Source organism: Comamonas sp. A23 (genome assembly GCF_004522605.1).
In the GTDB taxonomy this organism is placed as follows: Bacteria; Pseudomonadota; Gammaproteobacteria; order Burkholderiales; family Burkholderiaceae_C; genus Comamonas; species Comamonas thiooxydans.
In genome coordinates this window covers 1-55,931 of record NZ_RSDT01000016.1, presented here as the reverse complement: position 1 = coordinate 55,931, position 55,931 = coordinate 1, and the positions used below count along the sequence as shown (strand labels likewise).

General features: G+C 62.3%; 53 protein-coding genes and 1 pseudogene (1 of these 54 running past the window's edge). 24 read left to right on the top strand and 30 right to left on the bottom strand.

From position 1 onward, the window contains the following. The 3 genes from EIC84_RS23895 to cydX all read left to right on the top strand — a co-directional run. Positions 1–1,109 carry the 3' portion of a cytochrome ubiquinol oxidase subunit I gene (locus tag EIC84_RS23895; RefSeq protein WP_003065743.1) on the top strand. The gene continues 481 nt to the left of window position 1, outside the view, so the window shows 1,109 of its 1,590 coding nt (coding positions 482–1,590); its start codon lies off the left edge, out of view; the stop codon is at positions 1,107–1,109. Positions 1,110–1,122: 13 nt separating this feature from the next. Continuing rightward, entirely contained in the window at positions 1,123–2,277 is a 1,155-nt protein-coding gene (cydB, locus tag EIC84_RS23890; protein WP_003065741.1) for a cytochrome d ubiquinol oxidase subunit II, read from the top strand. A 104-nt stretch (positions 2,278–2,381) separates the two neighbouring features. Then, complete coding sequence (gene cydX, locus EIC84_RS23885; RefSeq protein WP_003053063.1) at positions 2,382–2,522, top strand: cytochrome bd-I oxidase subunit CydX; 141 nt, start codon at positions 2,382–2,384, stop codon at positions 2,520–2,522. 74 nt (positions 2,523–2,596) lie between these two features. On the opposite strand, the gene eda is transcribed toward cydX, so the two are convergent. The 6 genes from eda to EIC84_RS23855 form a co-directional block, all read right to left on the bottom strand. Beyond that, complete coding sequence (eda, locus tag EIC84_RS23880; protein WP_003065739.1) at positions 2,597–3,244, bottom strand: bifunctional 4-hydroxy-2-oxoglutarate aldolase/2-dehydro-3-deoxy-phosphogluconate aldolase; 648 nt, start codon at positions 3,242–3,244, stop codon at positions 2,597–2,599. Further along, positions 3,229–5,076 (bottom strand): phosphogluconate dehydratase, encoded by a 1,848-nt coding sequence (gene edd, locus EIC84_RS23875; RefSeq protein ID WP_003065737.1) that lies wholly within the window; start codon positions 5,074–5,076, stop codon positions 3,229–3,231. The genes eda and edd overlap by 16 nt, the downstream gene beginning before the upstream one ends. Positions 5,077–5,175: 99 nt before the next feature. After that, entirely contained in the window at positions 5,176–6,183 is a 1,008-nt protein-coding gene (locus EIC84_RS23870; protein ID WP_003065736.1) for a TRAP transporter substrate-binding protein, read from the bottom strand. A 121-nt stretch (positions 6,184–6,304) separates the two neighbouring features. Next, entirely contained in the window at positions 6,305–7,585 is a 1,281-nt protein-coding gene (locus EIC84_RS23865) for a TRAP transporter large permease (protein WP_003065734.1), read from the bottom strand. A 10-nt stretch (positions 7,586–7,595) separates the two neighbouring features. Beyond that, positions 7,596–8,102: a TRAP transporter small permease gene (locus tag EIC84_RS23860; RefSeq protein WP_003065731.1), complete on the bottom strand. Its 507-nt coding sequence runs from the start codon at positions 8,100–8,102 to the stop codon at positions 7,596–7,598. A gap of 19 nt (positions 8,103–8,121) precedes the next feature. Then, entirely contained in the window at positions 8,122–8,658 is a 537-nt protein-coding gene (locus tag EIC84_RS23855) for a gluconokinase (protein ID WP_003065728.1), read from the bottom strand. 182 nt (positions 8,659–8,840) lie between these two features. Here EIC84_RS23855 and EIC84_RS23850 point away from each other — a divergent pair, with 182 nt between their 5' ends. Beyond that, a complete protein-coding gene (locus EIC84_RS23850) occupies positions 8,841–9,914 on the top strand; it encodes a LacI family DNA-binding transcriptional regulator (RefSeq protein ID WP_046462689.1) in 1,074 nt (357 codons plus the stop codon). A gap of 10 nt (positions 9,915–9,924) precedes the next feature. Here EIC84_RS23850 and EIC84_RS23845 read toward each other — a convergent pair whose 3' ends face one another. Beyond that, the gene (locus EIC84_RS23845) at positions 9,925–10,509 is read right to left on the bottom strand and encodes a GbsR/MarR family transcriptional regulator (protein ID WP_003053080.1); all 585 of its coding nucleotides are present in this window, start codon (positions 10,507–10,509) and stop codon (positions 9,925–9,927) included. 251 nt (positions 10,510–10,760) lie between these two features. Here EIC84_RS23845 and EIC84_RS23840 point away from each other — a divergent pair, with 251 nt between their 5' ends. After that, positions 10,761–11,933 (top strand): acyltransferase, encoded by a 1,173-nt coding sequence (locus EIC84_RS23840; RefSeq protein WP_003065725.1) that lies wholly within the window; start codon positions 10,761–10,763, stop codon positions 11,931–11,933. A gap of 61 nt (positions 11,934–11,994) precedes the next feature. Here EIC84_RS23840 and rnk read toward each other — a convergent pair whose 3' ends face one another. Then, positions 11,995–12,402, bottom strand: a complete 408-nt coding sequence (gene rnk / locus EIC84_RS23835) for a nucleoside diphosphate kinase regulator (RefSeq protein WP_003063629.1) — start codon at positions 12,400–12,402, stop codon at positions 11,995–11,997. A gap of 354 nt (positions 12,403–12,756) precedes the next feature. Between rnk and EIC84_RS23830 the strand changes: the two genes are divergently transcribed. Next, entirely contained in the window at positions 12,757–13,914 is a 1,158-nt protein-coding gene (locus tag EIC84_RS23830; protein ID WP_050788941.1) for a PA0069 family radical SAM protein, read from the top strand. Between the two features lie 119 nt (positions 13,915–14,033). Here EIC84_RS23830 and EIC84_RS23825 read toward each other — a convergent pair whose 3' ends face one another. After that, entirely contained in the window at positions 14,034–15,014 is a 981-nt protein-coding gene (locus EIC84_RS23825) for a tripartite tricarboxylate transporter substrate binding protein (RefSeq protein WP_003063625.1), read from the bottom strand. 152 nt (positions 15,015–15,166) lie between these two features. Further along, complete coding sequence (locus EIC84_RS23820) at positions 15,167–16,099, bottom strand: LysR substrate-binding domain-containing protein (RefSeq protein ID WP_003063623.1); 933 nt, start codon at positions 16,097–16,099, stop codon at positions 15,167–15,169. A gap of 169 nt (positions 16,100–16,268) precedes the next feature. Here EIC84_RS23820 and phnD point away from each other — a divergent pair, with 169 nt between their 5' ends. The 5 genes from phnD to phnX all read left to right on the top strand — a co-directional run bounded on the left by phnD (position 16,269) and on the right by phnX (position 20,951). Next, a complete protein-coding gene (gene phnD / locus EIC84_RS23815) occupies positions 16,269–17,144 on the top strand; it encodes a phosphonate ABC transporter substrate-binding protein (RefSeq protein WP_034361707.1) in 876 nt (291 codons plus the stop codon). After that, entirely contained in the window at positions 17,141–17,986 is an 846-nt protein-coding gene (gene phnC, locus EIC84_RS23810; protein WP_003063619.1) for a phosphonate ABC transporter ATP-binding protein, read from the top strand. The genes phnD and phnC overlap by 4 nt, the downstream gene beginning before the upstream one ends. After that, positions 17,983–18,819, top strand: coding sequence for a phosphonate ABC transporter, permease protein PhnE (gene phnE, locus EIC84_RS23805; RefSeq protein WP_003063616.1), 837 nt, complete (start codon positions 17,983–17,985; stop codon positions 18,817–18,819). The genes phnC and phnE overlap by 4 nt, the downstream gene beginning before the upstream one ends. Before the next feature lie 119 nt (positions 18,820–18,938). Next, a complete protein-coding gene (gene psrA / locus EIC84_RS23800) occupies positions 18,939–20,027 on the top strand; it encodes an iron-containing alcohol dehydrogenase PsrA (RefSeq protein ID WP_003063614.1) in 1,089 nt (362 codons plus the stop codon). 60 nt (positions 20,028–20,087) lie between these two features. Next, positions 20,088–20,951, top strand: coding sequence for a phosphonoacetaldehyde hydrolase (gene phnX / locus EIC84_RS23795; RefSeq protein WP_003063612.1), 864 nt, complete (start codon positions 20,088–20,090; stop codon positions 20,949–20,951). Positions 20,952–21,048: 97 nt separating this feature from the next. On the opposite strand, the gene EIC84_RS23790 is transcribed toward phnX, so the two are convergent. Then, a complete protein-coding gene (locus EIC84_RS23790; protein WP_003063610.1) occupies positions 21,049–21,567 on the bottom strand; it encodes a MarR family winged helix-turn-helix transcriptional regulator in 519 nt (172 codons plus the stop codon). A 136-nt stretch (positions 21,568–21,703) separates the two neighbouring features. Here EIC84_RS23790 and EIC84_RS23785 point away from each other — a divergent pair, with 136 nt between their 5' ends. Together EIC84_RS23785 and EIC84_RS23780 are read left to right on the top strand one after the other, a co-directional pair. Beyond that, positions 21,704–23,623 (top strand): FAD-binding monooxygenase, encoded by a 1,920-nt coding sequence (locus EIC84_RS23785; protein ID WP_003063608.1) that lies wholly within the window; start codon positions 21,704–21,706, stop codon positions 23,621–23,623. Between the two features lie 144 nt (positions 23,624–23,767). Beyond that, positions 23,768–24,067, top strand: a complete 300-nt coding sequence (locus EIC84_RS23780) for a putative quinol monooxygenase (protein WP_003063606.1) — start codon at positions 23,768–23,770, stop codon at positions 24,065–24,067. Between the two features lie 54 nt (positions 24,068–24,121). On the opposite strand, the gene EIC84_RS23775 is transcribed toward EIC84_RS23780, so the two are convergent. Further along, on the bottom strand, positions 24,122–24,478 hold the full coding sequence (locus EIC84_RS23775; RefSeq protein ID WP_003063604.1) for a cupin domain-containing protein: 357 nt from the start codon (positions 24,476–24,478) through the stop codon (positions 24,122–24,124). A gap of 229 nt (positions 24,479–24,707) precedes the next feature. On the opposite strand from EIC84_RS23775, the gene EIC84_RS23770 reads away from it, so the two are divergent. Continuing rightward, the gene (locus tag EIC84_RS23770) at positions 24,708–24,983 is read left to right on the top strand and encodes a VF530 family DNA-binding protein (RefSeq protein WP_003063602.1); all 276 of its coding nucleotides are present in this window, start codon (positions 24,708–24,710) and stop codon (positions 24,981–24,983) included. Between the two features lie 108 nt (positions 24,984–25,091). On the opposite strand, the gene fghA is transcribed toward EIC84_RS23770, so the two are convergent. The 3 genes from fghA to EIC84_RS23755 form a co-directional block, all read right to left on the bottom strand. After that, positions 25,092–25,943, bottom strand: a complete 852-nt coding sequence (gene fghA / locus EIC84_RS23765) for an S-formylglutathione hydrolase (RefSeq protein WP_003063600.1) — start codon at positions 25,941–25,943, stop codon at positions 25,092–25,094. Between the two features lie 252 nt (positions 25,944–26,195). After that, entirely contained in the window at positions 26,196–27,317 is a 1,122-nt protein-coding gene (locus EIC84_RS23760; RefSeq protein ID WP_003063597.1) for an S-(hydroxymethyl)glutathione dehydrogenase/class III alcohol dehydrogenase, read from the bottom strand. Between the two features lie 429 nt (positions 27,318–27,746). Then, positions 27,747–28,565, bottom strand: coding sequence for a hypothetical protein (locus EIC84_RS23755; RefSeq protein ID WP_229227459.1), 819 nt, complete (start codon positions 28,563–28,565; stop codon positions 27,747–27,749). A 149-nt stretch (positions 28,566–28,714) separates the two neighbouring features. Here EIC84_RS23755 and EIC84_RS23750 point away from each other — a divergent pair, with 149 nt between their 5' ends. Further along, positions 28,715–29,737, top strand: coding sequence for a GlxA family transcriptional regulator (locus EIC84_RS23750; RefSeq protein WP_003063594.1), 1,023 nt, complete (start codon positions 28,715–28,717; stop codon positions 29,735–29,737). A gap of 47 nt (positions 29,738–29,784) precedes the next feature. Here the strand turns inward: EIC84_RS23750 and EIC84_RS23745 are convergent, their stop codons facing one another. Next, a complete protein-coding gene (locus tag EIC84_RS23745; RefSeq protein WP_003063592.1) occupies positions 29,785–30,240 on the bottom strand; it encodes a helix-turn-helix domain-containing protein in 456 nt (151 codons plus the stop codon). Between the two features lie 153 nt (positions 30,241–30,393). On the opposite strand from EIC84_RS23745, the gene EIC84_RS23740 reads away from it, so the two are divergent. Further along, positions 30,394–30,903, top strand: a complete 510-nt coding sequence (locus tag EIC84_RS23740) for a hypothetical protein (RefSeq protein ID WP_003063591.1) — start codon at positions 30,394–30,396, stop codon at positions 30,901–30,903. Positions 30,904–30,911: 8 nt separating this feature from the next. On the opposite strand, the gene EIC84_RS23735 is transcribed toward EIC84_RS23740, so the two are convergent. The 3 genes from EIC84_RS23735 to EIC84_RS23725 all read right to left on the bottom strand — a co-directional run bounded on the left by EIC84_RS23735 (position 30,912) and on the right by EIC84_RS23725 (position 37,995). Then, on the bottom strand, positions 30,912–35,708 hold the full coding sequence (locus EIC84_RS23735) for a DUF3320 domain-containing protein (RefSeq protein ID WP_003063587.1): 4,797 nt from the start codon (positions 35,706–35,708) through the stop codon (positions 30,912–30,914). A gap of 107 nt (positions 35,709–35,815) precedes the next feature. Then, positions 35,816–36,337, bottom strand: coding sequence for a hypothetical protein (locus EIC84_RS23730; RefSeq protein ID WP_003063585.1), 522 nt, complete (start codon positions 36,335–36,337; stop codon positions 35,816–35,818). Positions 36,338–36,702: 365 nt separating this feature from the next. Continuing rightward, a complete protein-coding gene (locus EIC84_RS23725; RefSeq protein WP_003063583.1) occupies positions 36,703–37,995 on the bottom strand; it encodes a DEAD/DEAH box helicase in 1,293 nt (430 codons plus the stop codon). Between the two features lie 124 nt (positions 37,996–38,119). Here EIC84_RS23725 and EIC84_RS23720 point away from each other — a divergent pair, with 124 nt between their 5' ends. After that, complete coding sequence (locus tag EIC84_RS23720) at positions 38,120–39,115, top strand: quinone oxidoreductase (protein WP_003063582.1); 996 nt, start codon at positions 38,120–38,122, stop codon at positions 39,113–39,115. 23 nt (positions 39,116–39,138) lie between these two features. Here the strand turns inward: EIC84_RS23720 and EIC84_RS23715 are convergent, their stop codons facing one another. The 8 genes from EIC84_RS23715 to EIC84_RS23680 all read right to left on the bottom strand — a co-directional run bounded on the left by EIC84_RS23715 (position 39,139) and on the right by EIC84_RS23680 (position 45,779). Continuing rightward, positions 39,139–39,543 carry a nuclear transport factor 2 family protein gene (locus tag EIC84_RS23715; protein WP_171832534.1) on the bottom strand — a complete coding sequence of 135 codons (405 nt, stop codon included), beginning with the start codon at positions 39,541–39,543 and terminating at the stop codon, positions 39,139–39,141. Between the two features lie 260 nt (positions 39,544–39,803). Further along, positions 39,804–41,114 carry a citrate synthase gene (locus EIC84_RS23710; protein WP_003063579.1) on the bottom strand — a complete coding sequence of 437 codons (1,311 nt, stop codon included), beginning with the start codon at positions 41,112–41,114 and terminating at the stop codon, positions 39,804–39,806. Between the two features lie 30 nt (positions 41,115–41,144). Next, a complete protein-coding gene (locus EIC84_RS23705) occupies positions 41,145–41,438 on the bottom strand; it encodes a succinate dehydrogenase assembly factor 2 (RefSeq protein WP_003053208.1) in 294 nt (97 codons plus the stop codon). Next, complete coding sequence (locus tag EIC84_RS23700; RefSeq protein ID WP_003053210.1) at positions 41,438–42,142, bottom strand: succinate dehydrogenase iron-sulfur subunit; 705 nt, start codon at positions 42,140–42,142, stop codon at positions 41,438–41,440. Before EIC84_RS23700 ends, EIC84_RS23705 begins: the two co-directional genes overlap by 1 nt. 27 nt (positions 42,143–42,169) lie before the next feature. Further along, complete coding sequence (gene sdhA / locus EIC84_RS23695) at positions 42,170–43,975, bottom strand: succinate dehydrogenase flavoprotein subunit (protein WP_003063577.1); 1,806 nt, start codon at positions 43,973–43,975, stop codon at positions 42,170–42,172. A gap of 33 nt (positions 43,976–44,008) precedes the next feature. Then, a complete protein-coding gene (sdhD, locus tag EIC84_RS23690; RefSeq protein WP_003063575.1) occupies positions 44,009–44,374 on the bottom strand; it encodes a succinate dehydrogenase, hydrophobic membrane anchor protein in 366 nt (121 codons plus the stop codon). 41 nt (positions 44,375–44,415) lie between these two features. Next, positions 44,416–44,841 carry a succinate dehydrogenase, cytochrome b556 subunit gene (gene sdhC / locus EIC84_RS23685; protein ID WP_003063573.1) on the bottom strand — a complete coding sequence of 142 codons (426 nt, stop codon included), beginning with the start codon at positions 44,839–44,841 and terminating at the stop codon, positions 44,416–44,418. 146 nt (positions 44,842–44,987) lie between these two features. Beyond that, on the bottom strand, positions 44,988–45,779 hold the full coding sequence (locus tag EIC84_RS23680; protein ID WP_003063570.1) for a GntR family transcriptional regulator: 792 nt from the start codon (positions 45,777–45,779) through the stop codon (positions 44,988–44,990). A 230-nt stretch (positions 45,780–46,009) separates the two neighbouring features. On the opposite strand from EIC84_RS23680, the gene EIC84_RS23675 reads away from it, so the two are divergent. The 5 genes from EIC84_RS23675 to acnB all read left to right on the top strand — a co-directional run bounded on the left by EIC84_RS23675 (position 46,010) and on the right by acnB (position 52,126). Beyond that, a complete protein-coding gene (locus EIC84_RS23675; RefSeq protein WP_003063568.1) occupies positions 46,010–46,999 on the top strand; it encodes a malate dehydrogenase in 990 nt (329 codons plus the stop codon). Positions 47,000–47,013: 14 nt separating this feature from the next. After that, a complete protein-coding gene (gene tam / locus EIC84_RS23670; protein WP_003063566.1) occupies positions 47,014–47,838 on the top strand; it encodes a trans-aconitate 2-methyltransferase in 825 nt (274 codons plus the stop codon). Next, positions 47,835–48,839, top strand: coding sequence for a CoA ester lyase (locus EIC84_RS23665; RefSeq protein WP_003063564.1), 1,005 nt, complete (start codon positions 47,835–47,837; stop codon positions 48,837–48,839). The genes tam and EIC84_RS23665 overlap by 4 nt, the downstream gene beginning before the upstream one ends. A 31-nt stretch (positions 48,840–48,870) precedes the next feature. Beyond that, on the top strand, positions 48,871–49,443 hold the full coding sequence (locus tag EIC84_RS23660) for a hypothetical protein (protein ID WP_003063562.1): 573 nt from the start codon (positions 48,871–48,873) through the stop codon (positions 49,441–49,443). 97 nt (positions 49,444–49,540) lie between these two features. Further along, a complete protein-coding gene (gene acnB, locus EIC84_RS23655; RefSeq protein ID WP_003063559.1) occupies positions 49,541–52,126 on the top strand; it encodes a bifunctional aconitate hydratase 2/2-methylisocitrate dehydratase in 2,586 nt (861 codons plus the stop codon). 82 nt (positions 52,127–52,208) lie between these two features. Here the strand turns inward: acnB and EIC84_RS23650 are convergent, their stop codons facing one another. Continuing rightward, on the bottom strand, positions 52,209–53,048 hold the full coding sequence (locus tag EIC84_RS23650; protein WP_050788942.1) for a helix-turn-helix domain-containing protein: 840 nt from the start codon (positions 53,046–53,048) through the stop codon (positions 52,209–52,211). Positions 53,049–53,188: 140 nt separating this feature from the next. Between EIC84_RS23650 and EIC84_RS23645 the strand changes: the two genes are divergently transcribed. Both EIC84_RS23645 and EIC84_RS23640 read left to right on the top strand, forming a co-directional pair. Continuing rightward, positions 53,189–53,611 (top strand): hypothetical protein, encoded by a 423-nt coding sequence (locus EIC84_RS23645; protein WP_034361706.1) that lies wholly within the window; start codon positions 53,189–53,191, stop codon positions 53,609–53,611. 246 nt (positions 53,612–53,857) lie between these two features. Then, positions 53,858–54,538, top strand: coding sequence for a 7-cyano-7-deazaguanine/7-aminomethyl-7-deazaguanine transporter (locus EIC84_RS23640; RefSeq protein WP_003063549.1), 681 nt, complete (start codon positions 53,858–53,860; stop codon positions 54,536–54,538). Positions 54,539–54,922: 384 nt separating this feature from the next. Here the strand turns inward: EIC84_RS23640 and bfr are convergent, their stop codons facing one another. Then, entirely contained in the window at positions 54,923–55,387 is a 465-nt protein-coding gene (bfr, locus tag EIC84_RS23635; RefSeq protein WP_003063542.1) for a bacterioferritin, read from the bottom strand. A gap of 392 nt (positions 55,388–55,779) precedes the next feature. Further along, a pseudogene (locus EIC84_RS26430) lies at positions 55,780–55,931 on the bottom strand (allantoinase); the annotation flags it as partial.

Genomic DNA, 55,931 nt, shown 5'->3' with positions numbered 1-55,931 from the left:
ACCCCCAGACCATGCGCATGGAAGTGAATGACTTCTTTGCCGTGCTCACCAATCCCGTGGCGCAGGCCAAGTTTGTGCACACGGTGTCGGCGGGTTATGTCATGGCCTCGCTGTTCGTGCTGGGTATTTCGGCCTGGTATCTGCTCAAGGGTCGTCATATCCATCTGGCCAAGCGCTCGATGACGGTGGCCGCATCCTTTGGTCTGGCTGCTTCGCTGTCGGTGGTGGTGCTGGGCGATGAGTCCGGCTATCTGTCATCCGAACACCAGAAGATGAAGCTGGCGTCGATCGAAGCCATGTGGGAGACCGAGCCCGCACCGGCTTCCTTCACGGCCTTTGGTTTCCCCGACCGCGAGGCGCGCGAGACCCACTTTGCCGTGCACATCCCATGGGTCATGGGCCTGATCGGTACGCGTTCGCTGGACACCCAAATTCCCGGCATCAACGAATTGGTCAAGAGTGCGGAGGGCAATATCCGCAACGGTATCGACGCCTATGACGCGTTGCAGACCATTCGCAAGGCCAGGACCGATGCCGAGATTCCCGCCGAGGCACGTCTGCGCTTTGAGAACAATGGCGCCAATCTGGGTTACGCCCTGCTGCTGATGCGCTATGTGGATGACCCACGCAAGGCGACCGAAGCACAGATCCACCAGGCGGCAATGGATACAGTGCCGCCGGTCGGTCCGCTGTTCTGGACCTTCCGCATCATGGTGGCCTTGGGCATGTTCTTCATCGTGCTGACCGGCACTTTCTTCTGGCTGGCTGCCCGCCACAGGCTTGAGGCCTACCCCTGGCTGCTCAAGGTTGCCGTGTTCTCGATTCCGCTGCCCTGGATCGCCGCCGAATGTGGCTGGGTGGTGGCCGAGCTAGGTCGTCAGCCCTGGATCATCGAAGGCGTGCTGCCCACGGCCATGGCGGTTTCCAATCTGGGCGCGAAGACGCTGTTGCTGACCATAGCCGGCTTCGTGCTGATCTACACCGTGCTGCTGGTTATCGAGCTCAAGCTGATGGTCAAGGCCATCAAGAAGGGCCCCGAGCATGAGAGCGAACCTCACCTCAGCCTCTACGAACCCATGATCAAGAAGCTGGCACGCGGCCAAAGCTGAGAGGAGCAACCAAATGATCTTGCATGAACTGATTTCATATGACGTGCTGCGCCTCATCTGGTGGCTGCTGCTCGGCGTGCTGCTGGTGGGCTTTGCCGTCACCGACGGCTTTGACCTCGGCGCCATGGGCCTGCTGCGCGCCACGGCCAAGACCGATGTCGAGCGCCGCACGGCCATCAACTCCGTCGGCCCAGTGTGGGAAGGCAATCAGGTGTGGCTGATTCTGGGTGGCGGCGCCATCTTTGCGGCCTGGCCCCAGCTTTACGCCGTGTCCTTTTCGGGCTTTTACCTGGCCATGTTTGCCGTGCTGGTGCCGCTGATCCTGCGCCCCGTGGCGTTCAAGTTCCGCAGCAAGCATGAGGATGCGGCTTGGCGCAATCGCTGGGACTGGGTGCTGTGCATCACGGGTCTGGTGCCAGCGCTGCTGTTCGGCGTGGCAGTGGGCAATGTGATTCTCGGCGTGCCATTTCGTCTGGGTGACGATATGCGCATTTACTATGACGGCAGCTTCTTCGGTCTGCTCACGCCTTTCGCATTGCTGTGCGGTCTGGTCTCGCTGTCCATGCTGCTCATGCACGGTGCGGCCTGGCTGATGTTCAAGACCGATGGAGAAGTCGCCAGCCGCGCCGCCAGGTACGGCACATGGTTTGCCGTGCTGACCACCGTGCTGTTTGCGGCTGCCGGCCTGTGGCTGGCTACAGGCATCAACGGCTATGTGATTACCAGCGAGATCAACCCCGTCGGTCCCTCCAACCCCTTGAACAAGACCGCAGCCGTGGCTGCCGGGGCATGGATGGCCAACTTCAAGTCCTATCCCTTGCTCTGGCTGGTGCCCGGTATCGGCCTGCTCATGCCGCTGATCGTGGCCATCGGCTTGCGCAGCCGTCGCGAGTGGCTGGCGCTGCTGGCAAGCGGCCTGGCGATTGCCGGAATCATCCTGACCGTGGGCGCTGCCATGTTCCCCATGATCCTGCCTTCCAGCATTGATCCGCGCTTCAGTCTGACGGTCTGGGACTCGTCTTCCAGCCATGTTGTGCTGTTCATCATGCTGGTCTGCGTGCTGATCTTCCTGCCCTTGATCCTGGCCTATACCAGCTGGGTGTACTCGGTGCTGCGAGGCAAGGTGGACGTGAAGGCCATCGTGACCGGTCAGGGCCACTCGTATTGAGATGGGACGCCCCTCGGACGCCATGCTGCGTTCTTCCTTCTGTGTGAGGGGCGGTTCGAATATTGTTGGCCCATGCATTGGATGGGCCGAATGAAAGGAAACTTATGTGGTATTTCGCCTGGTTGCTGGGTCTGCCGCTGGCAGCAGCCTTTGCCGTGCTCAATGCGATCTGGTTCGAATTGATGGATGACGAGGCAACGCGTCGCAAGCTTCTGGAGCGAACCAAGTCGCTGCCGGATGCCTGAGTCGCCAAGACATGGAAAAGCCCGGTCGGCTTGGAGCTGACCGGGCTTTTCTTATGGATGAGGCCTTGTCTTGCTCAGGCCGTGCGAGAGCTTCTCAACGCCTGCGTGGCCTGAGCCAGCTCGGTGATGAGTGACCAGTTGCCACTCTCCACTGCACTGGCGGGGACCAGCCAGGAGCCGCCCACGCAGACCACATTGGACAGCGCCAGAAACTCCGCTGCGTTGCCGGGCGAGATGCCGCCCGTGGGGCAGAAACGCAGCTCTCCGAACGGACCTTGCCAGGCCTTCAGCATCTGGATGCCGCCCGACTGCACGGCGGGGAAGAACTTGAGCTCGGTAAAACCGTCTTCCTGAGCCATCATGATTTCGCTGCTGGTTGCGACACCGGGCAGCAGCGGCAGGTTCAGATCGCGGCAGGCCTGGCCCAGCTTGCTGGTATAGCCAGGACTGACGGCAAACCTTGCGCCGGCCCGAGCAGCCGCCGCGGCATCGGCTGCATTGCGCACGGTGCCCGCACCGACGATGGCTTCGGGCAGTTGCTTGGCGATGGCCTCTATGCAGGCTAGGCCCTGAGGCGTGCGCAGCGTGACCTCCAGAACCCTGATGCCGCCGGCCAGCAGTGCTTTGGCCATGGGCACTGCATGCTCTGCGTTGTGCAGCACGATGACCGGAATCACCGGTGCATCCTGCATGATGGACAAGGCGGTCATTTGAGCAGCCATGTGCAAGCTCCTTCTTCTGCGCTCAGCGCATTGCGCCGGAATCCGGCAAACAGTTCACGGCCCAGGCCGCGGTGATTGGCTTGCTGCAACGCAGTCGGCATGATGGCCAGCGGCCTGGCTTCCCATTCGGCATCCGTCAGCTCGGCTTGCAGCAGGCCGGTAGGGGCATCGAGCACGATGATGTCGCCGCTTTGCACCTTGGCCAGCGGGCCGCCTGCCAGTGCTTCGGGACTGACATGGATGGCCGCCGGAACCTTGCCCGATGCACCGCTCATGCGGCCGTCGGTGACCAGGGCCACGACATAGCCCTTGCCTTGCAGCACGGCCAGCGGAGGGGTGAGCTTGTGCAGCTCGGGCATGCCATTGGCCTGCGGACCCTGCCAGCGCACTACGCAGACGACGCCATTGAAGCCATTGGTCTGGCAGGCCTGCTCCAGCGCACCGGATTTGAAGGCCGCCTGCAATTCATCCTGCGAATCAAAGACCCATGCCGGTGCCCGCAGTGCGTGGCGATCTTCAGGTACGGCGCTGATCTTGATGACACTGCGGCCAAGATTGCCTTTGAGCAGTTTCAAGCCGCCCGTAGGGCTGAAGGGGCGGCTGGCAGGGCGCAGAACAGTGTCATCGCCGGAGATGCCCGCATCCCGCCATTGCAGTTGATGGTTTTCGACATGGGGGATGCGCCCGAAGGCAGCCAGCCCCTCGGGCCTCACCGTGAGCACATCGCCATGCATGAGTCCGGCCTGCAGCAGCTGGGCGATCACGTAACCAGGGCCGCCTGCGGCCTGGAACTGATTCACATCGGCGCTGCCATTGGGGTAGACGCGGGCCAGCAGGGGAACCACTGCAGACAGCTGCTCGAAGTCATCCCAGTCGATGACGATTCCGGCAGCTCGGGCCACGGCCACCCAGTGGATCAGGTGATTGGTGGAGCCGCCGGTCGCCAGCAGGGCCACCATGGCGTTGACGATGCAGCGCTCGTCCACGACATGCCCTATGGGGGCAAAGCGGCGGCCCCGGGTGATGGACAGCACGGTACGCATGGCTTCGCGCGTGAGCAGTTCACGCTCTGCGTCGGCGGGGTTGATGAAGGCTGTGCCGGGAACATGCAGGCCCATGGCTTCGAGCAGCATCTGATTGCTGTTGGCCGTTCCGTAGAAGGTGCAGGTGCCCTGATCATGGTAGGCCGCGTTTTCTGCCGCGAGCAGCTCCTGCCGGCCGACCAGGCCCTGCGCCGCCTGCTCGCGTACCTTGGCCTTGTCGCTGTTGGACAGGCCCGAAGTCATTGGGCCGGCAGGCACGAACACCATGGGCAGGTGGCCGAAGTGCAGGGCGCCGATCAGCAGGCCGGGAACGATCTTGTCGCAGACGCCCAGCATCAGGGCCGCATCGAAAGTGTCATGCGTGAGAGCCACGGCGGTGGACATGGCAATCGTGTCGCGGCTGAACAGGCTCAGCTCCATGCCCGGCATGCCCTGGGTCACGCCGTCGCACATGGCAGGTACACCGCCGGCCACCTGGGCCGTTGCGCCGTTGCGCCGGGCTTCGTCTTTCAGAATATCGGGGTAATGCGCAAACGGCGCATGGGCGGAGAGCACATCGTTATAGGCCGTGACGATGCCGACATTGGGGCCTTTTTCCTCAACGATGCGAATCTTGTCCGTGCCGGGCAGAGCCGCAAAGGCGTGGGCCACATTGGCGCAGCCCATGGTGCGTACTTGCGGAGGGCGCGCGGCCATGGCATCGACCTGTGCCAGATAGTCGGAGCGGCTGGCGCGGCTGCGCTCCTGGATGCGCCGCGTCACCTGGTCCAGAACGGGGTGAAGTGCCATGATGAAAGTCCTTGGGCAGCAATGCCTGTGCTTGGGGCGCAGGCATTGTCTTGGAATGAGTCAGAGCCATGCCCGGGGCATGGCTCCATGGTTGGGCGCTTATTTGGCGCGAGCTTGCTTGACGGCTGCCTGCACAGAGTCCCAGGTACCTTGACCCACGGACTTGGCAATGCCGGCATTGACGGTGCCGAGCTTGTCGCGCATGCGGCCTGCTTCGGCGGCTGGCAGTTCGTTGACCTGCATGCCCTTGGTCTTGATCTCGGCCAGGGCCTTGGCGGCTTCTTCGCGCGTATCCTTGCGCTCGAATTCACGGCTCTTGATCGCAGCATCCTGCAGCACCTTCTTTTCGGCAGGGCTCAGCGTGTCCCACCACTTCTTGCTGACCGTCACGATCCAGGGGCTGTAGACATGGTTGGAGACGGTCAGGTACTTCTGCACTTCATAGAACTTGCTCGACAGCACCGTGTTGAAGGGGTTTTCCTGACCGTCCACGGCCTTGGTTTCCAGCGCCGTGAACAGCTCGGAGAAGGGCAGGGGAACGGCATTGGCGCCCAGGGTCTTGAAGCTGTCCAGGAAGACATTGTTCTGCATCACGCGCAGCTTCACGTCCTGAAGATCTTCCAGCTTGGTGATGGGGCGCTTGTTGTTGGTCAGATTGCGAAATCCATTTTCCCAATAGACCAGACCCACCATGCCCTTGGGCTCCAGAGTGGCCTTGACCTTCTCTCCCACGGGGCCGTCCAGCACGGCATCGGCCTCCTTGGTGTTGGCAAACAGAAAAGGGGTGTCCCAGATCGCCATTTCGGGCGACAGGCCCACCAGCGTGGCGGTGGAGCCGACCATCATTTCCTGGGCGCCGCCGATCAGGGCCTGCTGCATCTGCGTGTCCGAGCCAAGGGAGGCGTTGCCGATGGCGCGGACCTTCATCTTGCCACCGCTGGCCTTTTCCACTTCCTTGGCGAACATGCGCACGGCACGACCCTGGTTGGAGTCTTCCACCAGGCCGTAGCCGAACCGCACCAGGCGGGGCTTGAAGTCCTGCGCCTGAACGGCACCGGCGGCCAGCAACATTGCCGTGAGGCCCGCGACTGCAAATTTGATACGCATACCCGTCTCCTTGCTTGATTGGGCCTGGGCCCTTTGATGAAATTGGAACTGCCGTGATGCGCTTGACTGAAGTGCGCACCATGCTATGAACTTAAGATCTTTCATGAATGGAATGCCGTTCTCAGTGCATCCATTTGAGCGGACCCGTGACCAGCTGAGGGAAGATCACGAAGAGCACGGCCAGCAGCACATAAACCATCAGGAAGGGATTCGTGCCCTTGATCACGGTCTCCATGCGCAGCCTGCCGACCCCGGCCACCACGTTCTGCACCGTGCCCACCGGAGGGGTGATCAGGCCGATACAGCCCACATAGATGAACATGAAGCCGAAGTACACGGGATCGATGCCGGCCTTGACGGCCAGCGGCGCGCAGACCGGACCGAAGATCAGAATGGTCGGGGTCAGATCCATGGCGGTGCCGACCACGAGCAGGAAGAGCATCATCACGGCCATGAAGAGCATGGGCTGATCCAGCAGACCCGAGAAGCTGTCGGCCAGCATATTGGGCAGGTCGGCGAGCGTGATCATGTAGGCGGTCACAGTGGCCGCTCCGCAGAGGAGCATCACCACGGCGGTGGTCTTGGATGCGCCCAGAAAGACTTCGTAGAGCCTGCTCCAGCTCATCTCCCGATAGACCACCATGGACACGAACAGCGCGTAGACCGCGGCCACCACTGCGGCTTCTGTCGGCGTGAAGACGCCGCCCTTGAGGCCACCCAGAATGATGACAGGCATCATCATGGCCCAGAAGCTCTTGGCCAGTGCCTTGAGGCGCAGGCCCCAGCTCACGCGTTCACCCGAGGTCAGCTGGTATTTGCGCGCGATGAACCACCAGGCGGCAATCAGAAAGCCGCCCATGAACAGGCCGGGAACGACGCCCGAGAGAAACAGCTTGCTGATGGAGGTGTTGGTGGTGACGCCGTAGATCACGAACGGCATCGAAGGCGGAATGATGGGGGCGATGATGCCGCCCGACGCCAGCAGGCCGGCGCTGTAGCTGTCGGGATACTTCTGGTCGCGCATCATCGGCAGCAAGATGGTGGCCAGCGCGGCGGTGTCGGCAATGGCCGATCCGCTCATCGAGGCCAGCAGCACGGCTGCGCCGATGGCCACGTAACCGAGGCCCCCCGGGATATGACCGACAAAGGCACGGGCCAGATCGATGATGCGGCGCGACAGGCCGCCGGCATTCATCAGCTCACCTGCCAGGATGAAGAATGGCACGGCCAGCAGCGGGAAATTGTCGAACCCGGCTTGCAGGTTCTGCGCGAGCAGCTGGGTGTCGAAAAAGTCCAGGTGCCACATCAGTGCAACACCGGTGAGTATCAATGCATGCGCAATCGGCATGCCGATTACCATGCCACCTATCAGCACGGCGAGAAAAATCAGGGTAACGACCATTGCGCTCTCCTTACTCCACGCTGGTTTCAGAAGATTCGGACGGGGTGCCGCGCAGCATGTCGCGCACCACGACCAGCAGCATGCCTATGGCCAGCACCAGCGTCGCCGCTGCGCCCAGAGCCAGGGGATAGCCCAGCACGGTGCTGTAGCTGCTCCAGCCGGCAATGACCTGCTCCCAGGAGCCCCACAGCAGCAGGGCCATGCAGGCGCCGATCAGCAGTTGCGAGACCCAGAACAGGACTTTGCGGGTGATCGGGCCGACCCGCGATGTCACCATGTCGAAGCCCAGATGGGCTCCTTCGAAAGCCGCCACGATGGCGCCGATGGCCACCAGCCACACAAACAGCAGGCGCGAGATCTCCTCATAGGAGACGATGCTGGTGTGGAAAACGTAGCGCAGCACCACGTTGACGAAAACGGCAACCACCATGCCGGCCAGGGCCAGCACCATCAGGCCTTCGGCCAGGCGCTTGAGCCATGGCTTGCGGCCCTGTGCCTCTTTGCGATCTTCAGACATTGGCTGTCTCCTGCTGTCTTTATGCTTGGGATTCGCGCCTTGCCCATTGCCGGGCCGCGAGCGCGATGTCGTTGAGATTCATGGTGGCGCTGACGGTCAGAACATCGGGCTCCTGACGCGGGTCTTCCAGCGTCGTGAACTGATTGGCCACCAGGTCGGGTGAGAAGAAATGCCCGGGTCGGGTCTGGACGCGTTCCAGGGCCGTGGCATAGTCGAGATCGAGAAACACAAAACCCAGCTGCTGGGCGCTGCGCAACTGGTCGCGGTACTTGCGCTTGAGCGCCGAGCAGGTCAGTACCAGGCCGTGTTCCGCATCTGCCTGAGCCAGTCGCTGCGCCAGGCGTTCCAGCCAGCCTTCGCGGTCGGCATCCGTCAGGGCAATGCCGGCCTGCATCTTGGCCACACTCTGGGGGGAGTGGTAGCTGTCGCCTTCCACCAAGGTCCACCCCAGTTGACGGGCGATGGCTTCTCCTGCGCTCGATTTGCCGCAGCCGGAAACACCCATGACGACGAGTGCCGACATGGTGCCCTGAGGCTGGATCTTGCTTTGAATCATTTTTGGATAGCGCTATCCGATGTGGTTAAAAAATGAGCAGCCTGCTGCTTTCTGAGATTGGCTTCAGACCTTGGTCGAAGGCAAGTCAGTGCTTTCATCAAGCTGCTTTTACAGACTTCATTTCAAGTCCGGATAGCGCTATCATACTCAAAAAACTTCAGGCATCTGATTAGGAGATTCCCTTGCCTCCCGAGACCCGTACCAAGAGTGAAACCCCGGCCGACAGCGCTTCTTCAAGGCGATCTCGTGCCAGCGGGCGTGTCACCCTCAGCGATGTGGCACAGGCTGCGGGCGTGAGTCCGATGACGGTCTCCAGAGCCTTGCGCGGAGAGCGTAGAGTAGCTGCTGCCCTGGTCGACAAAGTGCGCGAGGTTGCGGATTCTCTGGGTTATGTGCCCGATCTGGCAGCGCGTGCACTGGCCTCGCAAAAAAGCACCCAGGTGCTGGTACTGGTACCCATGCTCTCCAACACCTTGTTTGTGGAGGTCCTGGAGGCTGTGCACAAGGTGCTGTTTGCCCAGGGCTATCACATGCTGATCGGCGTGACCCACTACGACCCTGCGGAGGAAGAGCAGTTGCTGCGGGCCTATCTGCCCATGCGACCTGCCGGGCTGTTGCTGACCGGGTTTGATCACAGCGAAGAGTCGCGGAAATTATTGGCTGCCAATCCCGTGCCGCGCGTGCATCTCATGGAGTTGCGCGAGCCCGGCACGGGCCCCGATTGCTACAGCGTAGGTTTTTCTCAGATTGCAGCTGGCGCTGAGATGACCCGTCATCTGCTGGACAAGGGATACAGACGCATCGCATTTTGCGGAGCCCAGCTCGACGCGCGTGTCATGCAGCGCCTGGAAGGTTATCGGCAGGTGCTCAAACAGGCCGGCCTGTATGACCAGAGCCTGGAGATTCTCAATCCCGAGCGTTCATCGCTGGCGCTGGGTGCAAGGCAGTTTGAGACACTTCTCAAGGCGCGGACTACGGTGGATGCCATCTTTTTCTGCAATGACGACATTGCACAAGGCGCATTGCTGGAGGCCAATCGCATGGGGGTCAAGGTGCCGGAGCAGGTGGCGATCGCCGGGTTCAACGATCTGCCTGGCAGTGATCAGATGGTGCCGCCTCTGACCACCATCCATACACCCAGGGATGAAGTGGGCAGAAAAGCTGCCAGCATGCTGCTGCAGTTGCTGGCAGGGGACACCGTCAGAGAGGCCAGCGTGGATCTGGGCTTCAGGCTGGTGCCCAGGGCCAGCACCTGAGTTGTCGGCGTCAGGCTTCCGAGCCTGACTTGCCTCGCCCGGTAATCTTGTCTTTCAGGTCCAGCAGTCGGGTCACGGCGGAGCCCATGCCCATGAGCTGCATGGCGGTCTCTGGCGACAGACGCTGAACATCGTCAAACCAGCTCATCAGCTTGTCGATGAGCTCGTGCATATCGCGCATGCGTTGCTGGGCGTAGCGTTCTTCGTCGGTGCTGGCTTCTTCCATCATGGCGGCACGCAGCATGGACTGCGTGGGCTCGATCTCGCGGCGGCGGCGCTCTTCGGCCAGTCGCTTGAAGATTTCCCAGACATCCTCGGGTGCCTGGAAGTATTCGCGCCGGTCGCCGGGTTGGTGACGCAGCTGAACCAGCCGCCAGGCCTGCAGCTCCTTGAGCCCCATGCTCACATTGGAGCGCGAGAATTCCAGCGTGTCGGCAATCTGGTCTGCGTTCAGCGGCTCGGGCGAAATGAACAGCAGGGCATAGATCTGCCCCACGGTGCGATTGATGCCCCAGCGGCTGCCCATCTCGCCGAAATGCGAAACAAATTGTCGGCTCAGCTCCGACAGTGGTTTGGCTTGCGTCATGGCCTCCATTGTGCCTTTGCCCGGGGTTCTCAGTGGGGCAGGGAAATCAAGCCGGTGTGCAATCGCTCTGGTTTTGTTCATGCTTGGCGCATGAAGCCCGCGCAGATATGTTTCGTAAAACTTGCAACGCTGTCAGCAAATTGTTGGGAATCGGCGCAAAATCGCCATCCTGTTTTAAGTCGGCTTCTTTACGTTGCCTGTTACCGGGCAAACTCACCCTGCTGCCGGGCAGCCCATGGGCTGCGGGCGGCCGTGATCTGATGGTTCAAAGTTCTATTTCCTCTCATTCCCGCAGTGCCCTGATCGACTGTACCAAGGGGCTGGCTTGTGCTGCCATCGTCTGGCATCACCTGGCTTTCTACGGCCCCATGTCCGATGTGGCTCACCCTGTCATGCCCGACCTGCTGGACTGGCTCTATGAGTACGCCCGTATGGCCGTGCAGATCTTTCTGGTGATCGGCGGTTTTCTGGCTGCAGCCAGCCTGGCTCCCACGGGTCTGGCGCGGTTTGATTCACCCTGGTCCAAGATTGGCAAGCGCTTTGTGCGTCTGGTCGTGCCTTATGCCGTGGCACTGGTGGTGACGATTGTGGTGTCTGCGGCGATTCGTCCCTGGTTCGATCACGAGTCCGTGTCCGCCGACCCCGATCTATGGCAACTCATGGCCCATGCCTTGCTGCTGCAGGGCATTGTGGGCGAGGAGTCACTGTCGGCTGGCGTCTGGTATGTGTCCATAGACTTTCAGCTGTTCGCCGCGACCGTGCTGCTGCTGGCCGGAGTGCGCTGGCTGCAGCAATGGGCGCTGAAACGCTGGGGCGATACGGCCATGAAGCGCTGGTGGCCCTGGGCTGTGACTGGCATGCAGGGGCTGGTGGTCGTGGGGACGGCAGCTTCGCTGCTGAGCTTCAATCTCGATGCAGACCTGGATGTCTGGGCGATTTATTTCATGGGTGCCTATGGCGTCGGCATGATGGCCTTCTGGGCGGTGGCGGCAGACAAGCGCCTGACGGCCTGGAGCTGGGGCCTGCTGATTGCTGCTCTGATCATCGGCGCGCTGGTCTATGAGTGGCGCGACCGCATTTTTCTCGCCGGCGTGACCGCGATGCTGCTGATCGTTTGCATGCGTACCGAGGTTATTGCCCGCTGGCAGGGTTTTGCGCCGCTGCGTCGCCTGGGAGAGATTTCCTACTCGGTATTTCTGATTCACTTTTCCATCTGCCTGCTGGTCAACGCAGTGGTCAACCATTTCTGGCACGGTTCGGTCACCGCCGCCGTGGTGGGCATCCCGTTTGCCTTTGTGCTTTCACTGACTGCCGGCTACGCGCTGTATCAATTGGTGGAGCGCCATGTTTCGTCATGGAGTCAGGCCCTGCGCTGGCAGGCAGGCCTGATCGGCGCGGGTCTGCTGACCACCATGCTGGCCGGCTTGCGCTGAGTCTGATCCAGGCAACAAAAAAGCAGCTCCGGTGAGCTGCTTTTTTGTTGGGTGAGCCGGTTCAGCGATGGAGCTCGCCCGCGCTTTCGGGCTGGAACTCGATGGCATCCACACGCACGGTTACCTGGCCGGTAGGGCTGGGCATCTTGAACTCATCGCCCACTGACAGGCCCAGCAGGGCGATGCCTACCGGCGCAAAGATGGAGACCTTGTCGGCGCTGCCATCCATATCCTTGGGGTAGACCAGTGTCAGCGTATTGGTCTTGGCGATCTCGAGAATGGTGAAGCGCACGGTGGAGTTCATCGTCACCACGTTGGCGGGTATTTCTGCGGGGTCGAGTACATCCGCGCGGTCCAGCTCCGCCTCCAGTGCATCACGGCCGGGGAACTGGCTGTTGTTCTTTTCCAGCAGCGATTCAATGCGATCCAGGTCCAAGGAGGACAGAGTGATATTGGGCTTGCGCTCCATGTAGTAACTCCCTTGCGAGATGGTGTGGTTGGCGCTTTGGCGTTGCGCAAACGGACAAAAGCCCGGGCAACGGTGTTGTCCGGGCCAAGGCATTCAGTGAAAGGCACCAACTTGGTGCATTGAAGGGATTGTCGGCGCTGAATCGCAAACTGCCAAGCCATCTCGCACTCACTGAGTGCGGATTGACTTTGAACTTGCTCTAGTTAATGGAGCGTGCTAAGCCTGTAGAGCAATGGGCGCAGTCATTTCTCATCCAGATCTGACTCAATCAACCCTCACCGTATTGACCGGGATGAAGCCATGGTTAGTGCCCATTTCTTGCAATGAATAACTGTATTTATGTACAGTTATTTTATGAAGAAACTTTCCTCATCCTCTGGACTGGAATCCATTCGGACCGATGTGCCGGTGCGGCTCATCAAGGGGCGAGGGGCTGCCAGCCAGATCACGCACCGGTTTGCACGGGAGCTGCGCCAGGGTTTCGATGACGGCTGGGGCAAGTCCGAACAGGATGAAGGAAGCGAAGAGGGTGAGGAGGTCAAGACCTGGTGCACCCATCTGGAGTGGGAGCGGGCTAAATCAGCCCTGAGCCGCCACGAATCGCCGGATCTGCCTTTTCATCTGGGGCTCAATCCCTATAGAGGATGCGAGCACGGATGCATCTATTGCTATGCCCGGCCCACGCATGGCTATCTGGGCTATTCGCCGGGTCTGGATTTCGAAACCCGGCTGATTGCCAAGCAGAACCTGCCCGAGGTGCTGCGCGCCGAGTTATCCCGGTCCAGCCATGTGGCGGCCCCCATCATGCTCGGCTCGGTCACGGACTGCTACCAGCCTGTGGAGCGCGAAGTCGGGTTGACGCGCCGCGTGATAGAGGTCCTGGCGCAGGCCAGGCATCCGTTTTCCATCGTCACCAAGGGCAGCGGTATCGAACGCGACCTTGATTTGCTGGTGCCGCTGGCACAGCAGCATCTGGTGGCCGTTTATGTGACGCTGACCACCTTGCAGCCCGAGCTGGCCCGGCAGCTGGAACCACGCGCCGCCGCACCGCATCGGCGGCTGCGCATGATTCGGACCCTGAGCGAGGCGGGCATACCCGTAGGCGTCAGCCTGGCGCCGCAGATTCCGTTCCTGAACGACGATATGGAGCAGGTGCTGGCCGCAGCCAGCGAGGCCGGTGCAAGACAGGCTTTTTATGCAGTGCTGCGTCTGCCGTGGGAAGTGGCTTCGCTGTTCAATGAATGGCTGACGCTGCACTATCCCGAGCGCGCCCAACGCGTGATGGAGCGGGTGCGAGATCTGCATGGGATCAGCGAAGCGGGCAGAGCCGACGGCAAGGTCTACAACAGCAGGTTTGGCCAGCGCATGAAGGGAACGGGCGCCTGGGCCGATATGCTGGCGCAACGCTTTGCACTGGCCTGCCGCAAGCTTGGGCTGAACCGTGAGCGCGTGCAACTGGACTGCGATCAGTACCATCATTCCTTTCTGTCGCCGCAGCAAAGTCTTTTCTGATGTTTCGTCTCAGTCCGTTGCGTGCCGACTCGGAACGGGTCGACGCAGCGAGCTGAAGCTACCCGGTTGCAAGAAGCCGGAATCTGGCGTGACTCCGGCCTTTTGGGCGCCTGAACTGTTTACTGAGCTTGGTAATCAATGGACTTGAGCAAGGCCTGCTGGCGCTGATAGGCCTTCTGCAGTTCGTTCATCAGCGCTTCCGGGGTCGCGTCGGTGCCCGACTCCATGCCCATGTCCCTGAGCCTGGCCTCGACCTGGGGCTGCTTGAAATACTGCAGCGCGATCTCTCTGACCCTGGCCTGCACATCGGCAGGGATATCCGGGCGCGACCAGACGCCGAACCAGCTTACTTCGGACAGTTGCGGGTAGCCCAGTTCCTTGAAAGTGGGCACATCGGGCAGTTGGACCATGCGCGTAGGGTAGTTCACGGCCAGCGGCTTGACCTTGCCGGCCTTGATCAGCGGCAGGGCGGTGGTGAGCCCGTCCATCATCAGCGGCACATGGCCGCCCATCAGGTCGCTGAGTGCCGGAGGGGAGCCCTTGTAGCCCAGGTGCTTCATCTTGATATTGAGCAACTGCCCCAGCAGCATGCCCGAGGTATGGCCGCGCATGCCTGTGGCATACGAGGCAAAGTCCAGTCCGTCGGCCTGCTTTTTGCCGTAGTCGCCGAGTTGCTGCAGATTGCTGGCCGGGAAGTCCTTGTTGGCAATCAGCACCAGACCGTTGCGGCTGAGCTGGGCCAGAGGTTTCAGATCCTTGAAGGGCTGATAGCTGACTTTGTAGGCCAGCGGCGTCTCGCTGACTATGCCGCCCTGGATCAGCAAGAACGTGTGGGCGTCCTTGCCGTTGGCGAGCAGGTCGTTGACGGCCAGCACGCCGGCCGCTCCGGACTTGGATTCGACAATCACGGGCTTGCCCAGCTGCTTTTGCATGCCGTCGGCCAACAGGCGTGCCAGCGAGTCGGCATTGCCGCCGGCCGGGCCGCCCACCACCAGGCGTATGGGCTTGACGGGCCAGGGCGCTTGCTGCGCCATGGTCGCTGCACTCAGGCTCAGGCCGGTTGCCAGAGCAACGGCCCTCCAGAGCATGGTTTGTTTCATCATTGTCTCCTCTGTTTTTTGATTGCCCGGCAGCCACCGCTGTGCCTGCGCAACGGGCCGCCGCACTGTCCCGGCGAGAGAGTTCTGGCCGAGGTGCCCGGGCAGCACTGTCAAAAAATTCTCGGCGCAAGGGGAGCAGAGGGTTTGACGAATTACGCCAGCTTCTTGGCCGTTGGAGCGATCAAGGGTTTTGGAGCGGTCAGTAGTACAGGCAGATTGGGAGCCGCGCTGCCTTCAATGGCCTTGAGGAAGGAGCGCACCAGCAGGCTTTCGCTGCGCTCCTTCATGCAATAGACATAGGTGGTGGTGCTGGCCGGGTCGCCGGCAATGCGCACGGGCCTGAAGCGCGGGTCGGCGATGAATTCGGCTTCGGACACGGCGCCGATGCCCAGGCCGCGCGCCACGGCCTCGCGTATGGCTTCGCGGCTGCCGATCTCCAGCTGGGTGCGGGGCTTCACGCCGGCTGCCTGCAGCGCTTTCTCGATAGCGGTGCGCGTGGTCGAGCCTTGCTCACGAAGCAAGAGCGGCAGGCCGTGCAGCTCGCCCAACTCGACTTGCTCGCGCCTTGCCAGCGGATGGTCGATATGGGCAAACAGGATGATGGCGTGACGCGCGTATTCGCGCACCAGCAGCTCGGGCCTGTCATAGAGACCGGCCAGCACCGCCACATCGGTGGTGTAGTTCTCCAGATCGTGCAGCACCTGCTGCGAGTTGCCCATGCGAATCGACAGCTTCATGCCGGGATGGCGGGCGCTGTAGGCCGCCACCATCTCGATCACGTGAAACGGCCCCACGGCGCCGATCTTGAGCTCGCCCTGGTTGAGCTGGCCCGAGTCGCGCAGAAAGAATTCTGTTTCCGCCTCCAGTGCCAGCAGCTTCTGTGCCAGCGTCATGAGCTTGTGGCCGGCGCCGGTGAGCGTCATGCGATAGCCCTGGCGATGGAAGAGCTCGATCTGGCTTTGCCGCTCCAGCGTGGCTATCTGGCTGGAGACCGTGGGCTGGCTGACGCCCAGGGCGCGGGCCGCCGCGCTCAGGCTGCCTTGCTGGGCCACGGCGATAAAGGCTCGATAGCGGGCGGTGCTCATGCAGGTTTCATCTCAAGGTTTGATCTATGGAAGCTGTCAAAACTGATTCTGAAACCTTCACATGACAGTCATATGTCGTCCCTAATATTTGCGTCAACGCACTGCAGTGACGGTGCGATGGCGGCAGCTCAGCCGCACTCTACAGACGCACTTGCAAAGGATGAAATCCATGACGATGACCCGCAACACCTGGCTTAAAGCCGCAGCCGCCAGCTTGGCCCTGGCCGCCACCACCGGCGTCATGGCGCAGCAACCCACCGAGCTGCGCGTGGGCCTGATCCCTTCCGAGGATGCCCAGGCCATGATGCGCGCCAGCCAGCAGGTCATGGACCAGCTGGCCGCCAAGACCGGGCTGAAGATCAAGCCCTTTGTGGCCAATGACTACAACGGCGTGATCGAAGCCATGCGCTCGGGCAAGATCGACGTGGCCTACTTCGGGCCCTTCTCCTATGTGCTGGCCAGCCAGCTGGCAAATGCCGAGGCCTTTGCCATTCTCGTGGCCAAGAAGTCGGGCAAGAGCTCGTACAACAGCATCATCATCAGCAAAAAGGACAAGGGCCTGGGCACCGTGCCCCAGTTGCAGGGCAAGACCTTTGCCTTTGTCGATCCCAGCTCGGCATCGGGCCATCTGTTTCCCAAGGCCGGCCTCAAGGGCGAGGGCATCGATACCGACAAGTATTTCTCCCGCGTGATCTTCTCGGGCTCGCATGACGCCAGCATCATGGCCGTGGCCAACGGCAAGGTGGATGCGGCGGCCGTGGCCGATCCCATCTTCCAGACGGCGGTGGCCAAGGGCCATGTGAAGGCCGAGGATTTCCAGGTCATCTGGCGCTCCAAGGACATCCCCGAGTCGCCCATGGCCTGGCGCAAGAATCTGGACGAAGCCACCAAGAAGAAAGTGGCTGCGGCACTGGCCGAGATCAAGGGCCTGCCCTGGGGCGACCGTGGCGAGCTCAACGGTTTTGCGCCCACCAGCGATCAGGCCTACGACGTGGTGCGCCAGACTGCCAAGGCGCTGAATCTGGACCTCGGGAAGATGAAATGATCAGCATCCGCAATCTGCGCAAAAGCTATGGCAGCAACCATGTGCTGAATGGCATAGACATGGATGTGAAGGCCGGCGAGTTCGTGGTGATGTTAGGTCTGTCGGGTGCCGGCAAGTCCACCTTGTTGCGCTGCATGAACGGGCTGAATCAGCCCGACAGCGGCCAGCTGCAGGTGGGCGGCATCGACCTGATGCGCAGGCACTCGCGCCGCGAGCTGGCCCGCCATGTGGCCATGGTCTTTCAGCACCACAACCTGGTGCAGCGCCTGTCGGTGCGCAAGAACGTGCTCACGGGGCGGCTGGGTCAGGTCGGCACGCTGGCCTCGGTGCTGCAGCTGTTCAAGCAAAGCGATATCGCACTGGCCGATGCCTGCCTGCAGCGTGTGGGCCTGGCCCACAAGGCCGATGAGCGCACCGAAGCGCTCTCGGGCGGGCAGATGCAGCGCGTGGGCATTGCCCGTGCCTTGGCGCAGCAGCCGCAGCTGATTCTGGCCGACGAGCCCGTGGCCAGCCTGGATCCCAAGACCGCGCGCAGCGTGCTGCAGTATCTGCGCGATGCCACGCGCGAGCTCGGCATTGCCGTGGTCTGCAATCTGCACCAGGTTGATTACGCCCGGGAGTTTGGCGATCGCATCGTCGGCCTGTCGCAAGGGCGCATGGTGTTTGACGGCGTACCGGCGATGTTGGACGAGGCTGCGCTCAACGCCATCTACAGCGGTGAGCCTCAGCCCGCCGGACATGCCCCAGAGCAGGGCGCTGCGCTGCATCTCAGCAGCACCGCAGTCGGCAACTGGCTGCCCGGGGCGATGTCGCCAGCCACTGCCGCAGGAGGTCTGCAATGAACAGCCAGAGCTTGAAACAGACCGATCGTTGGCAATGGACGGCGGGGCGCCCCGAAAGCACTGGCGGCTGGCTGGGCTATGCCGCAATGGCCTTGGCCATCGGCTGGGTGCTGCACTGGAGTGCTGCGGGCGCGCAGATGAGCTGGAGCGAACTGGCAGGCGGCATGCCGCAGATTGGCGACTTTCTCTCACGCTCGGTGCCGCCGGACTGGAGCATGCTGCCGCGCCTGTGGGCACCGGCGCTGGAGACAATACAGATCGCCATCTGGGGGACTTTGCTGAGCGTGATTCTGGCCCTGCCTTTGTCTTTCATTGCCGCCAGCAATCTGCACGGCTGGCACTGGCTGCGTCGCATCACGCGCCAGTTTCTCAATGTGATCCGCAGCATCAACGAGCTGATTCTGGCGCTGGTATTTGTCTCGGCCGTGGGCCTGGGCCCCTTCCCCGGCGTGCTGGCCCTGGCCCTGCACGGCATGGGCATGCTGGCCAAGTTCTTTGCCGAAGCCATCGAGGAAATCGACGACGGCCCGCTGCAGGCCTTGCGCAGCGCTGGTGCCAGCCAGCTGCAGATCATCGCCTTCGGTGTGGTGCCCCAGGTCATCACCGCCTGGATTGCCGTGGTGCTCTACCGCTTCGAAGTCAATCTGCGTTCGGCCACCGTGCTGGGCATGGTCGGAGCGGGCGGTCTGGGCTTCGAGCTGGTCAGCAGCCTCAAGCTGTTCCGCTACCAGGAGACCGCGACCTGCATCATCGTCATCACGGTGATGGTGATTGCAGCCGACATGGCATCTAACTGGCTGCGCAGCCGCATACAGCAGGGCACTCGCCACTGATCTCGCTGCGGTGCCGGTGTGTGCCGCAGTGCTTGAACCATCAAAAATATGAGCTATCAGCGCTTGGTACATAAGCGCCAAGGGCTGATTTCGCTCAAAAAATGTCAAAAGGCTTTCTCGTGTGGACCTATCACAACCCCGTGCATATCAGCGTGGGTCGCAACAGTCTCGATCAGCTGCCGGCCCTGCTGGCCGGGCGCAGCTGCCTGCTGGTCACCTTTCCCGAGGCCCAAAGCCTGGGCCTGGTGCAGTGCATGCGCCAACTGCTGGGAGCGCAGCTTCGCGGCGTGATCGACAGCATTGCCCCCAATCCCGATGTGCAGTGGCTGGCGCCGCTGTACGAGCAGGTGCAGCGTGACCATGCCGAGGTGCCCGTGATCGTGGCCCTGGGGGGCGGCAGCGCCATCGACTCGGCCAAGGCCTTGATCTGCCATACGCCCGGCGGCCGCTTTGCCGATCTGCTGGCGCTGCTCAAGCAGGGTGGCCAGTTGGGGGCGGGAGGGCACAAGGCCCTGATCGCCATCCCCACCACTGCTGGCACGGGCAGCGAAGTCACGCCCTGGGCCACGATCTGGGATCAGGCCGCCGGCCAGAAGTATTCGCTGCACCAGTCCTGCACCTGGCCCGAGGCCGCGGTCATCGATGCCGAGCTGATGACCAGCCTGCCGGCCGGCGCCACGCTGGCCTCGGGGCTGGATGCGCTGTCGCATGCGCTGGAATCTATCTGGAACGTGAACCGCAACCCGGTCTCCATGGTGCTGGCCGTGCAGTCGGCGCGCCGCACCCTGGCCACGTTGCCCGCCCTGATGCAGGATCTGGATAACGCGCAGCTGCGCAGCGAGATGGCCGAAGCCGCGCTGATGGCCGGCCTGGCTTTTTCTAACACCAAGACCGCACTCGCGCATTCGCTGTCCTACGACATCACGCTGCAGCATGGCGTGCCGCACGGCCTGGCCTGCTCGTTCAGCTTGCCCCTGGTGCTGGAGATGGCGATGGGCGCAGATGCGGTGGCCGATGCCGCCTTGCTCTCCATCTTCGATGCCAGCACGCCTGCTGTGGCTATCGAGCGTCTGCGCAGCGTTCTGCAAGGGCTGGGCGTTGCCACTGATCCGGCCCACTACGGTGTGCAGCCCCAGGCCTGGAGCGCCATGCTGCAAAAAGCTGCCAGCGGACCGCGCGGTCGCAACTTCATACGCTCTCTGAGCTGAGTCCTGCAACCCGATCACGTTCCCGCTTTCCATCCTGTTGAAGTCACCACTGAAAAAATCATGAACTCCATCGCTCAAGCCGAAACCCTGGTCCTGTCCCAGCCCTCTGTCGACCTGTCACCGCTGCAAGCCGTCATCTTCGACTGGGCCGGCACGCTGGTGGACTTTGGTTCGCTCGCACCCACGCAAATCTTTGTCGAAGCCTTTGCCAGCTTCGGCATCAGCATCACGCTGGTGCAGGCACGCGGCCCCATGGGCCTGTCCAAATGGGACCATATCCACCAGTTGCTGCAGGATGAAAGCATTGCCGCGCAATGGCAGACCGTTTTTGGCCGGACGCCGACCAACGAGGATGTGGATGCCATCTACGCGCGCTTCATGCCGCTGCAGATTGCCAAGGTGGGCGAGTTCTCGGCCCCCATAGCAGGCGCGGTGCAGACGCTGCAATGGTTGCGCGCCCATGGTCTCAAGGTCGGCTCATGCTCGGGTTACCCGCGTGAGGTGCTCAACCAGTTGCTGCCGCAGGCCGAGGGCGCAGGCCTCAAGCCCGACTATGTGGTGGCGGGCGACGAGCTGGAGGCCGGTGGCCGCCCCGGGCCCTTCATGGCACTGGCCAATGTGCTGGCGCTGGGCATTGGCGATGTGCGTGCCTGCGTGAAGGTGGACGACACCGTGCCCGGCATCGAGGAGGGTCTGCGCGCAGGCATGTGGACCGTGGGCCTGAGCCTGTCGGGCAACGAGGTCGGCTATAGCGTGGAGGAGTTTGCCAGGGCGCCCGAGCAAGAGGTCGAGGCTCGTGTCGCCGTGGCCGAAGCCAAGCTCAAAAAGGCCGGTGCCCATTACGTGGTGCGCAGCGTGGCCGATCTGCCGGCCGTGCTGGTGCAGATCGCGGCCGAGATGCGTGCGGGAAAAATGCCGTTCTAGGACTCGGTTCTGGAGCTTGCAGACCCGGTTGCGAGCCCGGCCCTGAAAAGCCAAGCCCCAGGCCTGACGGCCCGGGGCTTTTTTATGCAGTTGGGGCTCAGCCTGCGGGTGTCTGCGCCTCGGGATCGAGCTGCTCGTGGTGCTCGATGACCTTGCGCATCAGCTGTGTGAAGAGTTCGCGCTCGGTCTCGCTCAGCGGGTCCAGCATCTGCTGCTGGGCTTGCAGCACGGAGGGGCCGGCATCCGCCAGCAGGGCCTGGCCCTCGGGCGTCAGGGACAGCAGACGCACGCGGCGATCCTTGGCCGTGTGCTGGCGCAACAGCAGACCACGAGCTTCCAGGCGGTCGATCACGCCGCCGATGGTGGATTTGTCAAAGCCCACTTCCATGCTCAGCGTGCGCTGGTCTATGCCCGGCAGATGCACCAGTTTCTGTAGCACGGCAAATTGCAGCGGCGTCACGCCCCAGGCTTCGGTGGCCTGGCTGAACACAGCCACGGCCACCTGTTGCAGGCGGCGTATGCCGTGGCCGGGAAAGGTTTCCACCTCCAGGCGTGGAAAGACGGGGTGGCTGCTGGCGCTGTCTGAGGCAACGTTTGGCAGTGCAGAGTTAATCATGGTTTTCCCTAGGTGGGGTTGGCATTTCAAGCTTCGAATAATACGATGCATGCATTTGGTATGCATACATACTATTTGTGTGCGGACTGATTGGGCAGACACTGGCGTCTGCGCACTTGAAGAACTTGAGGCCTCCATGCAGTTTCATTTGAACGGTTTTCGTCCCGGCAACCCCTTGATCGCTCCAGCTTCGCCGCTGGCCCCTGCCCATACCGAGACCGTGCCCTCACAGGTCGATGTGCTGATCGTGGGCTGCGGTCCTGCCGGCCTGACGCTGGCCGCGCAACTGGCGGCCTTTCCCGATATCCGAACCTGCATCGTGGAACAAAAGGAAGGCCCCATGGAGCTGGGCCAGGCCGATGGCATTGCCTGCCGCACCATGGAGATGTTCGAGGCCTTCGAGTTCGCCGACTCCATCCTCAAGGAGGCCTGCTGGATCAACGATGTTACTTTCTGGAAGCCCGACCCCGGCCAGCCCGGTCGGATCGCCCGCCATGGCCGCGTGCAGGACACGGAAGACGGTCTGTCCGAGTTCCCTCACGTCATCCTGAACCAGGCGCGCGTGCACGACCACTATCTGGAGCGCATGCGCAACTCGCCCAGCCGTCTGCAGCCGCACTACGCCCGCCGAGTGCTGGATGTGAAGGTCGACCACGGCGCTGCCGACTATCCGGTCACCGTGACGCTGGAGCGATGCGACGCCGCCCATGCCGGTCAGATCGAAACCGTGCAGGCCCGCTATGTGGTGGGCTGCGACGGCGCGCGCAGCAATGTGCGCCGGGCCATTGGCCGCCAGCTGGTCGGCGATTCGGCCAATCAGGCCTGGGGCGTGATGGATGTGCTGGCCGTGACGGACTTCCCCGATGTGCGCTACAAGGTGGCCATTCAGTCCGAGCAGGGCAATGTGCTCATCATCCCGCGCGAAGGCGGTCACCTGGTGCGCTTTTATGTGGAGATGGACAAGCTCGATGCCGACGAGCGTGTGGCCAGCCGCAACATCACGGTGGAGCAACTGATAGCAACCGCCCAGCGCGTGCTCCATCCCTACAAGCTCGAAGTCAAGAACGTGCCCTGGTGGTCGGTGTACGAGATCGGCCAGCGCATCTGCGCCAAATATGACGATGTGGCCGATGCCGTGGCCACGCCGGACTCGCCCCTGCCGCGCGTCTTCATCGCCGGCGATGCCTGCCACACCCACAGCCCCAAGGCCGGGCAGGGCATGAATTTCTCCATGCAGGACAGCTTCAACCTGGGCTGGAAGCTGGCTGCCGTGCTGCGCAAGCAATGTGCGCCCGAGCTGCTGCACACCTATTCGTCCGAGCGCCAGGTCGTGGCCCAGCAATTGATCGACTTCGACCGCGAATGGGCCAAGATGTTCAGCGACCCAGCCAAGGAAGGCGGCCAGGGCGGTGTGGACCCCAAGGAATTCCAGAAGTACTTCGAACAGCATGGCCGCTTCACGGCTGGCGTGGGCACGCACTATGCGCCATCCGTGCTGACGGGGCAGGCCACGCATCAGGCACTGGCCAGCGGCTTCACGGTGGGCATGCGCTTCCATTCCGCACCGGTGGTGCGCGTCTCCGACGCCAAGCCCGTGCAGCTGGGCCACTGCGGCAAGGCCGATGGCCGCTGGCGCCTGTATGCGTTTGCAGGCCCGAACGACCTGGCGCAGCCCGAGTCCGGCCTGCTGGCGCTGTGTCGCTTCCTGGAGAGCGATGCCGCATCGCCGCTGCGCCGCTTCACGCCATCCGGCCAGGATATCGACAGCATCTTCGATCTGCGTGCCGTCTTCCCGCAGGCTTATACCGAGGTGGCACTGGAGACGCTGCCTGCCTTGCTGCTGCCCCCCAAGGGCCAGCTGGGAATGATCGACTATGAAAAAGTGTTCAGCCCCGATCTGAAGAATGCCGGTCAGGACATCTTCGAGCTGCGCGGCATAGACCGCCAGCAGGGCGCTCTGGTGGTGGTGCGTCCCGACCAATATGTGGCCCAGGTTCTGCCCTTGGGCGATCACGCTGCACTGAGCGCCTATTTCGAGTCTTTCATGCGGGCCTGAGAGCCCGCGACCTAAGGGCTACTGAGCAGCATCAACGCCTGGAAGGTGTTTCAGGGAGGGCATGCCCCTCCCTTTTTTGCGTCCGGGGCGGTGCGAGCGGGCGCTGCTTGCTACGATGTTTGCTTGTGCTCAAGAGGAGAAGACATGCTGTTGATCGTGGGTACCGTGCGTTTGCCATCCGAAAACCTGGCCCTTGCCCGACCTGCCATGCGTGCCATGGTGGAGGCCTCGCGTGCCGAGCCGGGCTGTCTCGAATACGGCTATGCCGAGGATGTGCTGGTGCCGGGGCTGATCCATGTGAAGGAGCTGTGGGAGGATCAGGCGGCGCTGGATGCACATTTCGCCTCCGCGCATATCCAGGCCTGGCGTGCCGCCTGGCCGGAGCTGGGGATCGGGCAGCGGGATCTGCGGCTCTACGAGGTGCAGGCCCCGCGCGCCACCTGAGCTGTATGCCGCCCGGCTGTGGCCGCCGCTTAAAGGCACCTGGATTGACGGCACCTAGCCTGGAGCCTGCTGCAGCCTGATGATGTCTACCGATATTTCCACTGCCGTCACGGCGCAACGGTTTTCAAGCCAGTGCGTGGTGTTCCTGTCTTCGGGCCAGCCCACGCCCGGGCCGTAGTCGGTGGCCACGCCGTTTCTATGGTCGGTAATGCATCCTTCGAGGATGTAGACCATGCCGGGTCGGTCCCTGTGGTCGTGAAGCGGGCCGAACACGCCGCCCGGCGCCATGGTCACCAGGCGCATGCGAAGCTGGCGCCCCGACATGCCTTCGATCTCGGGGCCCAGGTCGAGCGTGGCCAGCATTTGCACGGCCACCCCCCTGGTCTGGGGGACTTGCTGTTGCTTGGACATTCTTTGCTCCTTCGCGCCTCGTCATGGCCGTTGAAGCGAACCTGTCTTCGCTCAGGCCGGTTGCCAAAAGTGTGATCTCTTGCTGGCGCACAGCAAAGCCAAACCCATGTCATTGGCGTGGCGCATTTTCCATGTCCATTGCTGGGCGGGGAGAGGCGCTGCGGCCTGCACGGCCTGGCACTTGTCCCCGGAGCAGACGCCTGGAGGGTGATTCCCTGACAATGCGCCCATGACTTCCCAAGAACAACCGCGCAACCCGCTGCATGGGCTGACGCTTGAGCGCATCGTTACCGATCTGGTGGATTACTACGGCTGGCGCGAGCTGGGGCGCCGGGTGCCCGTGCGTTGCTTCAATCTGGATCCCAGCATCTCTTCGAGCCTGAAATTTCTGCGCAAGACGCCCTGGGCGCGCGAACAGGTGGAGCAGCTGTATGTACAGACCCAGCGTGCCGATGAGCGCGAGCAGCAGCGGCGCGCGAGAAGATCGGAGCGCTCCGAGGACTGATCCGGCGCCGGACCGCATCAAGAAGAAACCGCAGTCAGGCGGCTTTTGCCCGTGTGGGGTGACAGCTATGGCTGGGCAGTCCCGGCTGCGCGAACCCGTTCCAAAGAATCAGGCGCCCAGTTGCTGCGCATGGTGGCGCAGATGGTCGTCGACAAAGCTCTGGATGAAATAGTAGCCATGGTCGTAGCCCGCATGCCGGCGCAGCGTGAGCGGCTGACCGGCCTTGGCGCAGGCGGCTTCGAAGGCTTCGGGCAGCAATTGCTTTTCGATCAGGAACTTGTCGGCCAGGCCCTGGTCGATGAGGATGCCTGCGGGATAGGGGGCAGAGGCTTGCGCGCCCATCAGCTCGCTGGCGTCATGCCTGGCCCATTCGGCCTTGTCTTCGCCCAGATAGCCGCTGAAAGCCTTGTGGCCCCAGGGGCAGTTGAGCGGGTTGGCAATCGGTGCAAAGGCCGAGACCGACTTGAACCGGCCGGGGTGGCGCAATGCCAGGGTCAGCGCGCCGTGGCCGCCCATGCTGTGGCCGAAGATGCCCAGACGCTGCAGGTCCACGGGCAGCTTGCTGCCGACCAGGGGCAGCAGGTCATTGAGGATGTAGCTCTCCATGCGCCAGTGCAGCGCCCAGGGCTTGGTGGTTGCGTCCAGGTAGAAACCGGCGCCCACGCCAAAGTCCCAGCTGTCGGCCTCGCCCGCCAGACCCGCGCCGCGCGGGCTGGTATCGGGGCAGATCAGGGCGATATTGAGTTCGGAGGCCAGGCGCTGGGCGCCGGCCTTGATCATGAAGGTTTCCTCGGTACAGGTCAGACCCGCCAGATAGAGCAGGGCCGGCACTTTCTCGCCCATCACGGCCTTGGGCGGCAGATAGACCGAGAACTTCATGGCGAGGCCGATCTCGGAACTATGGTGTTCGTAATAGCGCTGAGCGCCGCCAAAGCAGGCGTGGGCGTTCTTGAGTTCCATGGCAGTCACTCCTAAAAGAAAAGCTGCTTGCGCTCGTCAATCAAGCGTTTGCAGCTGTTTTATATATAAATATGAATCAAAGCATGCGCAAGCAGCTATGAAATTAAAAGCGCTGGGTGGTTCTTCAAAACTGGCGCGGGCCATCGATGAGACACCGAGGAAGCGCCGCCGCGCACCGAGGGTGTCGTCCCCCTTCCGCGAAGCGAGAAAGGGGGAAGGCGCGGGGCCGCCCAGGCGAAGCGCCTCAGGGGGTTACGAAGCGTCAGCGTAGTTCACCACCGAGCGGATCGACTTGCCTTCGTGCATCAGGTCGAAGGCTTCGTTGATCTTGGCCAGGCCCATGGTGTGGGTGACGAAGGGTTCGAGCTGAATCTTGCCAGCCATGGCGTCTTCCACCATGCCGGGCAGCTCGCTGCGGCCCTTGACGCCGCCAAAGGCCGTGCCCAGCCACTTGCGGCCGGTCACCAGCTGGAAGGGGCGGGTCTTGATCTCCTGACCGGCACCGGCCACGCCGATGATGACCGACTGGCCCCAGCCGCGGTGGGCGCATTCCAGCGCCGCGCGCATCACGTCCACATTGCCTATGCATTCAAAGCTGTGGTCCACGCCCCAGCCCGTCATCTCGACGATCACTTGCTGGATGGGCTTGTCGAAGTCCTTGGGGTTCACGCAGTCGGTGGCGCCAAAGGTCCTGGCCAGCTCGAACTTGCCGGGGTTGGTGTCGACGGCGATGATGCGGCCGGCCTTGGCCAGCTTGGCGCCCTGGATCACGGCCAGGCCGATGCCGCCCAGGCCGAACACGGCCACGGTGTCGCCTTCCTGCACCTTGGCAGTGTTCTTGACCGCGCCCAGACCGGTGGTCACGCCGCAGCCCAAGAGGCAGACCTGCTCGGGGTTGGCATCGGGGTTGACCTTGGCCAGCGAGACGGCAGCAACCACGGTGTATTCGCTGAAGGTCGAGCAGCCCATGTAGTGATAGATGGGCTCGCCCTTGTAGCTGAAGCGCGTCGTGCCGTCGGGCATCACGCCCTTGCCCTGGGTGGCGCGCACGGCCACGCACAGATTGGTCTTGCCGCTCTTGCAGAACAGGCATTCGCCGCATTCGGCGGTGTACAGCGGAATCACATGATCGCCGGGCTTGACGCTGGTTACGCCTTCGCCCACTTCCACCACAATGCCTGCGCCTTCGTGACCCAGCACGGCGGGGAAGATGCCTTCGGGGTCGTCACCGCTCAGGGTGAAGGCGTCGGTGTGACAGACGCCGGTATGGGTGATCTTGACCAGCACCTCGCCAGCCTTGGGCGGCGCGACGTCGATCTCGACGATTTGCAGGGGTTCTCCAGCTTTGAAGGCTACGGCGGCGCGGGATTTCATGGGCAGGTCTTTCTTGGAAGGCTGAGGATGCGGTGGCTGCCCGGGGCAGGGCCGAGGCCTGACTGGGCGCACCGGTTGTGAAGTGTGAATGTAGGCGATCCCGTCGCCCTATGGAAATTCGTGGCCGCAGATGGCGGCTCTTTGGCCGAATGTCACATGGTTCGCGGGATCGTCTTCTGTCGACTGGCGATGCCATGAATCCTGATCAGCCGCTTTGCACTCCGGCTGAGGCCGCCATCATAGGGACGGCATGGCCGGCGTCCATCCTGCCGCTGGCGGGCCCTTGAACATCATCAGCAACTTGACCGCGTTCTTGCTGGCGGTTCGGGCAGCATGCGTTGCAGCATTGATCGGGGAGGATCCGGTCGTCACACCCGAGTCGGATCATCGCGGGCAGCACAGAGTATTGGCGCGCCTAGCGTCTCCAGCTCAATCCTCATTCGGTATCAGCGTCCCCCATACCGGCAGGTGTGCGTCTGGTGGCGCCGGGCCGTCATAGGCCGGCTGCACCTCAATGGCGGGCTTGCCCTCCTGGCAATCGATGAAGCCCCATTGACTGGGACGGTAGCGCGCCTCAGGGCCGTCGGGGGCGCCGACCAGAAACTCGGCCTGAATGTCATAGTCGATCAAGGGCACATGCAGGCTGGCGATATCGCCCTTGCGGCATTCCAGATAGGAGCGCTTCGGGTCGACCACCCAGGCGCCATAACCCGGGTTGACGTCGGGATCGAAGTGGAACACCGGACCGAGGCGCTGGTCGCGGGCAAGCTCCAACACGCCGTTGCCGATGGCGCTGACCCAGGCACCTGCAATTTGCACCGGTTGCGTAAAGCGCGCCGCACTCAGTCCTCGCAGGCCAAGCGGTCGCTGGCGCTCGCCGTTGTCAAAGGCGTCGTAGCGGTTGATCAAGGTGCCTTTGGGGAATAGCTGCTCCCCATAGCGGAAGTCCTCGGGCAGCACGAAGCGCTGTCGACTTTCGCGATAGTGGGCCCGCAGCGTCACGGCCTCTTCAATCTGCACTAGCTTGCGCGCCAGCACCAGGCCCCAGAGATCGCCGGCCAGGGCCAATATGGCCACCACCACGACGGGCCAGTGCCAGAACGGCGGGCGCTCGGAGGCGGGCGTATGTCTATGGCGCAGCCACCAGAACAGCCCGCGCAGCAGCAGCCACAGGCTCAGGCCGGCTGCCACCAGGGGGGCGAGCAGCAGCAACAGCATGGGCAGGGTAAAAAGAGGTCCGGGAATCATGGGCGGAAAAAGGGGCAGAAGCCCCGGACTTTAGCAGTGGATGCGACTGCCTGCACTAGCTGCCGAGAGGGCTTGCGTATAGTCGAGGCTCGTGCGCTGCAAGTGCCTGCAGCGCTGGTTGTATATGCTCGAACTGCTCTGATTTTTGTATGGAACACCATCACGCTGGCGCCCACCGCGTCGATCTGGTTGTCTACCCCGGCTTCAAGGCGCTGGAGGCCATAGGCCCCATGTCCGTGTTTGACTATGCCAATGTGCATCTGCGGCACAAAGGCCTGCCTGACGGATATGTGGTGCGGGTGGTAGCGTCACAGGCCGGTCTGGTGCCCTCGGACACCTTGATGGGCTTGCAGGCCAGCCATACCCTGGCGCAGGTCGAGGCCGAGGGCACGGGGTGCACGGTGCTGCTGGTGGGTGCGCGCCATATCGAGCAAGTGCTGGCGGCTTCGCCCGAGCTGGTGGACTGGGTGGCGCGAGTGGCTCCCGGGGTCGGGCGCATGATCGCGCTGTGCAGCGGCAGTTTTTTTCTGGCAGCAGCCGGTTTGCTCAATGATCGCCGCGCGGCCACGCACTGGAGTGTGGCCGGGGCGCTTGCCCAGCGTTATCCGCGGGTGCAGGTGGATGCCGATGCGATCTATGTGTGCGACGAAATCAAGGACAGCGACGGCATGCGTCAGCTCTGGACTTCGGCCGGTGTCACTGCCGGCATTGATCTGGCACTGGCGGTGGTGGAGCATGATTTCGGCCATGCGCTGGCACTGCAGGTGGCGCGCGATCTGGTCATGTATCTCAAACGCCCTGGCGGCCAGTCGCAGTTCAGCGTATCCCTGGCCGCACAGGCCACGCAGCACAGCGCAGTGCAGGCCGCTCAGCAGTGGGTGCTGGAGCACCTGGACCAGCCCATGCCGCTGGCGCTGCTGGCGGGCAAGGCGGCGATGAGCGAGCGCAATTTTCGCCGCGTCTTTCAGCAGGAGACCGGCTGCAGTCCCAGCAGCTTTGTGGAAAACGCTCGCCTGGAGCGGGCCAAGCAGCTGTTGGAGAATCTGGGCTCTGTGCCCCTCAAGACCGTGGCCGCCAAGGTCGGGTTGGGCTCGGAGCAAGCGCTGCGACATCTGTTCGTGCGCAAGCTGGGTATCACGCCTGTGGCTTACCGGGAGCGGTTCGGAGACTGATGGGCTTGCGGCGTTCTGTCGGAAGCAGCCGGCTTTCGGCCAGCCGATCAGAACAGAGGGCTCTTGAAGAAATCCAGAGCGGCCTTGGCGGCAGCAAAATTGCGCTCAATCTGCGCCTGTTGCTCATCGTGGTTCGCGGTCTCGACGGCAGGTTCGGCAGCGGACTTGGTCCTCTTTGGCGCCGCAGTTCTTTTCCTGTCTAGGCAGGGGGCATCCGAGCGGGATGCGGGTGCCAGTGCTGGAGCCTTGGGTGCGAGCAACCGGGTCAGGTCCAGCTCGGGATTGAGCTGCCACAGGCAGGACACATAGGTCGCCATGGCCACGGCCGGGTCGCCGCGCTCTATGCGTGCCATGGTGGGCTGGGAAATACCCAGCCGCTCTGCCCACTGCGTCTGTGTTTCGCCCCGACTCTTGCGCAGGGCCACGATGTGCTGGGCCAGCTGCGTTATCTGCAAAAGAATGGCGGGCGGAAACTCTGCGGGACTGGTGTTCTGGCGAGGCATATGCCAATAGTAGGCAGATTTGGGGAGTGCTCAGGGCAAACAGGGCACTCTTTGCATTGAGTCAGCAGTTTTCTTGACTGTCCTACGAAGCGGCCAGATCAAGTCTGCAAGCATGGGCGGCGATGGATCGTCAACACGGTCCTGGAGTTGCTCATGAAGTTTGTTCACTGGCTCTACACCCTGACCCATTCGCTGATTGCCCTGCTGTTCGGCCTGGCGGCGTTGTGCCTGATCTGGATGGCGGTCACCAAGGCCTGGGCCGTAATTGCTGCCGGTCTGGAGCCGGAGGCCACGCTGCATGTGGTGGAGGCGCTGGGCATTCTGGCCTCAGGCGTGGTGGCTCTGCAGATTTCCCAGACCGTGATTGAAGAAGAGGTGGTGCGCGACGCCCATATCAGCGGCCCGACAAGAGTGCGTCGCTTTCTCTCACGCTTTATGGTGGTGCTGGTGGTCGCCCTGGCCGTCGAGGGATTGGTCGCCACCTTCAAGGCCCAGGAGCAGCCCGAGAAGCTGCTGTATTCCGCCGCCTTGGTCATTGCCGTCGGCATGCTCATGGTCGGCTGGGGGGTGTTTGTGCACCTGAATCGTTCGGCGGAGGAACTGGAGCCCGAGGCCATGGAGGAGGCCAAGAGCGAGGACCGCAAGGTCAGCAACGACCACTGACTCAGGACTCAGGTCGGCAGTCGATACAGCGTCCCGTTGAATGCCACGGCGCCGCTGCCATGCAGCGCATCGAGCTGCGTCAGCACCAGCTCGCGTACCGGCGCGGTGACAGCGCTCAGGCCCAGCAGCCGGGCCACAGCAACGGGCAGTTCCTCGCGCTGGCCGCCCAGGCTGCTCCTGAGGGCCAGAGCAATCGCTGCACGGATCTCGGCTGGCGGCAGGCAATCGATGCGGCGCAGATTGGCCGAGCCTACCTCTGCGCGATTGCGTACCCGCACCGCTCGTCCCGGCAGGTCGAGAAACTCTCCCTCTGCGGCCAGTGCCTCATCGGCCAGCAGCGATTGGCGTGCCTGCTCCAGCGCATCGCGCACGCGGCTGCCGGCGCGTTGCAGGCCCCAAAGCGTACGCATGCGAGTGACCAGTTCGTCGAAATGAATCGGTCCTTCCAGCTCCACTGCCTGGTGCATCAGCTGGGCCAGCTTTGCGGTGGATTGGCTGTGCAGTTCTCCGGAGGGAACGGCAAAGCGGGCTTCCTGGTAGAGGCTGTCGTCAGGGCCGGCGGCCGATTCCTTCTCGGCGCTTCCGGCATCGGACCGTGCTGCGCGTTCTATGACTTCTGTGGCTGTCTGTGACTGATGGGTGGCCATTACCGGCTGAACTGGTTCGGCCTGTTTGCGCTGCCTGGCAGCTTCGACGGCGGCCAGGACGCGCTCGGTCTGGGCACGCGGCTGGCGGAACCAGTCGCAGCCCCAGATGCGCAGCAGCGTCCAGCCCTGGCTCTCCAGCACGGACTGGCGCAGGCGGTCGCGGTCGCGCGCAGAGCGGCTGTGGTGATAGCTCATGCCGTCGCACTCGATGCCCAGCAGATAGCGGCCCGGCTGCTCTGGATCGACCACGGCCAGATCGATGAAGAAGCCCGCAATGCCGATCTGCGTCTGCACCTGCAGACCCTGGGCCGTCAGCGCTTCGTACACATCTTCTTCGAGCGGCGACTCCAGATCGCGTCCGCTGATGCCGGCCAGGGCCAACTGACCGGTGGCCGCGTATTGCAGGAATACCTTGAGCGCAGCCACGCCCTTGCCCTTGCCGCGTTCCAGATCGATATCGTCGGCGGTGATGGACGAAAACACCTCGCAGCGTTGCTTGGCGCGCGAGATCAGCACGTTCAGGCGGCGCTCGCCGCCATCGGCGCTCACCGGGCCGAAGCGCATGGGCAGATAGCCTTGCGCGTTGCGCGCATAGGCCACCGAGATGAAGATCACATCACGCTCGTCGCCCTGCACGTTTTCCAGGTTCTTGATGAAGAAGGGTTCGTTGGGATGGGCGACAAAAAAGGACTCTGCCTCGGGCTGCTGGCGACGCAGCAGTTCCAGCTCGTCCTGGATGGCGACTTTTTGCTGCAGCGAGAAAGCGGCCACGCCCAGGCTGAGCTGCGGCGACTGCTGTGCGTGCTGCATGATGGCGCGCGCAATGGTCTGGGCCTCGATGCGGTTGATGCGGCTGGCGCCGCTGTCAAAGCGGCCTTCGGGCAGATGGTGAAAGCGCAGTCCCATGCCCGAGCGGGCCGTGTAGGGGCTGGGTACGACGTAAAGGCTGCTGTTGTAGAACTGCTGGTTGGACACCGCAATCAGCGACTGGTGGCGGCTGCGGTAATGCCAGCGCAGCATGAGCTGGGGCATGCCCTTGGCCAGGCACAAGCTCAGAATGCTCTCCACATCGGCTGCTCCGGCGATGAGCTGGCTGGCGTCCCCATTCTCGTCCTCGTCGTCGAGCTCGTCCTGTTCGCTGGTCATGCGCGAGAAAAAGCGCGTGGGCGGCAGCTGGCGGTCGTCGCCCACCACTACCAGCTGCTTGCAGCGGGCGATGGCGCCCAGCGCATCCACGGGCTCGATCTGGCTGGCTTCGTCAATCACCAGCAGATCGAACTCGACCGCACCAGGCTCCAGAAACTGGGCCACGGACAGCGGGCTCATCATGAACACGGGCTTGATGGCCTGGACGGCTTCGCCTGCGAGCTTGAAAAGCTTGCGCAGCGGCATATGGCCGCGCTTGCGCGCAATCTCGCCATTGAGCACGCCAAGCGGGCCCATGCCGGATGCGCTGCGTGGCACCTGCTCGTAATGCGAGAGTGCCGACTGGGCGCGCGCGAGTTCGATGCGCTCCAGATCCAGCGCCCGGAACTGGCGCACTTTCTGGCTGTGCTGATCGCCGTTGAAGGCGACCAGCTCGGGGTGAGCCTGGGTGGCCTGACGCAGCAGCGCTTCGTAACAAGCGCGCTCGAAGATGGCGGGCAGGGCTCCTTGTGCAATGGATTCATTCTCGAGCTGCTGCACCAGGACGGCCATGCCGGCCGCACGCGCCTGCTCACGGGTGGCGTGGTACGAGGTCCAGTCGAGCAAGGCGTTGGGCTCGGCGACCCATTGTGCAAGGCGCTCGCCAAAGTCGGTCAGCGGGATGCGGGCCAGATTGGTGGCGCCAAAGGCTTCCTGCGTCTCGAGCCGGTAGCCGTCCAGCAAGCTTTGCGCAGCATCCTCGAATGCCTGCAGCGAGGCACTGGCCCGGGCGGCCAGGTCCGCGCAATGTGCGGGCGATGGCAGCTGGGCATAGAGCTGGCGAAAGGCGGCACTGCGGCCCTGTCCGTCGGGGCCGGCCATCCAGCCCAGCACGGCCTGCAGTTGCGCCCAGTCGCTTTGCTCGTCCAGCCACAGGCTGCCAAAGGCATCTGTCCCCAGGGTCTGCTGCTGGCCCAGGTTCTGGCGCAGTTGCTGGGCTTCGATCAGGCTGTCGAGCAGGTTCAGACGCTCTGCCCGTGAGCTCGGCAATGTCGTTTTCAGCTGGCCCTTGAGGTTGGCAATCGCCGCGCGGTAGCCGCTGTTGAAAATGCGAAACAGCGAGTCGCCATATGCTGCGATGCTCTGGCGTGGGGCACTCCAGTCCGCCGTCCAGGCGGATTCGGCAAAGCTGCTACCCAGGTTCTGTGCCTTCAGGCTGAACCGTGTGCCGCATTCCACCAGCTTGTGCAGCTGGCCCAGGCCCTGATCCCAGATACTGTTGGCGACGGCCTGCCGGTCTATGGACGGGGCACTGGCGAGCTGCTGCGCCAGAGTGATCTGCTCATGCAGAGTCTGCAGAGTCTGTGCCGCCGGCGCGCTCAGGGATTGCGCCAGCAGCTCAGCATCCTGCTGCAACCGGGCCAGCATTGCTTGCAGCTTCGGCAGTTGCTGGGCAAAGCGTTGCGCATCCAGCTTGAGCAGCGCCGGATGGCATACGCCGCGCCACGGGTGCCTGGCCACCGGGCTCACCTTGGACACCGCCTGGCGCAGTGCTTCGACAATCTGCTGGCGTGAATGAAAGTCCTCGGGTGACCAGTTCTGTGTGCCTTGCAGCAGATCGGGCAGATGCGCGATCTGCACCGTATCCAGCCGCGCCAGCTGGCCCAGGATCTGATAGGGCGTGAGTGCGCAGGGCGCCAGCGCCTGATGCATGGTCCGGCTGTGTGCGTTGAGCTGCTGCTGCACGTTGCTCAGCTCATGGATGATTTGCTCGCGGTGCTCCACACGCGGTTTGCCCAGATCGCGCGTGGCCTTGAGTTCCTCCAGCACCTTGCGCTTGTTGGCATGGTGGCTGTGCAGTTCCAGACAGGCAGGACCAAGGCCCACGGATTTGAGGCGGCGGTTGACCACCTCCAGTGCGGCCATCTTCTCTGAGATGAACAGCACTTTCTTGCCGTCGGCAATCGCCGCTGCAATCACGTTGGTGATGGTCTGGGACTTGCCCGTGCCCGGCGGGCCTTGAATGACCAGGTTCTCGCCGCGGCGCACGGCTTCGATGGCCAGTGACTGCGAGCTGTCCGCATCGACCACATGGCGCTGGCTGTCCACGGGGATCAGTTGGTCCACATCGGCGTCTTCGGGGAACAGATGTTCGCGTGCCTCGAAGCCGTCCTGCAGCGCGGCGGCAATCAGCGCCTGCTGGTCGAGCCACTTTTCCGGCGGCCAGGTCGCAGTGTCCAGATCGCGGTACATCAGGAACTTGGCAAAGCTGAAGAAGCCCAGCGTCATGGCGTCGGGCAGCACTTGCCAGCCGGGCTGGGCCGCAGCCATGGCGGCGACCGCGGCCAGATAGGCGCGGGGGTCGAAGTCGTCGCCGGCATTGAATTCGGGCAGCTCGAGGCCAAAGTCGGCCTTGAGCTTGGCCGCCAGCGACAGGTTCTCCGCCGCATCTTCCTGCAACCAGGACAGGGTGAAGCGCTCGGCCGCGCTTTTGCGCTCCAGTGCCACGGGCAGCAGAATCAGCGGTGCAAAACGCGGCTTGTCGGGGGCATTGCGGTCGAACCATTGCAGCTGACCCAGCGCCAGAAACAAGATGTTGACGCCCTGTTCCTCGATAAAGGTGCGGGCATCGGAATACATGTCCAGCAGCCGGCGCTGCAGCTTCTCGCTGGACAGGCGCGTCTGCAATTTCAGGTCACGATGGCGCTGGGCCACACCGCGCGCATCGAGCTGCTCGTCGACGCTTTCTTCGGGCTGGGGCAGGGCGAGGGTGGTCTGTGTCTCCTGGGCCTCTGCAGGGGCTGCGGCCGCTTGCTCCTCCTCGGCCTTTGCCGGCGCAAAGCTCATGGCTTTGCTTTCGCCCGCCAGCAGGCGATAGACCTCGTCCGTGCGTTCATCCGCAAAATGCAGCACGCGTGCCGTGGCGGCCTGAGGCAGGCTCAGCAGCCGGTTGCGTGTGGAGAGGTCCAGCAGCGCCTGGCGGCTTTTTTCGAGCTGGCGGGTGATGAGGGCGGAATTCGAGTCTGCGTGCATGGGGCATCAAAAAGCACAGTGAGCTGGCACTTTAGCGTGCTCTCTGGTGCTGCCAACGCTGATTGGCAATGTATGCACTGCGGTTCCGTACCCGTTTTACAAATTGATCACAGTTTCCAGCCGAACTCGAGCGCAATGAAAGCTGAGCATTGGCCGCAGGTCTTTGGTGCAGCGCGGACCGTAACGCTGTAACGCTCACCCTGCCAGCGCACCAGGGCTCCGGCGGCTGCCATGACGGGGCGTGTGTAGTTGGTGCGCAAGCCGGCATAAACGCCAGAGTGCAGATTGCCAAAAGTCAGCGGCGTGTACTCGCCTATGGCGTAGGTGCTCCAGCGGTCGATACTGTTGCGATAGAAGCCGGCCTGCACGGAGAAATTGCTGGAAAACTCTCGTCTGATACCCAGGCCCAGGTTTTCCTCGTTCCATGTTTTGCCACGTTTCCGTTCGCTGAAATGGTGGCTGACCGTGTGCAGATTGATATGCCATGCGCCCGCTGCCTGGCTGACCTGGGCAGACTGATTGACCTCGACGGGCTGAGTGGTCTCGGCAGACTGATCGGCTTCGTCGGCCTGGACTGCGGAGCAGGCAATGACGATGGTCAACCCTGCCAGTGCTTTCAACGATTTCATTGCCGTTCCCCCCGCATCGCTTCACAGGCGCATGCAGACAGGTCAGTGACATCCTTGGCTCGCGTTCGCAGTGCTGCCAAGGGACCTGGCTTATCGATTTTTATTTAAAAAATTCATGTAAACCATGTTTCCTAATGTCTATGACTATCGATGTGGTTGATGTAAGAATAGTTCTTATCTATCGGTGATTGAACTTCAATTGGACTTATGAGGATTTGGGGATTTCTCTGTCGAAAAAGCGGCAGGAAGAGGGTGCGGCTGCGTCCGGCCAGGTTGAAGGCGGTCTCTGTCAGACGCAAAAAAGGCCGCAGGGGCGGCCTTTTTGATGAGCTGAGGCGAGGGAGTTCTCGGCCTTGCGCGGCAGCTTAATCGGCTGGCTGCTGCTTTGCGGCTGCAGCAGCGCGCAGCTTGTCCTTCTTGCTGGGTCTGCGGCCCTTGATGCCGCCGTTGCCGTCCTGCGCGACCGGCGGTGGCGGGACGGCTTCGGTAGGCTCGAAGCCCTGGATTTGCTCCAGATCGATTTCCAGCTGATTGCGCTTGCAGATCAGTTTCCAGTGTGCGGTGTCGGCGGGGCTTACAAAAGTGATGGCGCAACCGGCATGCCCTGCACGGCCCGTGCGGCCAATTCTATGAATATAGTCGGCGGGCGAGCGGGGCAGGTCGTAGTTGATGACCGTGGGCAGCTGTGCGATATCGATGCCGCGCGCGGCCAGGTCGGTGGTGATGAGCAGTTGCCAGCGCTTGGCCTTGAACTGGTCGAGCACGTCCTTGCGCGCACCCTGGCTCATATCGCCGTGGAAGGTGGTGGCGTAGATGCCCGCCTTGTAGAGCTTGTCGGCCAGCATTTCGGCAGTGTGGCGCTTGGCGACAAAGACCAGGGCTCGCTCCCATTCGGGCTGGTTCTCGCCTTGTTTGACGAGCTGGCGCAGCAACTGGGTGCGGCGGGGGCCGTCCACGGCAATGGCGCGCTGGCTGATGTTCTCGGGGCTGGTCGAATGCTCGGCGGCCTGGTCGGCATCGACCTGCACCCGAACGGGATCGTGCAGCAGGCGGGTGGCCAGCGCCTCCACGTTCTGCGGGAAGGTGGCCGAGAGCAGCAGGGTCTGCCGTTTGGCGGGCAGCAGGGCCAGCACGCGGTTGAGTTCTTCGGCAAAGCCCTGGTCCAGCAGGCGATCCGCCTCGTCCAGAACCAGATGCTGCACCGCGTTCAGGCGCACGGCATTGTGCTCCACCAGATCCAGCAGGCGGCCCGGCGTGGCGACCAGAAAGTCGGCGCTGCCACGCAGCTGCATCATCTGCGGGTTGATGGAGACACCGCCATAGACCACGCGGCTGCGTGGTTGCTCACGCAACTGGCGTGTGATGTCGTTCAGGCTTTCATGAACCTGCAGGGCCAGCTCGCGCGTGGGCACCAGAATCAGGGTGGCCAGAGGCCGCACAAAGCCGGTGTGGCCGCGCTTTTGCGCCAGCCAGGCCTGCAGCAGGGGCAGCAGATAGGCCATGGTCTTGCCCGAGCCCGTGGGCGCGCAGGCCCAGAGATCGCGTCCGGCCAGCACGGCGGGGATGGCCTCGGTCTGAATCGGCGTCGCGTCGCGCAGACCCAGGTCGAGTGTGGCATCCAGAAGCTCGGCGCGCAGGCCTAGGGGGGCAAAAGACATAGAAGAATCAATAGCGGTGTGCAGGAGGCGCATTGTGCGGGAATTGCCGCGTCGCAGCGAGGCGCAGGGACAAGCGCGGCGCAGGCTACATTCGCAGGATTACAACCCGCAAGGAGCATCAGCCATGAGTCAGATCACGCATCAAGCCGTTGTCATGACGGAATACGGAGGCCCCGAGGTTCTGCAGATCGCCTCGGTCGCTTCGCTGCCGCTGACGGCTGGACAGGTGCGCGTGCGACACACGCGCATTGGTGTGAACTTTCACGATATCTATGTGCGCTCCGGGCTGTACAAGACGCTGGCGCTGCCGGGCACGCCCGGCATCGAAGCCGTGGGAGTAGTGGCCGAAGTGGGGGAGGGCGTGACTCGCTTCAGACCCGGCGACCGGGTCTGCTATGTCTCTGGCGCCTATGCCATCTACGCCGCCGAGCGCGTGATTGCGGGCGACGAGCTGATTGCCGTGCCCGATGACCTCAGCGACGCGCTGGTCGCATCCAGCCTGCTGCGCGGGCTGACGGCCGATGTGCTGCTGCACCGGGTGGCCCGGGTAGGCCAGGGATCGCGGATCCTGGTCCAGGCCGCCGGTGGCGGCATGGGGCAGATCCTGAGCCAGTGGGCAACGCAACTGGGGGCCATGGTGATCGGCACGGCGGGCAGCGATGCCACGGCAAAAAAGGCCGACCAGGCCGGTTGTGTGGAGGTGATCCGCTATCGCGGCGTGGGCGCCCAGGATGTGGCTGTGCGTGTGCAGCAGTTGACCGGCGGCGAAGGCGTGGATGTGGCTTATGACGGCGTGGGCAAGGACAGTTTCGATGCCTCGCTGGCCAGTCTGGGCATCGGCGGCCAGTTGGTGATGTACGGGCAGTCTTCCGGTCCGGTGCCGCCGCTGGAGATTGCGCGTCTAGCCGCGAAGTCGAACAGCGTGTGCCGGCCCATGGTGTTTCACTTCGTCAAAAAGCCCAGAGAGCGCGATGCCATGGCCGTGCGCCTGTTCGAGGCGCTGCGCAAAAAGCATTTCCGCATGGGCGAGCCGCAGGAGTTTGCGCTGGCCGATGCCGCGCAGGCCCACCGGCAGCTGGAAGCGCATGGAGCCCAGCAGCCGATTTTGCTCGTGCCTTGAAGGGGCTATCTGCGGTAGCGGTCTTACTGCGCGCCGGCTTGGGGGCGTGGCAGATAGACCTCTCGCCATAGGCTGACTTTTTCGTGTTCGTCAAAACGCATGAGCAGCATGGCGACAAAGTGCTGGGCGCTGCCATCGGCCTTGGTGATGCAGACATCCATGGAAAAGACCACGGAGTCCTCGTCGGCCGTGGTGTGCCGGATGTCGTAGCGAATGCCTTCCATGTCCTGCTTCATGCCTTCGAGAAATTCGCGATAGCTCTCGAGGTCCGCTGCATAGTGGCGGCCGTTGGGCTCGACCACGAATTGCTCGGCAAAGCATTCGGCGACCTGCTCGCGGCTCAGCGTGGTGTGACGGTTCAGGTGGCGCTGGTTCCAGTCGAGCACGGCATGGGCCAGCTCCAGATTGCGTTGTCGTTTTGCGTGCATGAAGACCAGTATAGAAGAGCCGATTCCGGGCTCGCTCCGCATTTCTGATGTGGATAGATTTATAAATTTCTATAGCGGCTAGCGCTTTGTATCAATGGATACTGAGATGATTCACACTTGAAATCGACCTGTGTCTTGCGTAACCAGCTATGGTTTTACCAAAGCTGAGATCGGGGGGGACGTAAAAAAGCCCGCGGACTTTGCAGTCTGCGGGCTTTTTGCCACCCTGAGACCCGGAAATCCGGGCCTGGGTGTGCCGATCAACGCTGAGCGATAGGCTTGACGTCGCGCGACACGGAGCCGGTGAACAGCTGGCGGGGACGGCCGATCTTGTACTCGGGGTCGGCCATTTGTTCGTTGAGCTGAGCGATCCAGCCCACGGTACGGGCCAGAGCGAAGATGCCGGTGAACAGGTTGACGGGGATGCCGATGGCGCGCTGCACGATGCCGGAGTAGAAGTCCACGTTGGGGTAGAGCTTGCGCTGGACGAAGTAGTCGTCTTCCAGGGCAATCTTTTCCAGCTTCTTGGCCAGGGCGAACAGGGGATCGTTTTCCAGACCCAGTTCGGCCAGGATTTCGTTGCAGGTTTCCTGCATCAGCTTGGCGCGGGGGTCGTAGTTCTTGTAGACGCGGTGGCCAAAGCCCATCAGCTTCACGCCGCTGGTCTTGTCCTTGACCTGCTCCATGAACTCGCCGACCTTTTCGATGCCGCCATTGGCCTGGATGCCTTCCAGCATGTTCAGGCAGGCCTCGTTGGCGCCGCCGTGGGCAGGGCCCCACAGACAGGCCACGCCAGCGGAGATGGCGGCGAAGGGGTTGGTGCCCGAAGAGCCGCACAGACGCACGGTGGAGGTCGAGGCATTTTGCTCGTGGTCGGCGTGCAGGATGAAGATGCGGTCCAGAGCGCGCTCAACCACGGGGTTGACCTTGTACTCTTCGCAAGGGTTGCCGAACATCATGCGCATGAAGTTGCCGGCATACGACAGGTCGTTCTTGGGGTACATGTAGGGCTGGCCCATACCGTACTTGTATGCCATGGCGACCAGCGTAGGCATCTTGGCGATCAGGCGGATCGCAGCGATGTTGCGGTGCTCTGGGTTGGTGATGTCGGTGCTGTCGTGGTAGAAGGCCGACATGCCGCCCACCAGACCGGTCAGCACGGCCATGGGGTGAGCGTCACGACGGAAGCCGCGCAGGAAGAACTGCATCTGCTCGTTGACCATGGTGTGCTTGGTCACCAGCTCTTCGAAGTTGGCCTTTTCCTTCTCGTTGGGCAGTTCCCCGTACAGCAGCAGGTAGCAGGTTTCCAGGAAGTTGCAGTTCTTGGCCAGTTGTTCGATGGGGTAGCCGCGGTACAGCAGCTCGCCCTTGTCGCCATCGATGTAGGTGATGGCGGATTGGCAGGCGGCGGTAGAGAGGAAGCCCGGGTCATACGTGAACATGCCAGTCTGGGCATAGAGCTTGCGGATGTCGATCACATCCGGGCCGATATTGCCCTGGTACACCGGCATTTCCACACTGGGAGCGCCATTGCTGAAAGACAGCGTTGCTTTGTTGTCAGCGAGTTTCATTTCCAAACTTCCTTCTCTAGTTTGCCTAGCCTACTGGGGACAGTTACCGGGCTGGCGCTTGCGCACCATCTCCAGCACTTCCCTGACTTCTTGGGTATCGAGTTGTCCTTCAGGTTCCTTGCGACGCAAGAAAAGATCCATCAGGTCGTTGTCTGCCAGATCCATCAAGGCAGACAGGCCAGTCGCGTGTCTCCGCGTGAGCTGGCTTCCGTAGGTGGCGAAGAACTGCTCGATGAACAGATCGTTCTCAACCAGACCACGGCGGCTGCGCCACCTCAGCAGGTCGCGCTCACGTTCGTCGAGCAGAGTATTCGTCATCAGCATCAGACGGTTCGACGAACCATCAGCTCCTTGATCTTGCCAATGGCTGCGGTGGGGTTCAGGTGCTTGGGGCACACGTCCACGCAGTTCATGATGGTGTGGCAGCGGAAGAGGCGGTAAGGATCTTCCAGATTGTCAAGGCGCTCGCCCGTGGCTGTGTCGCGGCTGTCCGCGATGAAGCGGTAAGCCTGCAGCAGACCGGCCGGGCCCACGAACTTGTCGGGGTTCCACCAGAACGAGGGGCAGCTGGTGGAGCAGCTGGCGCACAGAATGCACTCGTACAGGCCGTTGAGCTCTTCGCGCTCTTCGGGCGACTGCAGGCGCTCCTTGCTGGGCGATGCGTAGACATCGCTTTGCAGGTAAGGCTTGATCGAGTGGTACTGCTTGAAGAACTGGGTCATGTCCACGATCAGATCGCGGATGACGGGCAGGCCGGGCAGGGGCTTGAGAACGATGTCGCCCTTGAGGGTGTTCATGTTCGTCAGGCAGGCCAGACCGTTCTTGCCGTTGATGTTCATCGCGTCGGAGCCGCACACGCCTTCACGGCAGGAGCGACGGAAGGCAATGGAGGGGTCCATGGCCTTGAGCTTGACCAGGGCGTCCAGCAGCATGCGCTCGTGACCGTCCAGCTCCACTTGCACTGTTTGCATGTAGGGCTTGGCGTCTTTGTCCGGATCGTAGCGGTAGATTTTGAATGTGCGCTTCATTTTGATCTTCTCTCGTGGGCTGCTGAATTAGAACGTGCGGACCTTGGGAGGAACGCTGGCAACGGTCAGGGGCTTGAGGTTCACAGGCTTGTAGGTCAGGCTGTTGGTCGCGCTGTCCCACAGTGTGTGCTTGAGCCATTCCTTGTCGTTGCGGCCCAGGGGGAATTCGGCGTGGTCGGCAGGGTGCTCGTAGTCGTACACGGTGTGTGCGCCACGGCATTCCTTGCGGGCTGCGGCCGAGGTCATGGTGGCTTGTGCCACTTCGATCAGGTTGTCCACTTCCAGGGCTTCCATGCGAGCGGTGTTCCACACCATGGACTTGTCCTTCAGGGTCACGGAGCCGACCTTCTCGCGGATCGCGTTGATCTTTTCCACGCCTTCGTCCATGCTCTTTTGCGTGCGGAACACGCCAGCATGAGTCTGCATGGATTGACGGATCTCGCCGGCGACGTCCTGGGCGTAAGTGCCGTCCTTGGAGTCTTGCAGCTGGTTGAGGCGGGCCAGGGTGCGCTCGGCGCCGTCGGCAGGCACTTCGTGGTGAGCGCCGAAGCCGTTGACGAATTCCACGATGTGCTTGCCGGCAGACTTGCCGAAGACCAGCAGGTCCAGCAGCGAGTTGGTGCCCAGGCGGTTGGCACCGTGCACGGACACGCACGAGCATTCGCCCACGGCGTAGAGGCCGTTGACCACATTGTTCTGCTGACCGTCCCAGACCACGACCTGACCGTTGATGTTGGTCGGGATGCCGCCCATCTGGTAGTGGATGGTGGGAACCACGGGAATGGGTTCCTTGGTGATGTCCACGTTGGCGAAGTTGTGGCCGATTTCTTCCACGGAAGGCAGACGCTTGCGGATGGTTTCTGCACCCAGGTGGTCCAGCTTCATCAGGATGTAGTCCTTGTTGGGACCGCAGCCGCGACCTTCCTTGATTTCCTGGTCCATCGAACGCGACACGAAGTCACGCGGTGCCAGATCCTTCAGCGTGGGAGCGTAGCGCTCCATGAAGCGCTCGCCTTCGCTATTCAAGAGAATAGCGCCTTCGCCGCGGCAGCCTTCGGTCAGCAGCACGCCGGCACCGGCCACGCCGGTGGGGTGGAACTGCCAGAACTCCATGTCCTGCAGAGGAATGCCGGCGCGAGCAGCCATGCCCAGGCCGTCACCGGTGTTGATGAAGGCATTGGTCGAAGCCTGGAAGATGCGACCGGCACCGCCGGTGGCCAGCAGCACGGCCTTGGCGTGCAGCTCGTACAGATCGCCGGTTTCCAGTTCCAGTGCGGTCACGCCGACCACATCGCCCTGGGTGTTGCGGATCAGGTCCAGCGCCATCCACTCCACGAAGAAGTTGGTCTTGGACTTGACGTTCTGCTGGTACAGCGTGTGCAGCATGGCGTGACCGGTACGGTCAGCAGCGGCGCAGGCGCGTTGCACGGGCTTTTCGCCGTAGTTGGCGGTGTGGCCGCCGAAAGGGCGCTGGTAGATGGTGCCGTCGGCATTGCGGTCGAAAGGCATGCCGAAGTGCTCGAGCTCGATCACGACGTTCGGCGCTTCACGGCACATGAACTCGATGGCGTCCTGGTCGCCCAGCCAGTCGGAGCCCTTGATGGTGTCGTAGAAGTGATAGTGCCAGTTGTCTTCGCTCATATTGCCCAGCGAAGCGGACACGCCGCCCTGGGCAGCCACAGTGTGCGAGCGAGTGGGGAAAACCTTGGACAGCGAGGCGACGGACAGACCGGCGCGCGACAGTTCCAGCGCAGCGCGCAGGCCGGAGCCGCCGGCACCGACGATCACGACGTCAAACTTGCGCTTGGTGATATTTGCTTTGGAGTAGCTCATTCTTAACCTTCAATCGTGGAGACTGTGTCTCAATCAGAGACGCCACAGAACCTGGATGCCCCAGCCGATGCAGCCGACCAGCCAGACAATGGTGACCACTTGCAGTGCAAGGCGCAGGCCCACGGGCTTGACGTAGTCCATCCAGATGTCACGCACGCCGATCCAGGCATGCCAGCCCAGAGCCACGAAGAGGGCCAGGGTCAGAAACTTCATCCACTGGGGAGCAAAAATGCCGGCCCACTGCTCGTAGCCCACGGGGCCGCCGACCGTCAGAAAGCGCACCAGCAGCACAACGGTGTACAGCGCCATCAGGACGGCGGTAGAGCGTTGAGCCAGAAAGTCGCGGGTGCCATAGTGCGCACCGACAACGGTGCGCTTGGAGCCGTAATTCACGGACATGGTTGTTTCCTTATCGTGAGGTGTTATTGACTGGGCGCTGATCAGTACAGGCCGAACAGCTTGGCGCCAAGCACCACGGTCAGGGCAACGCTGATGCACAGAACGACGGCGGCGGTGGACTTGCCGGTCTGCTTGTTCACGGCGTGGTGGTTCACGTCCATCACCAGATGGCGGACACCTGCGCAGAAGTGGTGCAGATAGGCCCAGATCAGTGCCAGGCAGACGAGCTTGGCAAACCAGCCAAAGGGACCTGCGAATACCGACGTGAAGGAATCAAACGAAATTTCCGACGAGATCGAGTTGTCGAACATCCAGATGATGAACGGCAGCAGGATCGCCATCAGCAGGCCGCTGACGCGGTGCAGAATGGACACAATGCCTGCCAGGGGCAGGCGATAGGTCGGTAGGTCCGAGAAGAAGTTGATATTGCGGAACTCTGGCCGCTGTTTTGCTTTTTGCTCTGTCATGGCAGGGTACTTTCGTGGATGTAACTGCGTTGTAATCGCTAGTGCGAAGCGACACAAAATTCTATTGCAATGCAGCAGAATCCGTTAGCCGAATTTGCATAGCAGATGATTGGGCTCTGTTGCAATCAACGCTTTTACGGGGGGATTCAGTTCAATGCATTGCGGTAATGATGGGTGTCGGTGCGGTACAGGCCGCGTCGTAACTCCATGGGAACATCGTTGTATGTGTAAGCAGTTCGCTCCACGCTGAGCAGCGGCGTGGTGCTGGGAATGTTCAGCAACTGGGCTTGCTCGGCATCCGGCAGAACGGCGCGAATTTTCTCGTCGGCCCGCACCATGCGCACGCCATAGTCGAGTTCGAACATGGCGTAAGTCGGGCCCTGGTAGTTGGACATCTGTTCGGTCGTCAGCCCCTTGAAGGCGTTGCCAGGCAGCCAGATGTCCTCCAAAATAGTCGGGATTGCGGCAAAGGACAGGGTGCGGCGTACATGCATCACGGCGTCGCCGGTGCGCAGGGCCAGGGCGCGGGCCACTTCGGCAGGCGCGCGCAGGCGGCGGCACTCGAGGATGTGGCGCTCTGCGCGGCCTTCGCCCTGCAGGTCGCCGGCATCGGGTCGCAGATTCAGAAAGCGGTACTGCACCTGCTGGGCAGCGTGAGTGGCCACAAACGTGCCTTTGCCCTGGCGGCGCATGACCAGGTTTTCGGCAGCCAGTTCATCGATTGCCTTGCGCACCGTGCCCTGGCTGACCTTGAAGCGGGCTGCCAGCTCCATTTCACTGGGGATCAGTTCTCCGGGGCGCCATTCGCCAGCTTCCAGACTTTGCAGGATCAGGCCCTTGATCTGCTGGTACAGAGGGCTGAAGGCTGGGGTGGAGACGCCGGCACCACCGCTATGGCTGGCGTTGTTGTCCGGGGCTGTGTTGTGGGGGCTGGGCATAGTTGGTTTTGAAGGTATCGCCTCCGCGATGCGATGCACAAAAAACAGTCGATTTGACTCTGGTCGCTAAGTGAAGATCATATCTTATATAAGACATAAGACAAATTGACCGGGCTTTGATTTCGGCAGTACACTTGCCGCATGTTTGCGGAGCTTGCGCTACTGGTGGTTACGCTGGTGCAACCTGGCGCCCATAACATCTCACTTTTTTCCAATCTTGGAGTTTCACCATGAGCAAGAAGCCCGTCCGTGTCGCCGTTACCGGCGCAGCTGGCCAAATCGGTTACGCCCTGTTGTTCCGCATCGCCTCCGGCGAAATGCTGGGTAAAGATCAGCCCGTTATTCTGCAACTGCTGGAAATCCCCGACGAAAAGGCTCAAAACGCTCTGAAGGGCGTGATCATGGAGCTGGAAGACTGCGCCTTCCCCCTGCTGGCCGGCATCGAAGCCCACGCCGACCCCATGACCGCCTTCAAGGACACCGACTACGCTCTGCTGGTGGGCGCCCGTCCTCGTGGCCCCGGCATGGAACGTGCTGACCTGCTGGCTGCCAATGCCCAGATCTTCACCGCCCAGGGCAAGGCTCTGAACGCCGTGGCTTCGCGCAATGTCAAGGTTCTGGTGGTCGGCAACCCCGCCAACACCAACGCCTACATCGCCATGAAGTCGGCTCCCGATCTGCCCGCCAAGAACTTCACCGCCATGCTGCGCCTGGACCACAACCGCGCTGCTTCCCAGCTGGCTGCCAAGGGCGGCTTCAAGGTCGGCGACATCAAGAAGCTGACCGTGTGGGGCAACCACTCGCCCACCATGTACGCCGACTACCGCTTCGCCACCGTGGACGGCAAGTCCGTGAAGGAAGCCATCAACGACCAGGAATGGAATGCCAACGTGTTCCTGCCCACCGTGGGCAAGCGCGGCGCCGCTATCATCGCTGCTCGCGGTCTGTCGTCGGCTGCTTCGGCTGCCAACGCTGCCATCGATCACATGCGTGACTGGGCCCTGGGCTCCAACGGCGAATGGGTCACCATGGGCGTGCCTTCCAACGGCGAGTACGGCATCCCCGCCGGTATCGTGTTCGGTTTCCCCGTGACCACCACGGCTGACGGCGAATACAAGATCGTCGAAGGTCTGGAAATCGATGCCTTCTCGCAAGAGTGCATCAACAAGACTCTGGCTGAGCTGCAAGGCGAGCAGGACGGCGTCAAGCACCTGCTGTAATCAGCGCAAAACCTATGCAAGACTGGAACCCCGCGCTGTATCTGCGCTTTGCCAATGAGCGCACGCGCCCTGCGGCAGAACTGCTGGCAAGAGTACCTTCCAGCTTGCATTCACCCGCTCGCAGCCTCCGCATCGTGGATCTGGGCTGCGGGCCGGGCAACTCCACCGAACTTCTGGTGGAGCGTTTCCCCGGCGCCGATGTGCTCGGTGTCGACAATTCCGAAGCCATGCTGGAGACTGCGCGCAAGCAGTTGCCGCAGGCCAGGTTCGAGGCCGGTGATATTGCCTCCTGGGCACCTGCTGAAGGTGAGTCAGCACCTGATTTGATCTATGCGAATGCCTCCATCCAGTGGGTGGGCGGGCATGAGAGCCTGATTCCCCGTCTGTTTTCCTTGCTGGCGCCCGGTGGCGTGCTGGCCGTGCAGATGCCTGACAACCGTCAGGAACCCTCGCACCGAAACATGCGCGAAGTCGCCCAACTGCCCCGGTTTGCGGCGCATATCGGGGACGCGAGCAAGGTGCGTACCGAGATTTTGCCCATAGGGGTGTATTACGACCTGCTGGCAGCGCCTCAGCCGGCGTCTCCCGCCAATGAGGCTGCGAGCGTCGATGTGTGGCACACCGTCTATCAGCATCCCATGGACTCGGCCGCAGCGATTGTGCAGTGGCTCAGCAGCACGGGCCTCAAGCCTTTCGTGGAAGGTTTGCCCCGGGAGCTGCAAGCCGAGTACCTGACCGAGTATCAAAGCCGCATCGATGCGGCGTATCCGGAGCGAGCTGACGGCAAGCGTCTGCTGGCTTTTCCCCGACTTTTCATGGTGGCTCAGCGCAAGTCATGACGAAAGAACTGGTTCATCCCGCCACCGTGCTTCTCGATGCTCAGGGTGGCGCTCAGCGTCTGCCCGTCTGCGATCACTACAGCGGCGTGGAAGCGCGCATGCGCAAAAGCCTGCAACTGCAGGCCGAGATGATGCAGGAGTTCGGTACCTGCGTGTTCGATGTGACGCTGGACTGCGAGGACGGAGCTCCCGTCGGTCAGGAGGCCGAGCACGCGCGTCTGGTGGTCGAGCTGGCGAATGGAGCGGCTCAAGGCGCGCGCGTGGCGGCCCGGGTGCATGCGGTGGAGCATGCACATTTCCAGGCAGACATGGACATCATTGCCGGCGGGGCGGCAGACAAACTCTGCCACATCATGATTCCCAAGGTGGAGTCGGTGGATGACGTCATCAAGGCCGAAGCAGCCCTGCAACGCGCGACAGACAAGCGTGTGCCGCTGCATGTCTTGATTGAGTCTCCTGCTGCTGTGCAGCAGGCCTTCGACATCGCCGCACATCCGGCCGTGCAGAGCATCTCTTTCGGGCTGATGGATTTTGTCTCGGCTCACGGTGGCGCCATCCCGGCTTCCGCCATGACGGCACAGGGCCAGTTCGAGCATCCCCTGGTGGTTCGTGCCAAGCTCGAGATCGCGGCAGCCTGCCATGCCCACGGCAAGGTGCCGTCGCACTGCGTGGTCACGGAATTCAAGAATCCTGATGCTTTGGGGGCTTGTGCGCAAAAAGCCTCGCGTGAGCTTGGCTACACGCGCATGTGGAGCATTCATCCTGACCAGATTCGCCCGATTCTGCGTGCATTTGCGCCAGCAGAAGACGAAGTTCTACAGGCGGCACAAATACTTACCTCTGCAGCGGTGCAGAATTGGGCGCCCATCAGTTTTGGTGGTGTACTACACGACCGCGCGAGCTACCGCTATTTTTGGCAGTTGCTGGAGCGCGCTCACCAGACGGGGCAGGTCTTGCCGGTTGAAGTTCAACCCTGGTTTGCCCCGGCCTCAATCCGTTGAACTCATAACAAGTCTGCAGGAGCTAATTCCTATGAAGACCCTGATCGCCACTTTGATGATTGCCGCTCCCCTGGTCGCAATCAGCCACTCTGCCGTGGCAGAAACCGCACCCAAGGCCAAGGCGGCCGCCGCCAAGAAGGCTCCCGCCGCCAAGAAGGCCACCACTACTTCCAAGAAGGGCAAGGCTGCCGCTGCCGTAGCTGCAGGTGGCGCGGGTGCTGCCGCCGTCGTGGCCGCCGGCCCGGCTTCCGCCGCACTGGGCACGGAAGAGCTGGCCGTGGCCGAGCGCGTGCACAAGGGCCGCATTGCCTGCGAGCTGGGCGCCTATGTGAACGTGAACGCCGACGCAGCCAACCCCGGTTACTTCATCGTGGACGGCCGTGGCTTCAAGTACCACATGTCTCCCGTCAAGACTTCCACCGGCACCGTGCGCCTGGAAGACAAGGCAGCTGGCGCCGTGTGGCTGCAGATCGCCAACAAGTCCATGCTGATGAACCAGAAGGCCGGCCAGCGTCTGGCGGATGAGTGCATGAGCCCCGAGCAGCAGCAAGTGGCCGAAGCCATCCGCAAGAACCCACCTCCCAGCCTGCTGGACAGCAAATAAGTCTGGCGAGGCTGAGGACTGGCGTATCGCACATGCGCCAGTCCTGTAATTCGCGCTCCACGCGCAGCCTTTTTCAAAAAACCATTGGAGAGAACCCATGTTGAAAGCCTACCGTGACCATGTGGCAGAACGCGCCGCACTTGGCATCCCCCCGCTGCCTCTGGATGCCAAGCAGGTCGCAGACCTGATCGAGCTGATCAAGAATCCACCCGCCGGTGAAGATGCATTCCTGATGGATCTGCTGACCCATCGCGTGCCGCCCGGTGTGGATGATGCAGCCAAGGTCAAGGCTTCCTTCCTGGCTGCCGTGGCTCACGGCGACCTGAAGGTGGGTCTCATCTCCAAGGCCAAGGCCACCGAGCTGCTGGGCACCATGGTGGGTGGCTACAACGTGCACCCCCTGATCGAGCTGCTGGACGATGCCGAAGTGGCTGGCGTGGCTGCCGATGCGCTGAAGAAGACATTGCTGATGTTCGACTTCTTCAATGACGTGGCCGACAAGGCCAAGGCCGGCAATGCCAAGGCCAAGGAAGTGATGCAAAGCTGGGCCGATGCCGAGTGGTTCACTTCGCGTCCCAAGGTCGAGGAAAAGATCACCGTCACCGTCTTCAAGGTGCCCGGCGAGACCAATACCGACGACCTGTCGCCCGCTCCCGATGCCTGGAGCCGTCCCGACATTCCTCTGCACTACCTGGCCATGCTCAAGAACACGCGTCCCGACGCGGCGTTCAAGCCCGAAGAAGACGGCAAGCGTGGCCCCATGCAGTTCATCGAAGACCTGAAGAAGAAGGGCCACCTGGTTGCCTATGTGGGCGACGTGGTCGGTACCGGTTCTTCGCGCAAGTCCGCCACCAACTCCATCATCTGGGGCACGGGCGTGGACATTCCCTTTGTTCCCAACAAGCGCTTTGGCGGCGTGACGCTGGGCGGCAAGATCGCTCCCATCTTCTTCAACACGCAAGAAGACTCCGGCGCCCTGCCCATCGAAGTCGATGTTTCCAAGCTGGAAATGGGCGACGTGATCGACGTGCTGCCCTACGCCGGCAAGATCGTCAAGAACGGCGAAACCGTGGCTGACTTCCAGCTCAAGTCCGACGTGCTGCTGGACGAAGTGCAAGCAGGTGGTCGTATCAACCTGATCATCGGCCGTTCGCTGACCGCCAAGGCTCGCGAAGCCCTGGGTCTGCCCGCATCCACCGAGTTCCGCCTGCCCCAGGCTCCTGCCGCTTCCACGGCTGGCTTCACACTGGCCCAGAAGATGGTCGGCCGCGCCTGCGGTCTGCCCGAAGGTCAGGGCGTGCGCCCTGGTACCTACTGCGAACCTCGCATGACCACCGTCGGCTCGCAGGACACCACCGGCCCCATGACTCGCGACGAGCTCAAGGATCTGGCCTGCCTGGGCTTCTCCGCCGATATGGTGATGCAGTCCTTCTGCCACACAGCGGCTTACCCCAAGCCCGTGGACGTGAAGACCCATCGCGAACTGCCCAACTTCATCAGCAACCGCGGCGGCGTGGCCCTGCGTCCTGGTGACGGCGTGATCCACAGCTGGCTCAACCGCCTGCTGCTGCCCGACACCGTGGGTACTGGTGGCGACTCGCACACCCGTTTCCCCATCGGCATCTCCTTCCCCGCAGGCTCCGGCCTGGTGGCCTTCGGCGCTGCTACTGGCGTGATGCCTCTGGACATGCCCGAATCGGTGCTGGTGCGTTTCAAGGGCGAAATGCAGCCAGGCGTGACCCTGCGCGATCTGGTGCACGCAATTCCCTTGTACGCCATCAAGCAAGGTCTGCTGACCGTGGCCAAGGCCGGCAAGATCAACGAATTCTCGGGTCGCATCCTGGAAATCGAAGGTCTGCCAGATCTGAAGGTTGAACAAGCGTTCGAACTGTCTGACGCTTCTGCCGAGCGTTCCGCCGCCGGTTGCACGATCAAGCTGAACCCCGAGCCCATCAAGGAATACCTGACATCGAACATTGTTCTGATGAAGAACATGATCGCTGACGGTTACGCCGACGCCAAGACTCTGCAGCGCCGTATCGAAAAGGTCGAAGCCTGGCTGGCCAAGCCAGACCTGCTGGAAGCCGACAAGAACGCTGAGTACGCTCACGTCATCGAAATCGACATGTCCGACATCAAGGAACCCATCGTTTGCTGCCCCAACGATCCTGATGATGCCAAGACCCTGTCTGACGTGGCCGGCGCCAAGATCGACGAAGCCTTCATCGGCTCCTGCATGACCAACATCGGTCACTTCCGCGCTGCAGCCAAGCTGCTGGGCGGCCAGCGCGACATCCCCGTCAAGCTGTGGGTGGCTCCTCCCACCAAGATGGACCAGGACGAGCTGATCAAGGAAGGTCACTACTCTGCCTTCGGCACTGCCGGTGCCCGTACAGAAATGCCCGGCTGCTCGCTGTGCATGGGTAACCAGGCTCAAGTGCGTGAAGGTGCGACTGTCATCTCGACTTCCACTCGTAACTTCCCCAACCGTCTGGGCAAGAACACCAACGTGTATCTGGGCTCGGCCGAACTGGCAGCCATCGCTTCGCGTCTGGGTTACCTGCCTTCCAAGGAAGAGTATCTGAAGGAAATGGGCGTGATCGATGCCGACAAGGCCTCCGTCTACCGCTACATGAACTTCAACGAAATCGCCGAGTACGCTGAAGTGGCGGCCAAGATCTAAGCGCTCAGGCGCCAGATGACAGGGCCTTCAAGGGCCTTGCTAAGAAGCCCGCAGGATGCAAGTCCTGCGGGTTTTTTGCTTTTCAGGCCCTGCGCCTGGCCTGCAGCCGTTGCAGCGCCCGCTGTGTCTCGGCATCTGCCGGGAAGAAGGATTCGACGGCCAGCTCCTGCAGCGTCACGTCCACGGGCGTGCCGAAGATGGTGATGGTGCTGATGAAGCTCAGTGTGCCCAGATGGGTGTGCAATTCGAAGGGCACGGCGATGGGGCTAGGCAGAGGGGAGTCCTTGTCCTCGGCGAACGGATAGGCTGCGATTTCGTCATGCAGTGCCTGTAGCTCGCTGTCTGCCGTGGCGGCGATCTGCTGCTGCAGGCGGTGCAGCAAATGGGCACGCCATTGCGCGGAGTTGGCCAGGCGTGGGCCCAGCCCCTCGGGGTGCAGGCTCAGGCGCAGCACATTCACGGGTGGCTCCAGCAGCCAGGGCGCCACGCCGTCCAGCAGCAGCGGCACGACGGCATTGGTGGCCACCAGATTCCAGTGTCTATCCACGGCCAGGGCCGGGCTGGGCTCGTGGCCCTTGAGCACCAGCTCCACTGCCTGGCGCGCGGCCGCCAGATCGGGGTGGTCCAGGGGACGGGCCTGGTACATGGGCGCAAAGCCCGCAGCCACCAGCAGTGCATTGCGCTCGCGCAGCGGCACCGACAGGCGCTCGGCCAGCCGCAGCACCATCTCGCGGCTGGGCTGGGCGCGGCCTGTTTCCACATAGCTCAGGTGGCGTGTCGAAATCTCGGCTTCCAGCGCCAGCCCTTGCTGGCTCAGCCGGCGGTGCTGGCGCCAGTGGCGCAGGTGGTCGCCAAACGGCGCGAGTGCACCAGGCGGCTTATGAGCGGCATGAAAAGAAGAGGGGGAGGTGCTGGAGTTCATGCCCGCATCGTAGTGGCAGGCCGGACAGCAGGCCATGACCTGCGAGGTTATCGACGCTGTGCGAGCGGATGGCAATCATGGGCCCCAGCAGCCGGCACAGGGCCGGCCGCAAGACCTTCGTCATAGAACAGGAGTTTTCCATGTCCATTTTTGCTTCTCCCCGGTTTCTGCGTCTTGTGATGTGTGCCGATGCGGCCTCCTGCGCCGCCACGGGTGCACTGCAACTGGCCTTGCAGCGGCCACTGGCCGATCTGACGGGGCTGCCGCCTTTCCTGCTGACGGCAACGGGTCTTTTCTTGCTGGCCTATGCATCGGCCGCAGCCTGGATGGCGCGTCGCGAGCCACTGCCGCGCACGCTGATCGGTCTGGTGGCTCTTGGCAATCTGGGCTGGGCGCTGGGCTGCGCGGTCCTGGTGTTTGGCTCCGGCCTGGCGCTCAGTGCCTGGGGTCTGGCCTGGGTGGCGGCGCAGGCCGTCGTGGTGCTGGTCCTGGCCGATCTGCAGTGGGCAGGGCTGCGTGCCTCTCGCCATGCGGCCCGGCAGGAGGCGCAGCTCGCGCTTTGAATGAATCAAAAAAATATCAGCTAGCGCCTGTCATTCTTTGAAAGCAGACTGATTTATTGCTGAAAACATGGATTGGCAGTCGCTACAAGCTATGCTTTTTCTTATATCCGCCATGTGTCCGGGCGGATAAGCGGGCCGGGGGAGGCAGAGATAATTCCGTACAGCATAAAATTCACGGTTGCGCCGCGCTGGCGCACTCTTCGCAACCATGGGTTCCCTCGCCCCCATCGACCAAAAAGGACTGTCATGACATCCGCTCATGCCGTGCAGACGCAAGCGTCGCGCGTGCCGTTTTATCTCTCCGTTCTCGTCGCCTTCCATATCGCGCTGGTCATCGCCAGCAACTACCTGGTGCAACTGCCCATCACGCTGCTGGGCTTTCACAGCACCTGGGGCGCCTTCAGCTTTCCGTTCATCTTTCTGGCTACCGATCTGACCGTACGCCTGATCGGCAAGACTGCGGCGCGACGCGTCATCATGCGTGCCATGCTCCCTGCGCTGGTAGTGTCCTATGTGGTGGGCGTGCTGTTCCACGAAGGCCGCTTCAATGGCTGGGAAGCGCTGCAAAGCTTCAACGGCTTTGTGTTCCGCATTGCACTGGCCAGTTTTGCCGCCTATGTGCTGGGCCAGTTGCTGGATATTCAGGTCTTCGACCGCATCCGCCAGAAAAGCCATTCCTGGTGGCTGGCTCCGGCGGCCGCGTCGGTGTTCGGCCAGGTGCTGGACACCGCAGCCTTTTTCTCGATCGCCTTCTGGAATAGCTCCGATGCCTTCATGGCGGCCAACTGGGTGGAAATCGCCATGGTCGACTATGTCATCAAGCTGGGTGTGAGTCTACTGCTGTTTGTTCCCGCCTATGGCGTGGTGCTGGCGGCCATTGTGCGCAGCATGAAGGTACAGGTCATGCCCGCAACGGCAATCCGCTGAGGATGCGGCGTGCAGGGCAGGCCCGGGTGCAGGGGCCTGTCCGACATGTGCATTTGCTTCGCCAGGTCCTGCTGGCAGCCGCAGCTTGTGCCTGGTTGGAGACGAAGAGCGGCAGTCCCGTATGACATCCGGTGATGGCCGAGTCGCCCGGGGGCTCTGACTTGTCGTTTGTCAACGAGTCAATGGGATGTCACAAGGGCGTGAATCTTGGTGGAGCCTCGTTCCAGAAGATGGGGTCAGGCGAGCCTTGCAAGATCGACAATCTGGCGAAGGCCGCTTTGCCGCCAAGGGTGATGACTATGGTTTTTGAGCCCGCCTCGAGTCCATGAAAAAGGCCGTCTATCAAGGACGGCCTCGGTATTTTTCCGCGCTGCGTTGCTGGGCTCAGGTCTGGCTTTGCAGATAGTTCTGCAGTCCGATCTTGTCGATCAGTCCCAGCTGCTTTTCCAGCCAGTAGGCGTGGTCTTCCTCGGTATCGTGCAACTGGGCCAGCAGGATGTCGCGGCTCACATAGTCGCGGTGCTGCTCGCACAGCGCCACGCCTTGTTGCAGGCCGGCACGGACTTCGTATTCGGTGTCCAGGTCCTTGCGCAACATCTCGGGAACGGTCTCGCCGGGCGTGAATTCCTTGGGACGCATGTCGGGGCGGCCGCCCAGCATCAGAATGCGGCGCAGCAGTGCGTCGGCGTGCTGGGTTTCTTCCTGCATCTCGTGGTCCAGGCGCGTGAAGAGCTTGGCGAACCCCTGGTCTTCATAGATGCGCGAGTGGGCGAAATACTGGTCGCGCGCCGCGAGCTCGCCGCGAAGCAGGTCCTTGAGGTAGTCGACGACTTCGGGATGGCCTTGCATAGTTGTTGTTCTCGGTGAGTTTTCGAAGCCTGAAGTATCTCGCGACCGGCTTCGGGAATCAAAGGCAGCTATCAATTCCCGAGCGCACGCGCTCTGGATGCGGGCTGTAAGCAGATGCATTCGCATTGCTTGGTGCGTATCGAGGCTGATCGCGTTCGTCCGATTCCTCGCAAGGGATGGCGATAGCACCCAGCACTTTTGGTCAGCATGGACCGATCAACGGCAAAGCAGGGACAGCACTTGGCGCACTTGGCAAGCCTCCACAGAGGCTACTCCTGCCCACAGGGCAGGGATGCAGGGCCGCACTAGTTGCAATTGGCTGCGATGATGTCTCGAAAAATCGAGTGCCTAGCTTGCCTTCCTCAATCTCCTGGGGTTCTCGGAACGTACAGTCAGGCCGAGACTGCTTCCTTGCAGGGGAAACGCTCGGCCCAGTGACGAGCCAAATCAATACGGCGGCACACCCACACGTTGTCGTGCTTCTGGATGTGGTCGAGGAAGCGCTGCAGCGCTGTAATCCGGCCGGGACGGCCCAGCAGTCGGC

Coding starts and splice junctions, on each gene's coding strand:
- EIC84_RS23715 (WP_171832534.1), bottom strand. CDS start 39,543: ATGCACGCAAAACGACAACGCAATCTGGAGCTGGCCCATGCCGTGCTC.
- EIC84_RS23755 (WP_229227459.1), bottom strand. CDS start 28,565: ATGATTCCCGGACCTCTTTTTACCCTGCCCATGCTGTTGCTGCTGCTC.
- fghA (WP_003063600.1), bottom strand. CDS start 25,943: ATGGAACTCAAGAACGCCCACGCCTGCTTTGGCGGCGCTCAGCGCTAT.
- EIC84_RS23860 (WP_003065731.1), bottom strand. CDS start 8,102: ATGTCTGAAGATCGCAAAGAGGCACAGGGCCGCAAGCCATGGCTCAAG.
- EIC84_RS23745 (WP_003063592.1), bottom strand. CDS start 30,240: ATGCCTCGCCAGAACACCAGTCCCGCAGAGTTTCCGCCCGCCATTCTT.
- EIC84_RS23675 (WP_003063568.1), top strand. CDS start 46,010: ATGAGCAAGAAGCCCGTCCGTGTCGCCGTTACCGGCGCAGCTGGCCAA.
- bfr (WP_003063542.1), bottom strand. CDS start 55,387: ATGCAAGGCCATCCCGAAGTCGTCGACTACCTCAAGGACCTGCTTCGC.
- EIC84_RS23845 (WP_003053080.1), bottom strand. CDS start 10,509: ATGGAGGCCATGACGCAAGCCAAACCACTGTCGGAGCTGAGCCGACAA.
- EIC84_RS23870 (WP_003065736.1), bottom strand. CDS start 6,183: ATGCGTATCAAATTTGCAGTCGCGGGCCTCACGGCAATGTTGCTGGCC.
- EIC84_RS23650 (WP_050788942.1), bottom strand. CDS start 53,048: ATGAACTCCAGCACCTCCCCCTCTTCTTTTCATGCCGCTCATAAGCCG.
- EIC84_RS23645 (WP_034361706.1), top strand. CDS start 53,189: ATGTCCATTTTTGCTTCTCCCCGGTTTCTGCGTCTTGTGATGTGTGCC.
- phnD (WP_034361707.1), top strand. CDS start 16,269: ATGACGATGACCCGCAACACCTGGCTTAAAGCCGCAGCCGCCAGCTTG.
- EIC84_RS23705 (WP_003053208.1), bottom strand. CDS start 41,438: ATGCTGATGACGAATACTCTGCTCGACGAACGTGAGCGCGACCTGCTG.
- cydB (WP_003065741.1), top strand. CDS start 1,123: ATGATCTTGCATGAACTGATTTCATATGACGTGCTGCGCCTCATCTGG.
- EIC84_RS23840 (WP_003065725.1), top strand. CDS start 10,761: ATGGTTCAAAGTTCTATTTCCTCTCATTCCCGCAGTGCCCTGATCGAC.
- EIC84_RS23640 (WP_003063549.1), top strand. CDS start 53,858: ATGACATCCGCTCATGCCGTGCAGACGCAAGCGTCGCGCGTGCCGTTT.
- EIC84_RS23750 (WP_003063594.1), top strand. CDS start 28,715: ATGGAACACCATCACGCTGGCGCCCACCGCGTCGATCTGGTTGTCTAC.
- EIC84_RS23725 (WP_003063583.1), bottom strand. CDS start 37,995: ATGTCTTTTGCCCCCCTAGGCCTGCGCGCCGAGCTTCTGGATGCCACA.
- phnE (WP_003063616.1), top strand. CDS start 17,983: ATGAACAGCCAGAGCTTGAAACAGACCGATCGTTGGCAATGGACGGCG.
- EIC84_RS23780 (WP_003063606.1), top strand. CDS start 23,768: ATGCTGTTGATCGTGGGTACCGTGCGTTTGCCATCCGAAAACCTGGCC.
- EIC84_RS23720 (WP_003063582.1), top strand. CDS start 38,120: ATGAGTCAGATCACGCATCAAGCCGTTGTCATGACGGAATACGGAGGC.
- EIC84_RS23785 (WP_003063608.1), top strand. CDS start 21,704: ATGCAGTTTCATTTGAACGGTTTTCGTCCCGGCAACCCCTTGATCGCT.
- EIC84_RS23775 (WP_003063604.1), bottom strand. CDS start 24,478: ATGTCCAAGCAACAGCAAGTCCCCCAGACCAGGGGGGTGGCCGTGCAA.
- sdhC (WP_003063573.1), bottom strand. CDS start 44,841: ATGACAGAGCAAAAAGCAAAACAGCGGCCAGAGTTCCGCAATATCAAC.
- EIC84_RS23790 (WP_003063610.1), bottom strand. CDS start 21,567: ATGATTAACTCTGCACTGCCAAACGTTGCCTCAGACAGCGCCAGCAGC.
- EIC84_RS23710 (WP_003063579.1), bottom strand. CDS start 41,114: ATGAAACTCGCTGACAACAAAGCAACGCTGTCTTTCAGCAATGGCGCT.
- EIC84_RS23770 (WP_003063602.1), top strand. CDS start 24,708: ATGACTTCCCAAGAACAACCGCGCAACCCGCTGCATGGGCTGACGCTT.
- sdhA (WP_003063577.1), bottom strand. CDS start 43,975: ATGAGCTACTCCAAAGCAAATATCACCAAGCGCAAGTTTGACGTCGTG.
- EIC84_RS23855 (WP_003065728.1), bottom strand. CDS start 8,658: ATGATTCAAAGCAAGATCCAGCCTCAGGGCACCATGTCGGCACTCGTC.
- EIC84_RS23865 (WP_003065734.1), bottom strand. CDS start 7,585: ATGGTCGTTACCCTGATTTTTCTCGCCGTGCTGATAGGTGGCATGGTA.
- EIC84_RS23825 (WP_003063625.1), bottom strand. CDS start 15,014: ATGAAACAAACCATGCTCTGGAGGGCCGTTGCTCTGGCAACCGGCCTG.
- eda (WP_003065739.1), bottom strand. CDS start 3,244: ATGGCTGCTCAAATGACCGCCTTGTCCATCATGCAGGATGCACCGGTG.
- EIC84_RS23760 (WP_003063597.1), bottom strand. CDS start 27,317: ATGAAATCCCGCGCCGCCGTAGCCTTCAAAGCTGGAGAACCCCTGCAA.
- EIC84_RS23735 (WP_003063587.1), bottom strand. CDS start 35,708: ATGCACGCAGACTCGAATTCCGCCCTCATCACCCGCCAGCTCGAAAAA.
- EIC84_RS23830 (WP_050788941.1), top strand. CDS start 12,757: ATGAAGAAACTTTCCTCATCCTCTGGACTGGAATCCATTCGGACCGAT.
- phnX (WP_003063612.1), top strand. CDS start 20,088: ATGAACTCCATCGCTCAAGCCGAAACCCTGGTCCTGTCCCAGCCCTCT.
- EIC84_RS23730 (WP_003063585.1), bottom strand. CDS start 36,337: ATGAAATCGTTGAAAGCACTGGCAGGGTTGACCATCGTCATTGCCTGC.
- EIC84_RS23680 (WP_003063570.1), bottom strand. CDS start 45,779: ATGCCCAGCCCCCACAACACAGCCCCGGACAACAACGCCAGCCATAGC.
- EIC84_RS23700 (WP_003053210.1), bottom strand. CDS start 42,142: ATGAAGCGCACATTCAAAATCTACCGCTACGATCCGGACAAAGACGCC.
- EIC84_RS23820 (WP_003063623.1), bottom strand. CDS start 16,099: ATGAGCACCGCCCGCTATCGAGCCTTTATCGCCGTGGCCCAGCAAGGC.
- sdhD (WP_003063575.1), bottom strand. CDS start 44,374: ATGTCCGTGAATTACGGCTCCAAGCGCACCGTTGTCGGTGCGCACTAT.
- EIC84_RS23660 (WP_003063562.1), top strand. CDS start 48,871: ATGAAGACCCTGATCGCCACTTTGATGATTGCCGCTCCCCTGGTCGCA.
- acnB (WP_003063559.1), top strand. CDS start 49,541: ATGTTGAAAGCCTACCGTGACCATGTGGCAGAACGCGCCGCACTTGGC.
- EIC84_RS23665 (WP_003063564.1), top strand. CDS start 47,835: ATGACGAAAGAACTGGTTCATCCCGCCACCGTGCTTCTCGATGCTCAG.
- phnC (WP_003063619.1), top strand. CDS start 17,141: ATGATCAGCATCCGCAATCTGCGCAAAAGCTATGGCAGCAACCATGTG.
- EIC84_RS23740 (WP_003063591.1), top strand. CDS start 30,394: ATGAAGTTTGTTCACTGGCTCTACACCCTGACCCATTCGCTGATTGCC.
- edd (WP_003065737.1), bottom strand. CDS start 5,076: ATGGCACTTCACCCCGTTCTGGACCAGGTGACGCGGCGCATCCAGGAG.
- rnk (WP_003063629.1), bottom strand. CDS start 12,402: ATGGAGCGCAAGCCCAATATCACTCTGTCCTCCTTGGACCTGGATCGC.
- cydX (WP_003053063.1), top strand. CDS start 2,382: ATGTGGTATTTCGCCTGGTTGCTGGGTCTGCCGCTGGCAGCAGCCTTT.
- tam (WP_003063566.1), top strand. CDS start 47,014: ATGCAAGACTGGAACCCCGCGCTGTATCTGCGCTTTGCCAATGAGCGC.